Below are 57,671 nucleotides of genomic sequence, written 5' to 3' on the forward strand. Positions count from 1 at the left end.
CGCTGCGACGCGTGATCCTACCGCAGGCCGCCCGAACCGCCGTCGCGCCGCTGTCGAACAGCTTCATCAGCCTGGTCAAGGACACCTCGCTGGCCGCGACCATCCAGGTGCCGGAGCTGTTCCGCCAGACCCAGCTGATCACCGCGCGCACCTACGAGATCTTCACGATGTATCTGGCCGCTGCGGCCATCTACTGGGTCGTTTCCACCGTGCTGGCGGCCGGCCAGCACCGCCTGGAGCGCCGCGCCTCGGAGGGCCGTCGATGAGCGCGATCGACGCCAAGGGCCTGAGGAAGAGCTTTGGCGACACGCCGGTGCTGGCGGGCGTCGACCTGACCGTCTCGCCCGGCGAGGTGGTGGCGATCATCGGCCCCAGCGGGTCGGGCAAGAGCACCTTGCTGCGCTGCCTGGCGGGCTTGGAGCCGCTGAATGGCGGAGACTTGACCATCGCGGGCGTCACCGCCGGCGGCAAGACGCCGCTGGCCAAGACCCTGAACGGCCGGGTCGGCTTCGTCTTCCAGGGCTTCAACCTCTTCCCGCACCGGACGGCGCTGGAGAACGTGATCGAGGGCCCGATCGTCGTTCGCAAGGCCTCGCCGGCCGAAGCGCGCGCCAAGGGCTTGTCTCTGCTGGAGAAGGTGGGCCTTTCGGATCGCGCCAACGCCTACCCGGCCGCCCTGTCGGGCGGTCAGCAGCAGCGCTGCGCCATCGCCCGGGCGCTGGCCATGGATCCCGAGGTCATCCTGTTCGACGAGCCGACCTCGGCCCTCGATCCCGAATTGGTCGGCGAGGTCTTGGCGGTGATCCGGGATCTGGCGGTCGAACGCCGGACCATGGTCATCGTCACCCACCAGATGGATTTCGCGCGAGATGTCGCGGACCGCACGATTTTCATGGACGGCGGCGTGATCGTGGAGCAAGGACCTTCACGCTCGCTTCTCGCCTCGCCGCGCGAGGAGCGGACGCGGCGTTTCCTGGCCAGATCGGGCGTGTTGCGGTAGTTCTTTGGTAGCCATAATTTGGCCCACGGGACGCTTCACGACCTGTGCGTCTACGCCGAGTGTTTCCCATGGCGAGGACAGCGTGAAGCCTTACATCGAACTCAAGGGCGCCTCGGGCGCCGTCTATCGTTACAAGCTCGCCGACAATGGCGACCCGGCGACCACCATCGCCGGCAATTACGTTTATCTGGACTCCAAGGGGACCGTGGTCTTCGCGGGCGAGGCCAACAACCTCATCGACGCCAAGAACCGCTGGTCTGAAGCCTATGCGCGCCACGGCGCGACGTGGCTCTACACGCGCCTCAACGTCTCGGGCGCTTCGCGGGCGGACGAATATTCCGACATCGTGATCGCCCTGCAGCCGGTCATGAACAAGGCCGACTGAGGCTGAAGGCTGCGGCCGGGCGCGGACGCGGCTAAGGTCGTGAACGATGCGCCCGGAGATTCTCTTCCCCCTGTTCACCTCGGTGTCCACGCTCAAGGGCGTGGGCCCCCGCGTCGCGCCGCTGGTCGAGAAGCTGGCCGGGCCGATCGTGCGCGACGTGCTGTTCACCGCCCCCACGGGCCTGATTCGCCGAAGCGTCACGACGGTCGACCAGGCGATCGAGGGCCAGGCGCAGACCTTCGTCGTGACGATCGACGTCCACCAGCCGCCGCATCGCCTGGGGCACCCGTGGAAGATTCGCGCCTGGGACGGGACAGGCTTCCTGACGTTGATCTGGTTCAAGGGTCATGGCCCGCACCTGGAGCGCCAGCACCCCAAGGGCGCGCGGCGGGCGGTCAGCGGCAAGGTCGAGCGCCCGGAAGGCTTCGCCTCCGAGCTCCAGATCGCTCACCCCGACTACATCGTCGCCGAGGAGCGCGCGGGCGACATTCCCGAGGTCGAGACGGTCTATCCGGCCACCGCCGGCCTGCCCTCGCGCACCTTCCGCAAATTCGCCCTGGAGGCGCTGGAGCGCGCCCCCGAGCTGCCGGAGTGGCAGGACGCGGCCTGGCGCGAGCGCGAGCGCCTGCCGGAATGGCGCGAGGCGCTTGCCGCCTTGCATGCCCCGGCCAGCGAAGCCGACCTGTCGCCGTTGGCCCGCCCTCGCAGACGCCTGGCCTATGACGAGCTCCTGGCCCACCAGCTGGCCCTGGCCCAACGCAAGGCCGCGCGGCGGTCATATCCCGGCCCGCTGATTCCCGCGGGACCGCTGTCCGAGGCGGCGGAGAAAGCCCTGCCCTTCAAGTTGACCGGCGCCCAGATTCGAAGCCTGTCCGAAATCCGCGGAGACCTCATCTCAGGCGAACGGATGAGCCGTCTGCTTCAGGGCGACGTCGGCTCGGGCAAGACCGTGGTGGCGATGCTGGCCATGGCCGACGCGGCCGGCGCTGGCCTGCAGTCGGCCCTGATGGCGCCGACCGAGATCCTGGCCCGCCAGCACTTCGAGACCATCGCCGCGCCGCTGGGGACGCTGGGCCTGTCGGTGATCCTGCTGACCGGGCGCGACAAGGGCGCGAGTCGCGCGGCCAAGCTCGCCGGTCTCGCGGACGGGACTCACCACATCGCGGTCGGCACCCACGCCCTCTTCCAAGACGATGTGACCTTCAAGTCCCTGGCCCTGACCATCATCGACGAACAGCACCGCTTCGGCGTCAACGAGCGCCGGCGCCTGCAGGACAAGGGCCCTCCCGACGTCGACTGGGGAGTCCATCTGCTGGCCATGTCGGCCACGCCCATTCCGCGCACCCTGGAGCTGACCGTCTTCGGCGACCTCGACGTCTCTCGCATCGACGAAAAGCCGCCCGGCCGCACGCCCGTCGCCACTCGCGCCGCGCCGACCCCGCGCGTGCCCGAGATCGTCGAGCGCCTGCGCGCGGCGATCGCCGGCGGCGCCCAAGCCTTCTGGATCTGCCCCCTGGTCTCGGAGTCGGACAAGGTCGACCTGCGCGCGGCCGAGGACCGCGCCGCCGACCTCGCCCGGCATCTGCCCGGCGTTGGCCTGGTGCACGGCCAGATGCCGCCGGCCGAGAAGGACGCGGTCATGCAGCGCTTCGTCGACGGCGAGGTCAGCGTGTTGGTCGCCACCACGGTCGTCGAGGTCGGGGTCAACGTGCCCAACGCCAGCATCATGGTCATCGAGCACGCCGACCGCTTCGGCCTGGCCCAGCTGCACCAGCTGCGCGGCCGTATCGGCCGGGGCACGCGCGAGAGTTCCTGCGTGCTGCTCTACGATCCGCCGCTGTCGGACGTGGCCCAGAAGCGGCTCGACATCCTGCGCCGCAGCGATGACGGCTTCGAGATCGCCGAGAAGGATCTGGAGCTGCGCGGCGGCGGTGATCCGCTGGGCCTGAAGCAGAGCGGCTTCCCCGCCTATCGCCTGGCCGATCCCGTCGCGCACCGCGACCTGATCGCCGTGGCCGCCGACGACGCCCGGCTCATCCTGGCGCGCGACCCCGAGCTCACCTCGCCGCGCGGCCAGGCGCTACGGATGCTGCAGGAGCTGTTCGACTGGAAGCCGGCCTCGTCGCTGAACGAAGCGGGCTAACTAGTGCGCCGCCGCGCCCTTGCGGTGATGCCAGAGGTGCATAACGCCGGCCAGGACGCCGCCGATCGCTAGACCCACGACCGCCGAGCCGAGCGCGAAAGCCAGCCAACCCGTCACCGCCCCGACTCCGGGCGCCTGACCGGCCCAGTGCGAGAAGCCCTCGACCCAGCGCGGCACGGGCGTCAGGTGGAAGTGCTCCAGGCCGTGGACGATAATGCCGCCACCGACCCACAGCATGGCCGCCGTGCCGATCACCGTCAGCGCCTCCATGGTCCACGGCATGGCCTTGACCAGACCCCGGCCGAAGCCGCGCAGGCTCTGAACCTTGCCGCGCGACAGGTGCAGGCCGATGTCGTCCATTTTCACGATCAAGGCGACGACGCCGTAGACGCCGATAGTCAGGAGCACGCCGACCAGGGCCAGGGCGCCAGCCTGGATGGCCAGCGGTTTGTCGGAGACGTCGGCCAGCGCGATGGCCATGATCTCCGCCGACAGGATGAAATCGGTGCGGATGGCGCCGGCCACCTTCTGCTTTTCGAGTTCAGGCCCGCTCAGCGCCAGTTCCTCGATCGCCTCGCCCTCATGCTGAGGGGTGAAGGCCTCCAGGATCTTCTCGGTGGCCTCGAACGCGAGATAGGCGCCGCCGCACATCAGGATCGGCGTCACCGCCCACGGCGCGAACGCCGACAGCAGCATGGCGCCGGGGAGCAGGAACAGGAGCTTGTTGCGCAGCGAGCCCAGCGCGATCTTCCAGACGATCGGGAGCTCGCGGTCGGGCGTGAAGCCCATGGCGTAGCCGGGCGTCACGGCGGTGTCGTCGACCACCACGCCCACGGCCTTGGAGCCAGCCTTGCCAGCCGCGCCGGTCACGTCGTCCAGCGAGGCGGCGGCCAGCTTGGTGATACCGGCGACGTCATCGAGCAGCGCGGCGAGACCGGAGGGCATGGGTGATCCTGAACAGCAAAAGGAGAGTCCGTGCCTAAGGCGCGCCGGGCTCGTCGTAAAGACGAGGACCTCTTGCCTGACGCCGGGTCAAGGCTGGAAGCTGGCTCGCCATGGATGTCGCCGCCGCCCTGGACCGCCTCGCCCCACGCCTGTCGCCCGCCGCGACAAGCGCCCGCGACGCCCGCCGACTGTCGGGCGGCGCCAGCCTGGAGACCTGGGCGTTCGACCTGGACGACGGGACGCCGCTGATCCTGCGTCGGCGGCCCGATGGCGCCCTACCCAGAGACACCGCCTTGCCGCTCGCCAGCGAAGCCGCCCTGATCCGCGCCGCCGATGCGACCGGCGCGCCCGCTCCCCGTGTCATTCGCGTTTGCGAACCCAACGATGGCCTCGGCGAGGCCTATGTCATGCGCCGCCTGGAAGGCGAGACCCTGGGTCGCCGCATCGTCCGGGACCAAGCTTTCGCCAACATTCGCCCGGGCCTGGCGCGCCGCTGCGGCGAGGTGCTGGCCCGGATCCACGCCATTCCGACCGAGGGCTTGCCGCCGCTCGCCACCTCCGACGCCCGGGGCGAACTGGCGCGCTACGAAGGACTCTACCGGCAGATGGGCGCCCAGCGACCGATCTTGGAGGCGGCCTTCCGCTGGCTGGAAAGCATCGCCCCGCCGCCGCCCGAACGTCCCGTGCTGGTCCACGGCGACTTCCGCAATGGCAATCTGATGATCCATCCAGATCTGGGCCTGGTCGGCGTTCTGGATTGGGAGCTGGCGCACCTTGGCGACCCCGCCGAGGACCTGGGCTGGATGTGCGTCAATTCCTGGCGCTTCGGCGAATGGCGAAAGCCCGTCGGCGGCTTTGGCGACTATGCCGACCTGCTGACCGGCCACGGCGAGGACATTTCGCTGGAACGCGTGAGGTTCTGGCAGGCGCTGGGCTCCCTGAAATGGGGCGTCATGTGCCTGATGATGTACCAGAGCTTCGCGGCCGGCGCGGATCGGTCGATCGAGCGCGCCATGATCGGCCGGCGGACCAGCGAGACCGAAATAGACCTCGTCGCCCTGATGGAGGCCGCATGATCAGCCATCCGACCGCCGCCGAGCTTTCCGAAGCCATCGCCGCCTTCGACGTCGGGCCCGCCGCGCCGGGCGACGCCCGCCATGTCTTTCTCGCTCGCGTCGCCGACAACGCCCGCGCCACGGTGGCGCGCGAAGCCGAGCACGGGGCGAGATTAGAGGCCGAGGCGACCGAGCGGCTCAAGGCGCTGCTCGGGCGCGACGGCGAGTTCGCCGCGTTGAACGCCGAACTCTGCGAGGCGCTGCGGAACGGCCGCCTAGCGCCCATCGATCCGGAGCTTCTCGCGCACCTGCGCGCCACGGCGATCGGACAGATTACGATCGACCAGCCGACCTACGGCGGCTTGGAGGCGCTATTGGCCTCCGGCTGAGACCGCGACCTTGGCGCGCTCCAGAGCATCCGCTTCGAGGTCGGCGTAGAACAGGTTGAAGGCGTCGACCTTGCGACGGTCGGCCCACGAGCCGTTATCGCGCAGCGAACTCGACTTCGGCTTGCTGGTGCGCAAGATCCCGTTCTCGCAGCGGGCCGAAACCTGGCGCTGCAGGAACGGAGGGCGAGCGCCCCAGTCGAGCCCCGTGGCGTTGGCGGCGCCGAGGTTCAGCCGCGCCGGCGCCCGCTCCAGCGAGGTCCCGCCCAGAAGTGGGTTGAAGCACAGCGGCGCGCGGCCCTCGAGGTTCACCAGCTGGTCGGAGCGATCCCAGATCAAAGAGCGCCCGATCACCTCCTGCACCCGCTGGAAGTCGCCTTCCGGCGCCGAGATCCAGGCGGCGACACATCCCGCCCGCGCCCTGCGATCGCAGGCCGGCAACGGCGCGGTCGGCATATATTCGTCCGCAGGAACGGGTGTCTCGATCAGATAGGCCGCGACGAGCCGGCGCTTCAGCTCGGGTTTGGCGGCGATCTCTTCGCTGAGAAGACGCGCCGCCAGCGAGCCGCCCTGCTCCACGCCAACGACGATGAACGGCCGGTCCGGGCCATAGCGGACGCGATAGGCGCGGAAGGCCTGCAGCACGTCGCCATAGGCGAAGCGCCTCGCCTCGCGGGCGTCGTCTCGCAGGGTCAGGTAGGTGTAGAGACTGGCCTGGCGATAGCGCGGCGCGAAAATGCGGCCCACGCGATCGAACGGTCCGGCATAGTTGGGCAGCACCACCCGTGACAGGAACCGCGCCGCCTTGGGCTGGTCGATGCCGCCGTTCCAATCCCGCCCACCGTCGAAAGTCGTCGGATGGACAAAGAACACGTCGACGGGTCGATCAGCGGGCGGAACGGCTTCTGGGTGGCGCGGCAGCAGGGCCCAGGACTCCCGCTTGCCGTAGTCCGGCGCCGGCGGCGGGTGATAGGTCAGGAACGGGACCTTGGGATCCAGGGCGTTACTGAGGATGTCATAGCGCCAGAAAAAGGCCGCCGACAGGATCAGCGCCAGGAACAGGACGACGCCCGCGAAGATCCAGCGCTTGAAGCCTTTGAGAGCCATGAGCCTCTCGGTACATCAAGCGCCGGACGGAATTAAGCCCCTTCCTGGCCGATGATCGCGACAGAGCAAACATTGCTCGCCGGCGCGCCGCCCAGGTTGTGGGTCATGCCGAAGACGGGATTGGCCAACTGGCGCTCGCCCGCGCGGCCCTGCAGCTGCAGGTACATCTCGTAGAGCATCCGCAGGCCGGAGGCGCCGATCGGGTGGCCGAAGCATTTGAGGCCCCCGTCGATCTGGCACGGCACCCCGCCGTCGGCGTCGTAGAAGCCGTCCAGCACGTCGCGCCAGCCCTGTCCCTCCGGCGAGATGAACAGGTCCTCCATCGTCACCAGCTCGGTGACCGAGAAGCAGTCGTGGACCTCCATCATCGAGATCTGTTCACGCGGGCGCTCGATGCCGGCCTCCTTGTAGGCCTTGCCGGCGGCGATGCGGGCGGTGTGGAAGTGGCTGCCGTCCCAGCCGTTGTACTGGCTTTCGTACCCATTGGAGACCGACAGCTGCAGCGCCTTGACCGTGACAAGGTCGTGCTTGCCGAGCGCGCGAGCGATCTCGGGCGTCGTGACGATCGCGGCCGCGGCGCCGTCCGAGACCCCGCAGCAGTCGAACAGGCCGAGCGGTTCGGCGATCATCGGCGCGTTCAGGGCCTGCTCCTCGGTGATCGGCTTGCGCAGGTGGGCCTTGGGGTTCTTGGCGCCGTTGGCGTGGCTCTTGACCGAGACGTGAGCGATGGCGCGCTTCAGGTCATCCTTGGACACGCCGTGCTTGGCCCGATAGGCGCTGGCCAGTTGCGCGAAGTTGCCCGGGGCCGAGCCGTTCGGCATCACCTGCGGGCTCAGCGTGCCGGGATTGGCGACCGGCAGGCCGCCATAACCGGTGTCCTTCAGCTTCTCGACGCCGACCGCCAGGGCGATGTCTGCCGCGCCGGCCGCCACGGCGTAGACCGCGCCCCGGAAGGCTTCCGAGCCCGAGGCGCAGAAGTTCTCGACCCGCGTCACCGCGATGTTGGGCAGGCGCAGGGCGATCGACAGCGGCGTGCCGCCCTTGCCCGAGCCGATCTCGTCGATGTGGGTCGAAAACCAGGCCGCGTCGAGCTGGGTAGGCTCGATCCCGGCGTCTTGCATGGCTTCCAGATAGGCCTCGACCATCAGGTCGTCAGGGCCGGCGTCCCAGCGCTCGCCGAACTTGCTGCAGCCCATCCCGAGGATGGCGACCTTGTCCCGGATCCCTTGCGGCATCTTCGCCTCCTATTCCGCCGCCTGGGCGGTGCTGTTGGCCACGGCGGCGCGATCCGGCGTCGCCTTCCAGAAATAGCGAACGAAGCCGCGCTTCTCGTCGACCTCCTTGATGCGGAACACCATACGCACCGGCAATCCGGTCTCGACATCGCCCGGCGCGACGTCGGTGATATCCATCATGATCCGCCCGCCGCCCTCGAACACGACCATGCCGTAGTGGTTCGGCGGCGACATGGAAAAGGTCAGGTAATCAGCCGAGTAGCTCAGAATGCTCGCGCGGCGTTCGGCGAACTTGTAGGGCTCCTGAGTGTCGACGGCGGGGTTGTTCGGCGCGACCGAGATGCGGGTGCGCGGAAACTGGACGACGCCGGTCTCGCGACAGCGGCCGCCGACCAGGCCCAGGATCATGTCCTCGTTGCGGTAGAGGGTCGTCAGCGCGGTCTTGTTGTCCTTCTCGGCCCGCATGCCCTTGTCCCATTCGACAAGGCCATTGAAGGTCAGGAATTTCAGGTAGTTGGTCTCTTCTTTTCGATCGGCGAGCGAACCGGTGACGCCCCGCGCGGGGCGACGGCCTTGTCCCGTGGCGCGGAACACCAGGGCTTCCGCGCCCTGTCCGAATTGAGCCACGAGGATCACCTCGTTTTCACGAGCGTTTTCAAGCGCGTGCGCCAACATCATCGGACCGTGCGCGCAGCCCGCCTCGCCCATCACGGCGGCGAGATTGTCACGCACCGCCTCGGCCTTGATCCCCACGGCCTTGGCCACGCTCGCGGCCATGCCAGAAAAGGTAGATGGAAAGCAAAAATGGTCGACTTGATGGGCACTTATGCCAGAAACTTCAAGCGCCTTCATGATCGCCGGAGGGACTAGTTTGACGATACCCTCGTCACGGATCCAGCGCTCCTCCCAATAGTAGTCGAAGCCGCCGTCGTCCCCGCGGAAGTGATCGACGAAGTCGTCGGTGACGCTGCCCCTTCCCAGGAGCTCGGCCGCGCCCGGACCTTCGCTGACCACGAAGGCCGCCGCGCCGTCGCCGAAGTCCAGTTCCTGGGCCGAAGCGGCGCGGGCCCTCCGATGCTCACCCGCGGTGACCAGGGCCGCTTTTGTCCCGCCGCCAGCGACGGCGGACAGGGCTTGGGCCAGGGCGGTCAGGCCGCAGCGCTGCGAGCCGGTGACGTCGGTCGCGGCGATCGATTTCTCGAGCGTCAACGCGGCCGAGACGATCCCGGCGTTCAGCCGATCGGCGAACGGCGCCGTGGTGGAGGCGAAATAGAGGGCGTCGATGTTGGAGCGGTCGTCGTCGGGGCCCAGCGCGTCGCGCGCCGCCTCGACCGCCATGGTCAGGGCGTCCTCGTCCCAATTGGCCATGGACCGTTCGCCCTTGCCCTTGGCCTTGAGGTTCGGCGCGACCCAGGCGTTGGCCTCGGTCACGGCCTTGCGGCTCAGACGAAGACGCGGCGCATAGGCGCCCCAGGCGGCGATGCCGACCATGTTTCGCTCCCTGTTGTTCTTCTGGAGCGAGCCTAGGCCCTGGCGTCGGCGGCGTTCAACCCTGCCGCTTCGTCAAGCGCCCCCCGCCTCCGGTGAGCGCATCCGTTCCATCCTGAAGCCCATGCCGATGACCCGGGCCGGCAAGCGGCGCAGAACCGGAAACCAGCCGAAGGCCTTGAACGCCAGGTTCGGCTTGACGGTTTCGGCGCGTAGAACCCGGCTGATCAGGCGCCTTTGCACGAAGACCTGGAGCGCCTGCGCGAGCTTCACCGCGGGTTCTCGACGCGCCTGAACCGCTTCCACCCGGCGGTCGAGCGCGGTGTCACCCTTGTCGAAGACGTCGTGAAGCAGATTAGCGGCGGCGATGGCGTCTTGAATGGCGAGGTTGATGCCAACGCCCCCGACTGGCGACATGGCGTGGGCTGCGTCGCCGATGCAGAGCAAGCCTGGTCGCCACCACCGCTTCAGGCGATCCACCTTGACCGTCAGCAGATGAACGTCGTCGAAACTCTTCAGTTCGTCGACCCGATCGGCGATCGCGGGCCCCGCGCTGGCGACTTCGCGACGGAAAGCATCGATCCCGGCCGCCTGGATCGCCGCGAAACCGCCCTTCGCCGCGACGTAGCCACACTGGTAGTAGCCCTCGCGCGGGATGCTGATGAACATGCGCCCTTGACTGATCCTGCCGAGCGGCGCGTCCGGGGGATCTTGGGGTTTGCGCGACAGCCGCATCCACAGCACGTCCATCGGCGCGCCGAGGTCCCGGACTTCCAAGCCTGCTTGTTCGCGCACGATCGAGCCGCGCCCATCGGCGGCGATCACCAGCCGCGCACGCACTTCGACAGGCCCATCGGGGGTTTCGGCCAGCACGCCGACGATCCGTCCGTCGGCCGACACGATGTCCGTCGCCCTGGCGTCCATGAGCAGCTTGAAGCCGGCGAAACGGCGAGAGCGCTCGACCAGAAAGCTCAAGAAATCCCACTGCGGCATGAAGGCGATGAATTTAGCGGCGGTGGGCAGATGCCGGAAGTCGGCTAACGGCACGATCGCGCCACCGACCTCCGCGGACAGCGCGCTCACCTCGGTGTGAGGCAGCTTCAGGAAGTCGTCGAGCAGTCCAAGGTCGGCCATCGCCTGCAGCGTTGAAGGATGGACGGTGTCACCTCGGAAATCGCGTAGAAAGTCGCCGTGCTTTTCCACCACCAACACTTCGACGCCCGCGCGCGCCAGAAGATGCCCGACCATGACCCCGGCCGGACCGCCGCCAACGATACAGCACTGGACCCGGATCGGCTCTGGCAAGGCGTCCTCCCGTCAGCGGTAGGGATCGTCGGTGTTCAGGTAGCCCGCCACATAGTCGGCGACGCCGTCCTCCAGCGAGGTCATCGGCGCGTTGTAACCGGCGGCGCGCAGGCGGCTCATGTCGGCCTGGGTGTAGTACTGGTACTTGCCGCGCAGCACCTCGGGCATGTCGATATAGGTGATGTCCGGCTGGCGGCCGACCGCCTCGAACGTCGCCACCGCCAGGTCCCGGAACGACCGGGCCTGGCCCGAGCCCAGGTTGAAGACGCCGTTGACGGCCGGACTCTTGGCCAGCCAGGCCACCACGTCGACCACGTCGCGGACATAGACGAAGTCGCGCAGCTGGCCGCCGTCCTCGTAGTCGGGGTTGTGGGACTTGAAGAGCTTCACCCCCTCGCCCGCCGCGATACGCGGCCAGATCTGGGCCACGACCGACTTCATGCCGCCCTTGTGGTCCTCGTTCGGGCCATAGACGTTGAAGAACTTCAGGCCGACCCACTGGGCGGGGGCGCGGCCACGCGCGGCCTCGCGGGCGGCGTGGATGTCGAACAGGGCCTTGGACCAGCCGTAGGCGTTCAGCGGTCGCAGGGCCTTCAGCGACGCCAGGTCGTCCTTGCCATCGAAGCCCAGGGCGCCGTCGCCATAGGTCGCCGCCGACGAGGCGTAGATCAGGCGCTTTCCGTGCAGGGCGCACCAGTCCCACAGATCGCGCGACAGCACGAAGTTGGACTGCACGATCTTGTCGGCGTCGGTCTCGGTGGTCGAGGACACCGCGCCCATGTGGACGATCAGTTCGACCTCGGCGCCGCGCTTGGCCAGCCAGTCGAACAGCTGCTCGGGGGCGACGAAGTCGGCGATCGGGTGCTTGGCGATATTGCGCCACTTGCCGCTGGCCGCGTCCCGCAGGCGGTCGCAGACCACGACGTCCAGCGCGGGGTCCTCGCAAAGCTTCGCGACGATGTTGGAGCCGATGAAGCCGGCCCCGCCGGTGACGAGAACGATACGCCGGCTCATGGCTTAGGCCGCGCGCTTGGTCAGGGCGTCGTACTCCAGCAGGTTGGCGACCAGCGCCTCGAACTGGCTCATCGGCACCATGTTCGGGCCGTCCGACGGCGCCTTGTCCGGATCGGGGTGGGTTTCCATGAAGACGCAGGCCACGCCCACGGCCACGGCGGCGCGGGCCAGCACCGGCACGAACTCGCGCTGGCCGCCCGAGGAGGTTCCCTGCCCGCCCGGCTGCTGGACGCTGTGGGTGGCGTCGAACACGACGGGGCAGCCGATCTCCTTCATGATCGGCAGCGAGCGCATGTCGCTGACCAGCGTGTTGTAGCCGAACGAGACGCCGCGTTCGCACGCCATGACGTTCGGATTGCCCGCGCCGGTCACCTTGGCGATGACGTTCTTCATGTCCCAGGGGGCCAGGAACTGGCCCTTCTTGATGTTGATCGCCCGGCCCGTCGCGGCGGCGGCCAGCAGGAGGTCGGTCTGCCGGCACAGGAAGGCCGGGATCTGGATCACGTCGACCGCCTCGGCCACGATCGGGCAGTGGCTGGTCTCGTGCACGTCGGTCAGGGTCGGCAGGCCGGTGACCTCGCGGATCTCCTGGAAGATCGGCAGGCTGTCCTTCAGGCCGATGCCGCGCTGCGCGTTGACCGAGGTGCGGTTGGCCTTGTCGTACGAGGTCTTGTAGATCATCCCCACGCTAAGACGTTGCGCCATCTCCTTGAGCGCATGGGCGGTTTCCAGGGCGTGCTGACGGCTCTCCATCTGGCACGGCCCGGCGATGATCGACAGCCGCTCGCCATTGCCGATACGAACGGGCGCGCCGGTCGGAGTCTTGATCTCGACGACGGCGTTGGGGGCGACGGCTTGCGGCTGATCCAAGGCGATACTTCCAACGTATTAGAGGCTTTGGGCGCCCAAGAGGTGGCCCTTAGGGCGGGACGGTGCAAGTGCGGAAAGACTTTGGCGACAGCGAGGCGAGCCCCGGCGCTGTCATCGTGTGGTTCCGCAAGGACCTGCGCATAGCCGACAATCCCGCGCTGCGCCATGCCGCCGACAGCGGCCTGCCCGTGGTTTGCCTCTACATCCTCGATGAAACGCCGGGCGTCCGCCCGATGGGCGCGGCGTCGCTCTGGTGGCTCGACAAGTCGCTCAAGAGCCTGGCGGAAGAGCTTGAGAAGCTTGGCAATAGACTTGTGCTGCGCAAGGGCCTCGCCGCCGACGTGCTGGACGCCCTGATCGCCGAGACCCGCGCGACCCGCGTGCTGTGGAACCGCCTCTACGATAAGGCCAGTATCGATCGCGACGCGGCGATCAAGGCGCGGCTGAAGGAGGCCGGCGTCGATTGCCAGAGTTTCAACGCCGGCCTGTTGAACGAGCCTTGGACGGTGCAGAACGGCTCGGGCCAGCCCTACAAGGTGTTCACGCCCTATTGGCGCGCGGCCCGCCAGCAGCTGGACGACGTCACGGTAGACGCCACGCCCAAGGTCTTGAGATGCCTCGACAAGGCGACCTCCAGCGATCGCCTGCCCCAGTGGAACCTCCATCCAACGAAACCCGACTGGTCGAAGGGCTTCGATGTCTGGACGCCCGGTGAGGCCGGCGCGCGCAAGCGGTTGGACGCCTTTCTCTCCGGCCCCATAGCCGGCTACGCCGAGAAGCGCGACATTCCTTCCGCTCCGGCGACGTCGCGGCTTTCACCTCACCTGCATTTCGGCGAGATCGGCCCGCGTCAGGTCTGGCTGGCCGCGCGCAACGCCGCGGACGCCGGCGACATCCCGACGAGCGAAGCCGACAAGTTCCTGTCGGAGCTGGGCTGGCGCGAGTTCAACCACTCCATCCTGTTCCATTCGCCCGAGCTTCCCGCGCGCAACTTCAAGCCGGAGTTCGACGGCTTCCCCTGGGCCAAGGACCACGCCGCTTTCGAAGCGTGGACCAAGGGCGAAACCGGCTACCCAATCGTCGACGCCGGCATGCGCGAGCTTTGGACCACCGGCTTCATGCACAATCGCGTGCGCATGATCGTCGCCTCGTTCCTGATCAAGCACCTGATGATCGACTGGCGCGAGGGCGAGGCCTGGTTCTGGGACACCCTGGTCGACGCCGATCTCGCCAATAATGTTGGCAATTGGCAGTGGACCGCCGGCAGTGGCGCGGATGCGGCGCCGTATTTCCGGATCTTCAATCCGATCAGCCAGGGCGAGAAGTTTGATCCGCGCGGCGACTATGTTCGGCGCTGGGTTCCGGAACTCAAGACTGTTCCTGACGATGTTATCCACAGGCCATGGGAACGTCCGCTCCATCTGTCTCCGGCGGCGCGGCGTATCTATGCCAAACCGATCGTTGACCACGCCAAGGCGCGCGAGCGCGCCCTGGAGGCCTATCACAGCCTCTAGATGAGCGGGGGCTTTACGAGATGGTGGTTAACGGCGTTAATTAACGCGTCACCGGAAGCGAGGCCCCGCCTTGGAAACTGCGCTCTGGAATGATCCCGACCTGAAGGCCGCTCCGGCCGCCTTCCGTTCCGCCGTCCGCATCGCGGCCGAGAACTGGGAGGCCGGATCGCTGACCTTCGTCCTGCCGACCGGCAAGGTCCTGACCGTCACGGGCCGCAAGGACGGTCCGGCGGCCACGATCCGGATCCGGGACTACAACTTCGTGCGCCGCGCGCTGCTGTCCGGCGACATCGGCTTCGCCGAGGGCTTCATGGCCGGCGAGTGGGATACGCCCGATCTCTCGGCGGTGCTTGAGGCCTTCTCGCTGAACTTCGACCGGCTGGCGGGTCTGGCCTCGGGCAATCCGCTGATGCGGGCGCTGAACGCGATCTATCACCTGTTCAATCGCAACAGCCGCTCCGGCTCGCGGCGGAACATCCACGCTCACTATGACCTGGGCAACGCCTTCTATTCGCGCTGGCTGGACCCGACGATGACCTATTCGTCGGCCCTGTACGAACACCCGGATCAGGCCCTCCCCGACGCCCAGCGCGCCAAGTACGCGGCCTTGGCCAAGACCATTGGCCTGGCGCCTGACAAGCACGTGCTCGAGATCGGCTGCGGCTGGGGCGGTTTCGCCGAGTTCGCCGCCAAGGAGGTCGGGGCCAAGGTCACCGGCATCACCATCTCGCAAGCGCAGTACGATTTCGCCCGCAAGCGGCTGTTTGAGCAGGGACTTTCGGAAAAGGCCGACATCCGCCTGGTCGACTATCGCGACGTCGAGGGCCGCTTCGACGCCGTGGCCTCGATCGAGATGTTCGAGGCCGTGGGCGAGGAATATTGGCCCGCCTATTTCGGCAAGATCCGCGAGGTGCTCGCCCCCGGCGGCCGGGCGGGCCTGCAGATCATCACCATCCGAGACGAGCTGTTCCGCGACTATCGCAGCCGCACCGACTTCATCCAGCGCTACATCTTCCCGGGCGGCATGCTGCCCAGCGAGGCGCGCCTTAAGGAAGAAACCGAGCGCGCGGGTCTGGAATGGAGCGATCTCAAACGCTTCGGCCAGAATTATGCCGACACCCTGGCCGAATGGGGCCGTCAGTTCGAGGCCGCTTGGCACGAGATCCGCAAGGACGGCTTCGACGAGCGCTTCCGTCGCCTGTGGCGGTTCTATCTCAGCTATTGCGAGGCGGGCTTCCGCACCGAACGGACCAACGTCATCCAGCTGGGTCTCAGCCGAACCTAGGCCCATGGCGCTTCGGAGCATCACGGCCTTTTAACGAAAGACACGGCGTTCGGCGCGGACAGGCTTTTCGACGGCGCCCCCCCAAAGCCCGGCGCAGCCGCCTCGCGAATTGCTCACCGCAAACCTCTGGCCTTCAGGAAAACTGGGCTTGCGTCGCGCGGCCCGCGCACGATCTACCATGCCAGCCCGGCCACGCAGGTGAAATCATGACTATCCTCCCCAGCGTTCTCGACGCCATCGGGAACACCCCTCTGATCCGCCTGCGCCGCGCCAGCGAGGCGACGGGCTGCGAGATCCTGGGCAAGGCCGAGTTCATGAATCCCGGCCAGTCGGTCAAGGACCGCGCCGCGCTCGGCATCATCCGCGACGCCGAGGCCAAGGGCCTGCTGAAGCCCGGCGGCCGCATTGTCGAAGGCACCGCCGGCAACACCGGCATCGGCCTAGCCATGGTCGCCTCCGCGCTGGGCTACAAGACCACGATCGTCATTCCACGGACCCAAAGCCAGGAGAAGAAAGACGCCATCCGCCTGCTCGGCGCGGAGCTGGTCGAGGTCGACGCCGTGCCGTATTCGAACCCCGACAACTACGTCCGCTATTCCGGGCGCTTGGCCGAGGAACTCGCCAAGACCGAGCCCAACGGGGTGATCTGGGCCAACCAGTTCGACAACACCGCCAACCGCCAGGCGCACTACCTGACCACGGGCCCGGAAATCTTCACGCAAACAGACGGTAAGGTCGACGGCTTCATCTGCGCCGTCGGCTCGGGCGGCACCCTGGCCGGCGTCGCCGCGGCGCTGCGCGAACGCAAGCCGGACGTGAAGATCGGCCTCGCCGATCCGCACGGCGCGGCCCTCTACAGCTGGTACAAGGATGGCGAGCTGAAGTCCGAGGGCAATTCGATCAGCGAGGGCATCGGCCAGGGCCGCGTGACCGCCAATCTGGAAGGCCTGACGATCGACTACCCGTTCCGCGTTTCGGACGAGGAAATGCTCGAGGTGCTCTACGACCTTGTGATGCACGAGGGTCTGTGCCTGGGCGGCTCGGCCGGGATCAACATCGCCGGGGCGGTCAAACTCGCCAAGGAAATCGGCCCAGGCCACACGATCGTGACGGTGCTGTGCGACCACGGTTCGCGCTACCAGTCCAAGCTCTTCAACCCCGCCTTCCTTAAGGAGAAGGGTCTGCCGACGCCGCCCTGGATGTAGCTTGCGACGAAGCGCTCGCGCGGCGATGTTGCCGGCGTCTAGAAACTGGGGCGAGTCACTCCCCGAAAGGCGCAGACATGAGCACTCCGTCCGATCCGCTGGTCTCCACCGCCTGGCTGGCCGAACACCTCGACGCGCCGGACGTGCGGGTGGTTGACGCCTCGTGGCACATGCCCGCCGCCCAGCGCGAGCCGTACAAGGAGTTCCTGGCGGCCCACATCCCGGGGGCTGTGTTCTTCGACATCGACGACATCGCCGACGAGACCACCGACCTGCCGCACATGATCCCCACGGCGGTGAAGTTCGCCTCGCGGGTCAAGAAGCTTGGCCTGGGCGATGGCTCGCGGATCGTCGTCTACGACAGCATCGGTATCCTGCCGGCCGCCCGCGCCTGGTGGCACTTCCGCGCCATGGGCCATGAGGACGTCGTGGTCCTGGATGGCGGCCTGCCCAAATGGATCGCCGAGGGCCGCCCCATCGAGGACGGCCCCGCGACGCCGCAGGAGCGCCACTTCACACCGCGTTACCAGGCCGACATCTATCGCTCGCTGGAGCAGATGCGCGAGATCGTCGCCAGCGGACGTGAGCAAGTCATCGACGCCCGCCCGGCCGGACGCTTCGAAGCCCGTGATCCCGAGCCGCGCGCCGGCCTGCGCGGCGGCCACATGCCGGGCGCCCGCAACATTCCGCTGGCGGCGATGATCGCGCCGGACGGGACCATGCTGCCGGCCGGCAAGCTGAAGACCGTGTTCGAGGCGGCGGGCGTGGACATCAACAAGCCGATCGTCTCGACCTGCGGCTCGGGCATCACGGCTGCGGTGGTCGCCCTGGCCCTGGCCCGGATGGGTAAGCCGCGTTCGGCGGTCTATGACGGCTCGTGGACGGAATGGGGCGGCCTGGACGACGCCCCCGTCGTTACAGGCCCGGCGGCTTAGACCCGAAAGTAGCGTGATGGACGAAGAAACCCGCCTGATCCGCAACGGCGCCACCAACCACACGCTGGCGAAGACGGTCAATCCGCCGATCCAGCGGGGCTCTACCGTGCTGCTGCCCGATGCGGCCTCGCTGTACGACGACGACCAGCTGACCTATGGGATCACGGGCCTCGCGACACCGCGCGCCCTGCAGCAGGCCCTCGCGGACCTGGAAGGCGCCGAGGACGTCACGCTCTACCCGTCCGGCCTGGCGGCGATCACCGGCGCCTTGCTGGCGGTGCTGAAGGCCGGCGACGAGGTCCTTGTGGTCGACAGCGCCTACAAGCCGACCCGCCGCTTTTGCGACCGGCTGTTGGCCCGTTTCTGCGTCAGCACGACCTATTACGACCCCGCCCTGGACGCCGACGCCCTGATGGCCCTGGCCACGCCGCGCACGCGGCTGATCGTGCTGGAGGCGCCAGGCTCCCTAACCTTCGAGATGCAGGACATCCCCGCCATCGCCAAGGCGGCGAACGCGCGCGGCATCATGACCCTGGTCGACAACACCTGGGCGGCGGGCTTCTATTTCAAGCCGCTGGCGCACGGCGTGACCCTCAGCGTCCAGGCGCTGACCAAGTACGTCGGCGGGCACTCCGACTGCTTCATGGGCTCGGTGGCGACCTCGGACAAGGCGGTCGCCGCGCTGCTGGGCGAGGCGATGTGGGACATCGGCTGGTCGGTGTCGCCCGACGACGCCTACACCATGCTGCGGGGTCTTCGGACGCTGGCCACGCGCCTGCCGCGCCACCAGGAGAACGGCCTGGCCATCGCCCGCTGGATGCAAGCGCGGCCGGAGGTGTCGCGGGTTCTGCACCCCGCCCTGCCCGACGATCCTGGCCACGCGATCTGGAAGCGTGACTTCACCGGCGCTTGTGGCCTGTTCGGCGTGGTGCTGAAGCCGTGCGGCCAGAGCGCGGCCAAGGCCTTCCTCGACAGCCTGAAGTTGTTTGGCCTCGGCTTTTCCTGGGGCGGCTACGAAAGCCTGGCGCTTCACTGCGATCCGCAACTGAAGTTCCGCACGATCCCGGTGAACCTTGAGGGTCCTCTCATGCGTTTCCATGTGGGGCTGGAAAGCATCGAGGACCTCAAGGCTGACCTGGAGATCGGTTTTAGAACGCTGAACGCCTGACGCCCGGCGATCGGGACGATCAAAGCTTGCAATAATCCACGCCTCGCCTGTGATGTCGTCAGCGCCCAATCCGACGCGCACACTGTGGGGTATGGTTCATGGCGCTCTATGTCTTTGCTCTCCTGATTGGCGTGGTGGCGGGCTTGCGGGCGATGACCGCCCCCGCCGCCGTCTCGTGGGCCGCGCGGCTGGGCTGGCTGCCGCTGGCGGGATGGCCGCTGGCCTGGCTGGGCGGACTGATCCCTGTCCTGGTTCTCACCGCGCTCGCGGCGCTTGAGTTGGTCGGAGACCAGCTTCCCCAGACGCCAAGCCGCAAGGTTCCAGTCCAGTTCGGAACCCGCATCGCCACGGGAGCCTTCAGCGGCGCGGCCTTGATGATGCCGAGCGGCCATTGGCTTCGCGGCGCCGTCATCGGCGCGCTCGGCGCGGTGATCGGCACGCTGGGCGGCGCCGAACTCCGGGGACGCCTCGCGGCATGGTTCGGCAACGATCGTCCCGCCGCCTTGATCGAAGACGCCATCGCGATCGGCGGCGCCTTGGCCATCGTGGCGCTGGCCCAATGAGCGCGCCGCGACGCTTCGACGCCATCATCATCGGCGCGGGCCAGGCAGGTCCCTCGCTGGCGGGACGGCTGACGGCCGCCGGCGAGACCGTGGCGATGATCGAACGCAAGGACTTCGGCGGCACCTGCGTGAACACCGGCTGCATGCCCACCAAGACGCTGGTGGCCAGCGCCTACGCGGCTCACCTGGCCCGCCGGGCCGCCGACTACGGCGTCGTGCTGGAGGGCTCCGTCGGCGTCGACATGAAGCGCGTCTGGGCTCGCCAGCAGACCGTCGTGACGAACGCCCGCGGCGGCGTCGAAAGCTGGCTGCGCGGCATGAAGGGCTGCACGGTCATCCAGGGCCACGCGCGCTTCGAGAGCGCGGACACGATCCGGGTCGGCGACGAGGTGCTGACCGCGCCCAAGATTTTCCTGAACGTCGGTGGCCGCGCCAACGTGCCGGACATGCCCGGCGTCAACGATATCCCCTACCTGACCAATGTCGGCATGATGCGGCTGGATACGCTGCCCGAGCACCTGGTCATTGTCGGCGGCAGCTATATCGGGCTGGAATTCGCCCAGATGTTCCGCCGGTTCGGCAGCCAGGTCACGATCGTCGAGATGGGGCCGCGCCTGATCGCTCGCGAGGATCCGGAAATCTCCGACGCGATCCGGGAGATCCTGGAGGCCGAAGGGATCACCGTCCGGCTCAACGCCAAGTGCATCCGCTTCTCGCCCCATGAGGACGGCGCCTGCGTGCACGTGACCTGCGAGGCGGGCGAGCCGCAGGTGACCGGATCGCATGTCCTATTGGCGGTCGGCCGCCGGCCCAACACCGATGATCTCAACCTCGAGGCGGCCGGCGTCGAGACCGACAAGCGCGGCTATGTCGTCGTCGACGATCAGTTGCGGACCAACGTCCCGGGCATCTGGGCGATGGGCGACTGCAACGGCAAGGGCGCCTTCACCCACACGGCCTACAACGACTTCGAGATCGTCGCGGCCAACCTGCTGGACAACGACCCGCGCAAGGTCAGCGACCGGATCTCGTGCTACGGCCTATTCGTCGATCCGCCGCTAGGCCGGGTCGGCATGACGGAGGCCGAGGCGCGCGCCAGCGGCCGTCCGTTGCTCGTCGGAAAACGCCCCATGACCCGCGTCGGCCGCGCGGTCGAGAAGGGCGAGACCGCGGGCTTCATGACAGTGGTGGTCGACGCCGAAACGAAAGAGATCCTGGGCGCGGCGATCCTGGGCCTGAACGGGGACGAGGCGATTCACGGGATGATCGACCTGATGTACGCCAAGGCGCCCTACACCACGATCCAGCGCGCGGTGCACATCCATCCGACCGTCTCGGAGCTGATCCCGACGATGCTGGGCGAGCTGAAGCCCGCTTAGATTTTCAGATTTTGACCTAGGCGCTTTCAGATAAATCTGAACCTGTTGCGGTTGCGATCGGCGCAAGCGGGGCCAGATAGCAGGCTGACGCCGACGGAGGGTCGGCGCCCCTACTCCAAGGGACAGTCTCGCATGCCTAACCTGTTCGATCCGCTGCGCGTCGGCGATCTCAATCTGCCCAACCGCGTCGTCATGGCGCCGCTGACCCGGTTGCGCGCCGGTCCGAGCCAAATCCCCAACGCCCTGATGGCCGAGTACTACGGCCAGCGCGCCTCGGCCGGTCTGTTGATCACGGAAGGCGTGCCGGTCGCGCCGCAAGGCGTCGGCTACGCCGGCGTGCCGGGCGTCTGGTCCAAGGAGCAGACCGAGGGCTGGAAGCAGGTGACCAAGGCCGTGCACGACAAGGGCGGCCGCATCTTCATGCAGATCTGGCACGTCGGCCGGATATCCGATCCCGAACTGCTGAACGGCGAGCTTCCGGTCGCGCCCAGCGCCATCGCCGCCAAGGGCCATGTCAGCCTGCTGCGTCCGCAACGCGACTACCCCACCCCGCGCGCCCTCTCGACCGAGGAAGTCGCCGGCGTGGTCGAGGCCTTCCGCCAAGGGGCGGAGAACGCCCAGGCCGCCGGTTTCGACGGCGTGCAGTTGCACGGCGCCAACGGCTATCTTCTCGACCAATTCCTGCAGGACGGCAGCAACCAGCGCACCGACCAGTACGGCGGCTCGATCGAAAATCGCGCCCGCCTGCTGCTGGAAGCCACCGACGCGGCGATCTCCGTCTGGGGCGCCGATCGCGTCGGCGTCCACCTGGCGCCGCGCGCCGACAGCCATTCGATGGGCGACAGCAACCTCGCCGCCACCTTCGGCCATGTCGCCAAGGCTCTGGGTGAGCGCAAGATCGGCTTCGTCTCGGCGCGTGAGTACGAGGCGGCCGATAGCCTGGGTCCCGACCTGAAGAAGGCCTTCGGCGGCGTCTACATCGCCAACGAGAAGTTCGACCTGGCCAGCGCCAACGCCGCGATCGAGGCCGGCAAGGCCGACGCGATCGCCTTCGGCAAGGCCTACATCGCCAACCCGGACCTGGTGGAGCGCCTGAAGGCGGGCGCGGCGTTGAACACGCCCGACCCGACCACCTTCTACGGCTTCGAAAACGGTCCGCGCGGCTATACGGACTATCCGACGCTGGCCCAGGTCAGCGAGCCGGCCTAAGCCTTTCCAAGCACAAACTCTTGTCATCCCGGAAGCCTCGCAGAGGCTATCCGGGACCCAGGGAGTGAAGGAGCGCCGTGCGCGCCACCCCTGGGTCCCGGCTCTTCGCGCTGCGCGCTGCGGCCGGGATGACAAGGGCTTTGCGGCAGGCCTTAAGCGGCCTTGATTAGCCCCTCCGCCATATACTGAGCGGCCACCGCCTCGGCGACCTTGATGCCGTCAACGGCGGCCGAGAGGATGCCGCCGGCATAGCCCGCGCCTTCACCGGCCGGAAAAAGGCCGGCGGTGTTCAGGCTCTGAAAGTCCTTGCCCCGCGTGATCCGCACGGGCGAGGACGTCCGGGTCTCGACGCCGGTCAGCACCACGTCCGGATGGTCGTAGCCCGGGATTTGGCGACCGAACACTGGCAGCGCCTCGCGCATGGACTCGATGGCGAACGGCGGCAGGCATTTGGCCAGATCGGTCAGGTGAACGCCCGGCTTGTAGGACGGGATCACCTCGCCGAACTCGGTCGAAGGGCGACCGGCCAGGAAGTCGCCGACCAACTGTCCCGGCGCCTGATAGGTCCCGCCGCCCGCCTCGAAGGCCAGGCTCTCCCACTTGCGCTGGAATTCGACCCCGGCCAGCGGGTGGCCCGGATAGTCCTGCTCGGGATTGATGTCGACGACGAAGCCGGAATTGGCGTTCCGCTCGTTGCGGGAATACTGGCTCATGCCGTTGGTGACGACGCGACCGGGCTCGGACGTCGCGGCCACAACCGTGCCGCCCGGACACATGCAGAAGCTGTAGACAGTCCGGCCATTCTTGCAGTGGTGCGACAGGCTATAATCGGCCGCGCCCAGGTCGGGATGGCCGGCGCAGTCGCCAAAGCGCGCCCTGTCCATCCAGGACTGAGGATGCTCGATCCGCACCCCGATCGAGAACGGCTTGGCCTCGATGTGGACGCCTCGATCGTACAGCACCTGGAAGGTGTCGCGCGCGCTGTGGCCCAAGGCCATCACGACATGGCGGGCCGGCAGGTAATCGCCGCCGGCGATATGAAGCCCCTTCAGCTGGCGGGAGCCGTCGGCGCCGACCTCGATGTCGAAGTCCTCGACCTTATGCTGCCAGCGGTACTCGCCGCCCAAGCTCTCGATCAGCGCCCGCATGTTCTCGACCATGTGGACAAGGCGGAAGGTGCCGATGTGCGGATGGGCCTCGGTCAGGATCTCTTCCGGCGCGCCGGCCTTGACGAACTCCTCCAGCACCTTGCGGCCCAGGAAGCGAGGGTCCTTGATCTGGCTGTAGAGTTTGCCGTCCGAAAAGGTCCCCGCCCCGCCTTCGCCGAACTGGACGTTGGACTCCGGATTCAGCTCGCCCCGCCGCCACAGCCCCCAGGTGTCCTTGGTGCGCTCGCGCACCACCTTGCCGCGATCCACGATGATGGGCTTCAGGCCCATCTGCGCCAGGATAAGACCCGCGAACAGACCGCAAGGCCCCGCGCCGATGACCACCGGCCGCGGCCCCTCGAAACCCGCCGGCGCCTTGGCCACGAAGCGATAGTCGGTGTCCGGCGCGACGCGGACCTGATGGTCGCCCTCGAAGCGGCGCAGAACGGACGCCTCGTCGCGCAAAACGACATCGACCGAATAGACCATCAAGATCGCGGACTTGCGGCGCGCGTCATGGGCGCGGCGCGCGACCTCGAAGCTTACCAGGTCATCGGCCTCGATCCCCAGGCGAGCGACGATGGCGGGCGCCATGGCCTCTGGCGGATGGCCGAGCGGCAGCTTCAGTTCCGAAATACGCAGCATGGCGCGGGTCTTAGCCAAAAGTCGGCCGCCGCGCCATCCATGCGGACGTTAAGCCGCGCGGACCAACGCTCCGTCGCGCGGGATAAGACGAGCGCTCTGGCCCTTACGAAGCTCCACGGTCAGGCTGGAGCCGCCCAGCACCACGACGTGACGGCCGTCGACCTTGGCCGTCAGCACCGCCTCGGCCAACTTGCCGCCCGTCCAGTGGACGTCGACCCCAACCGCGCCCCGCGCTCGCAGGCCCTTGATGTGACCCGTGGGCCAGGCCGACGGCAGAGCAGGCAACAGGTAGATCCGGTCGTTGCGGCTCTGCAGGATCATCTCGGTCATGCCCGAGGTCCCGCCGAAATTACCGTCGATCTGGAACGGCGGATGGGCGTCGAACATGTTCGGATAGGTCCGCTCGGGCCCAAGCAGCAGGCGCAGGATCCCGTGGGCGTGATCGCCCTCGCCCAGCCGCGCCCAGAGATTCAGCCGCCAGGCGATCGCCCACCCCGTCGAGAGGTCGCCGCGCGTCACCAGGGTCTGCCTCGCCGCCGCCGCCAGCTTCGGCGTGGTGTCGATCGCGATCTGGTCCGACGGGAACAGGCCGTAGAGGTGCGAAACGTGCCGGTGGTGGATGTCGAGCGCGTCGGCGTCCCAGTCCTCTTGCCACTCCTGCAACTGGCCGTCCTTGCCGATCTTGTAGGGCGCGAGCTTGTCACGCGCCGCCCTAAGTTCGGCGACAAAGGTCTGATCGGCGCCCAGCACCGCCTCGGCCTTCAGGCAGTTGTCGAACAGGTCGCGGATGATCGCCTGGTCCATGGTCGGGCCCGCGACGATCGAGGCGCCGTGGCCGTGGTCGTTCTCGGGCGACAGCGAAGGATTGGTGACCAGCACGCCGAACTTCGGATCGACCACCAGGGTGTCGAGGAAGAACCGCGCCGAGCCCTTCATCAGCGGATAGACCCGCGCCAGATAGGCGCGATCGCGTCCGTAGTCGTAGTGGTCCCACAGGTGCTTGCAGAGCCAGGCGCCGCCGGTGGGCCAAACGCCCCACGGCGCGCCGTCCACCGGGGCGGTCGCCCTCCAAAGGTCGGTGTTGTGGTGCGCCACCCAGCCGCGCGCGCCATACATCGCCTTGGCGGTCCGCGCGCCGGTTTCCGAGAGATCCTTCACCAGCGCGATCAGCGGCTCGACCAGCTCCGGCAGGTTGGCTGGCTCGGCCGGCCAGTAGTTCATCTCGGTGTTGATGTTGATCGTGTACTTGCTGCCCCAGGGCGCGGAGGGCTTGTCGTTCCAGACGCCCTGCAGGTTGGCGGGCTGGCTTCCCGGCCGAGAGCAGGCGATCAGCAAATAGCGGCCATACTGGAAATAGAGCGCCGCCAGCGAGGGATCGTCCGTTGTCGGCGAGGCCTTGATCCGCTCGTCGGTCGGAAGAAGGTCGGCGCGCGTGCGGCCGAAATCGACCTCGACGCGACGAAACAGGGCGCGGTGATCGGCCTGGTGATCGGCTAGGATTTTACCCCACGACTTGCCCGACAGCCGGGCCAGCGTGGCCTTGTTCAGCGCCGTCGGATCGCCGGAAACGTCTTCATGGCGGCGATAGCTGGTCGCCGCGGCGATCAGCAGGATCACCTCGTCGGCGTCGCGGATCGACAAGGTCTCGCCCTGCCCGCTCACGCGCCCGCCCTTGGCGCGGACATCGACGCGGCATTCGAACCGCAGCCTGGCGGGGACGCCTTGCTGGCTGTCGTTGGTCCCGGCCAGCACGAGGCTGAGCCCCTCGACGCTCGCCACCGGCTTCGACTTCAGCGGCGAGGCGAAACTCAGGTCCAGGCCGAGGGCGCCTCGACGGCTGGCCGACAGGCGCACGGTGATCACGCCATCGGGCGCGCTGCCGATGACCTCGCGAACATATTGGACGCCGTCGATCGTGAAACGCGTCATGGCGATCGCGCCATCCAGATCGAGGTCGCGGACATAGTTCGTGGGCTCCGCCAGTCCCGGAAAGTCCAGCTTCAGGTCGCCGATCGTCTGGTACGACATCTGCTGCTTGGGAATGCCGACGAACTTGGCCTCGGCGAGCTTTGACGCCTTGGCGTACTCCCCAGCGTCGATCAACCGGCGGATCTCGGGCAGAGCAGCGCCGGCTTCGGGATTGATCGGCTCATAGGGACCGCCCGCCCAAAGGGTGTCCTCGTTCAGTTGCAGCCGCTCGGCGCCGACGCCGCCAAAGACCATGGCGCCCAGCTTGCCCGAGCCGACGGGCAGCGCCTCGACCCAGGCCTTGGCCGGCTGACGGTACCAGAGCCGGAGCGGCGAACCCGCCGACGTCGCGGCGCGTCCCGAGGTGGCGGCAAGGGCCGGCGCGGCGCCCAGGGCCGCCAGGGTGGACCGACGAGTTAAGGTCATGCCGCGAGCCTCCCAACACGCGAAAAGCCGGACGCGCCCTTTTTAGGATCACGTCCGGCTCTCTTTAGAGGGGCGTGGCGCCCCTTAGTCGATCGCCACGACCACCACCGACTTGGCGGGGATGGCCAGGGTCAGGGTGTCGCCCGCGATCTTGCCGCCCTTGAACGGGACCGGCGCAACGGTCGGCTTGGCCCCGAAGGCGTTCATCGCGTCCATCTTGTCGGCGGTCATGACCTGCCCCGACACCGACTTGGCCTTCAGGCCGCCCAGCGCCACCGACAGCTTCACGCCATCGTCCGGCGACATGTTGGCGACCGCCACATAGGTCTTGCCGTCCTTGCCCTTGGCCGCCGAGGCGTTGAAGGCCGGGATCTTGGAACCCGCGACGTCGATCTCGGGCGCGGTCACGTCCAACGGGATCGCCGTGGAGTCCTGGAACGGCACGTACATCTTGTAGGCGTAGTAGGTCGGCGTCAGGACGATCTTGTCGCCCTGGGTCAGGATCATCGCCTGCAGCACGTTGATGGTCTGGGCGACGTTCGTCATCTTCACCCGGTCGGTATAGCGGTGGAAGATGTTGAAGTTGGCCGCCGCCAGCACGCCGTCGCGCAGGGTGTTCAACTGGTAGAGGTGGCCCGGATTGGTGCCCGGCTCGACGTCGTACCAGGTGCCCCATTCATCGACGTACAGACCGATCCGCTTGCTGGGATCGTTCTTGTCCATGGCGGCGATGTGCTGCTTGAGCAGATCATCCATCCGCAGGGTCTGCGCGAAGGTCTGTCCCCAGGCGGCTTTGTCGAAGCCGGTCGCCGCGCCCTTCTTCGACCACTGGCCGGTCGGGATCGTGTAGTAATGCAGGGAAATGGCGTCCATGAACCGGCCGGCGTTCTTGGTGACCACGTCGGTCCAATTCACGTCGAACGAATTGGCGCCCGAGGCGACGCGCAGGGCCTTGTTGTCATCGTTCTTGTGAAAGAACGCCGAGAAGCGACGATACTCGTTGGCGTAGTACTCGGCGGTCATCTCGCCGCCGCAGCCCCAGCTTTCGTTGCCGATGCCGACGAAGGGCAGGTTGAACGGCTTGTCGCGCCCATTCGCGCGGCGCTCCTGAGCCAAGGTGTCGTCACCCGGCGAGATCATGTACTCGATCCACTCGCGCATCTCCGTGGGGTCGGACGAGCCCATGTTGATCGAGACATAGGGATCGGCGCCGACCTGCTCGGCGAAGTCCATGAATTCGTGGGTGCCGAAGGCGTTGGTCTCGGGCGAGCCGCCCCACCAGTTGTTCTTGCGCGAGGGGCGCTTGTCGCGCGGGCCGATGCCGTCGCGCCAGCGATACTCGTCGGCGAAGCAGCCGCCGGGCCAGCGGATGACCGGGACCTTGATGTCCTTCAGCGCGGTGACCACGTCGGTGCGGATGCCGCGCACGTTGGGGATCTTGGAATCGGGCCCCACCCAGACGCCGTCATAGATGCCCGCGCCCAAATGCTCCGAGAATTGACCGTAGATGTAGCGGGAGATCGGCGCCCCCGGCTTGTCGGCCTTGAGCGTGGCCGTTGCTGAAATCTCGCCAGCCTGGGCGTTCGCCGCCATCACCAGCAGCGCGGCCGCCGCGCCTAGAACCGTCTTGGCCATCGCCATGTACTTCCCTCTCCGTTACGCGCGGATGCTTCCGGGCTCCGCCTTGTTCTGACCGCGTGCATAGCAGCGGTTATTTTGTCGTACAATAAGGTTCCGAACGGGGACGCCTTCCGGACATAAAAGAACCGCCGGCCCTTGGAAGAGCCGGCGGCGAACGCGGTTAGTGGTTATCCCTGGGCAGGCCCTTGGTCTGGGCGATGCGCTGGTATTTGACGGCGGGTTCGAGGACGGCGCCGGTTTCGAGCTGTCCGACGACGGCGCGCTGGATCTCCTGCCAGGGGGTCTGGCTTTCGGGGATCGGGAAGCCGCCGGCGGCCTCGAGGGCCTTGCGCCGCTCGACGATCTCGCTGGGCGAGACCAGGACATCGACCCGCGACTTGCGCAGGTCAAAGCGGACCTTGTCGCCGGTCTTGAGCAAGGCAAGACCCCCGCCCACGGCCGCCTCGGGCGAGGCGTTGAGGATCGAGGGCGAGCCCGACGTGCCCGACTGGCGGCCATCGCCGATGCAGGGCAGCTGATGGACGCCTTGCTTGATCAGGTAATTGGGGGCGCGCATGTTCACCACCTCGGCCGCGCCGGGATAGCCCACCGGGCCCGCGCCGCGCATGAACAGGATCGAGTTGGCGGTGATGCCCACCGACGGATCGTCGATCCGGTGGTGATAGTCCTCGGGACCATCGAACACGACCGCCACGCCCTCGAAGGCGTCCGGATCGTCGGGGTTGGACAGATAGCGCTCGCGGAACTCCTGGCTGATCACGCTGGTCTTCATGATCGCCGAGTTGAACAGATTGCCGCGCATGACCACGAAGCCCGCCCGCTCGACCAGCGGCCGCGAGAACGGCCGGATGACGTCCTCGTCCTCGATCTGGACGCCGCGATACTGCTCGCCGATGGTCTGGCCCGAGACGCATTTGACGTCCTCGTGGATCAGGCCCTGCTCGATCAGCTGGCCGAAGACAGCGGGCACGCCGCCGGCCCGGTAATAGTCCTCGCCCAGATATTCCCCAGCCGGCTGCAGGTTCACCAGCAGCGGCACTTCCTCGCCCTTCTCCTGCCAGTCGTCGATCGACAGCTCGACGCCCACGTGGCGGGCCAGGGCGTTCAGGTGGATCGGGGCGTTGGTCGAGCCGCCGATGGCCGAGTTGACGACGATGGCGTTCAGGAACGCCTCGCGGGTCAGCACGTCCGAGGGCTTGAGGTCCTCGTTGACCATCTCCACGATCCGCAGACCCGTGCGATAGGCGTTCTCTTGCCGATCCCTATAGGGGGCGGGGATCGCCGCCGAGCCGGGCAGCGACATGCCCAGCGCCTCGGTCAGCGAGTTCATGGTCGTGGCCGTGCCCATGGTGTTGCAGTAGCCGGTCGAGGGCGCGGAGCTGGCCACCAGCTTGATGAAGCCGGCGTTGTCGATCTCGCCGGCAGCCAGCAGTTCGCGGGCCTTCCAGACGATGGTGCCCGAGCCCGTGCGCTGGCCCTTGTGCCAACCGTTCAGCATCGGACCGACCGACAGCGCGATGGCCGGGATGTTCACCGTCGCCGCCGCCATCAGGCAGGCCGGCGTCGTCTTATCGCAGCCGATCGTCAGCACCACCCCGTCCAGCGGATAGCCGTAGAGCAGCTCGACGAGGCCCAGGTACGACAGGTTCCGGTCCAGACCCGCCGTCGGCCGCTTGCCCGTCTCTTGGATCGGATGGACCGGGAACTCCAGTACGATGCCGCCCGCCGAGCGAATCCCCTCGCGCACCCGCTCGGCCAAAACGAGGTGGTGGCGGTTGCACGGCGACAGGTCCGACCCCGTCTGGGCGATCCCGATGATCGGACGACCCGACTGCAGCTCCTCCAGCGTCAGACCAAAGTTCAGATAGCGCTCCAGATAAAGCGCCGTCATGTCGATATTGTCCGGATTATCAAACCACGCGCGCGAACGAAGCTTGGGGGAGACGGGGTCGGCGCTCATGACAATCCTTGACGACGTTATGCGCCCACAAGCCCAACGCCAAAAGCGCGCCAGGACCGAGGCGGATTTGTATTATAATATATGTCTGACTATCCTCGCTTCCCTGGGGCGTCAATGATCACGAGCGGTGTTCGGCCGGACGGCGTCAGCGATAATGGGTCTAGCCGGGCCGTGGACCTCGGCCCCATTGCGACCGCTCCCAAGTCCTGTCACCAAGGCGCGCCGAGAGTCCCGCGCGCCTCGACGAAACGAGGTTTGACACCCGCGCCAGCGACGGTATTTGTCAGACTATTATAAGCTAGGAGCGTTTCGCCATGGTGTTCAGGTTCGTGCAGTTGAAGACCGGCGACGGCCAAAGACGGCTAGCGGCGGTGGACGACTCGGGCCGTGCTCGGCGGGTGACGGCGGCCGACACGCTCTACGATCTGGCCCAAGCCGCGATCGGCGCCAACGCGACCCTGGCCGAGACCGCTCAAGCGCATGAACTGGGCGAGGATATCGACATCTTGGCCGCCCTGGCCGAAGGCCGGGTCCTGGCGCCGATCGACCATCCCGACACCGCCCACCTGCTGCTGACCGGCACGGGCCTGACCCACCTCGGCTCGGCCGAGGGCCGCGACAAGATGCACAAGGCCGCCCAGGCGGGCGAGCAGCTCACCGACTCGATGCGGATGTTCCTGATGGGCGTCGAGGGCGGCAAGCCCGCGTCGGGCCAGGAAGGCGTGCAGCCGGAATGGTTCTACAAGGGCGATGGTCAGCAGCTGGTCGCCCCCGGCCAGCCCCTGACCTCCCCCGCCTTCGCCAAGGATGGCGGCGAGGAGCCCGAGATCGCCGGCGTCTATCTGATCGGCCCCGATGGCGCGCCCCACCGCCTGGGCTTCTGCCTGGCCAACGAGTTCTCCGACCATGTGATCGAGCGCGGCAACTATCTGTGGCTGGCTCACTCGAAGCTGCGCCAGGCGGCGCTGGGTCCGGAGCTGCTGACCGGCCCCCTGCCCGAGGACGTGCGCGGCGCCAGCCGCATCCTGCGCGACGGCGCGGTGGCCTGGGAGAAGCCCTTCCTGTCGGGCGAGGCGAACATGTCCCACACGATCGCCAATCTCGAGCATCACCACTTCAAGTACGACCTGTTCCGGCGCCCCGGCGACGTGCACGTCCACTTCTTCGGCACCGCGACTCTGTCGTTCTCCGAGGGCTTCCAGACAAAGGTCGGCGACGTGTTCGAGATCGAGGCCGCGCCCTTCCTCTATCCGGTGCGCAACTCGCTGGGACAGGCGGCGGAACGCCCCGTCACGGTGCGGGCGCTGTGACGCCGATCCGCCTGGCGCTCGTGGGCCTGGGCAAGATCGCCCGGGACCAACACCTGCCCGCCATCGCCGCCGATCCGCGCTTTGAGTTGGTCGCCATCGTCAGCCGCAACGCCGAGCTGGATGGCGTCGCCCACTTCACCAACCTGGCCGCCCTACTAGCCAGCGACGTGGCGATCGACGCCGTGGCGCTGTGCACGCCGCCGCAGCCCCGTCACGCCCTGGCCCATTTGGCGCTGGCGGCGGGCAAGCATGTGATGCTGGAAAAGCCGCCGGGCGCGACGCTGAGCGAGGTCGAGGACCTGCGCCAGGCCGCCGCCGCCCGGAGTCTGACGCTTCAGACCACCTGGCATTCGCGCTACGCCGCCGGGGTCGAGCCCGCGCGGGCGTGGCTGGCGGAGCGCGCGATCAAGGCCGTGCGGATCAACTGGAAGGAAGACGTACGCGTCTGGCATCCCGGCCAGGAATGGATCTGGGAAGCCGGAGGCCTGGGCGTGTTCGACCCGGCGATCAACGCCCTGTCGATCGTCACCCGCATCCTGCCCCTGCCCTTCTTCCTGTCGCGCGGCGTGCTGCATGTGCCCGAGAACCGACAATCACCGATCCAGGCCGAGCTCGACTTCCGCGACGCCAACGGCGCGCCGATCCGGGCCGAGTTGGACTTCTTGCAGACGGGTCCGCAAAGCTGGGACATCGAGGTCGACACCGAGGACGGGGCGCTGAAGCTGACCAACGGCGGCGCCAAGCTTTGGATCGACGACCAGTTGATGCACGAGGGGCCGGATCGCGAGTATCCCGGCCTCTACGATGAGTTCGCCCAGCTGATCGCCGACGGCGCCAGCGACGTGGACGTCAGTCCGCTACGCCACGTGGCCGACGCCTTTCTGCTCAGCGAGCGGGTCGTGGCGCCGCCATTCGTCGAATAGACGCCGGCGCGAATAGAGAAAAAAGACGGAGAGGAAACATGAAGTTCAAGACCATCGCCCTGTGCGGCGCCCTCGCCCTGGCCGCGACATCGACGGCGACGGCCGCCGAACTGTCCCGCCGTCCCTTCGGCCAAACGCCGTCGGGCGAGGCGGTCGAGGCCTTTACCCTGACCAACGCCAAGGGTGTCAGCGCCACGGTGATCACCTATGGCGCCACCCTGCAGTCCCTGGTCGCGCCCGACAAGGCCGGCAAGAAGGCGGACATCGTGCTCGGATTCAGCGACGCGGCCGCCTATGTGAAGAACGCCAGCTACTTCGGCGCGACCGTGGGCCGCTTCGCCAACCGGATCGGCAAGGGCCGCTTCGAGTTGGACGGCAAGGCCTATCAGCTGGCGCTGAACAACAACGGCGTCGCGGCCCTGCATGGCGGCGTGAAGGGCTTCGACAAGGTCGTCTGGAAGGTGCTGGAGACGAAGTCCGGTCCGACGGCTTCGGTGACGCTAGGCTATGTCAGCCCAGACGGTGACCAGGGCTATCCCGGGACCGTGAACGCCACGGCGACCTACGCGCTCGACGAACAGAACCAGCTGACGATCACCTACGGCGCGACGACCGACAAGCCGACGATCGTCAACATGACCAACCACGCCCTGTTCAACGTCGCCGGCGAAGGCGCTTCGGAAGGCGCGATGGGCAACGTGCTGACCCTACCCGCCGATGGCTACACGCCCGTCGACAATGAGCTGATCCCGACCGGCGCGATCACGCCGGTCGCGGGCACGGCCTTCGACTTCCGCAAGCCCACGGCCGTCGGCGAGCGCATCCGCGACGCCAGCGATGCGCAGCTCGTCATCGGCAAGGGCTACGACCACAACTACGTGCTGAACGGAAAGTCGGGCGGGGCTCCGCGGCTGGCGGCGCGCCTAGCCGACCCCAAGAGCGGCCGGGTGTTGGAAATCCTGTCCGACCAGCCGGGCATCCAGTTCTATTCCGGCAACTTCCTGGACGGTTCGTGGATCGGCAAGACCGGCAAGCTCTACCGCCAGGGCGACGGCATCGCGCTGGAGCCGCAGCACTTCCCCGACGCGCCGAACAAGCGCCAGTTCGCGCCGGTGCGCCTGGATCCCGGCCAGACCTACCGCAACGTGATGGTCTTCAAGGTCGACGTCGCCAAGTAGATCGTGATCGGGCTGGCTCACAAGCGGCCAGCCCGTTTCCCAACAACAGTCGCCCTTAGCGGCTCCAGGCTTCGGCGATCCGAGCCGTGTCCGTCAGGATCGCGCTGTTTAGCGCCATGATCTTCAGCGACGCCACATGAAGCTCCGCGTCGTAAGCGGCGCACGCGTCAGCCGCGACGAAGACGTGGTAGTCTAGGTCGAAAGCGTCGCGCACGGTGCTGTCCACGCAGCACTCGGTCGTCAGACCGGCGATAACCAGGGTGTCGACGCCCAGCGCCCTTAGCCGGACATCGAGGTCGCCGCCGAGGAAGGCGCTGTAGCGGGTCTTCTTGACCACGAGCTCGCCCGGCGCGGGCTGGGGCCCGTAAAAGTCAGACCCGGACTCTCCAGAACGGCAGATCGCCGCCTCGCTACCCGGGTCGCCGCCCCGCCGGCGGATCCGCTCGAGCCAGGCTGGAGAGTCGGTCTCCGGCGTCGTGAACAGACCCGCGAAGACGACGGGGACGCCCCTCGCCCGGGCGATGTCCGCCAACCGTTCGGCCGCCGCCACGGCGGGTTGGACGACAGTCATGTCGAAATAGGCCGCGAGCGCGCCCTCGGGCGAGGCGAAGTCGACCTGCATGTCCACGATCAGCACCGCCGTGCGCGAGGGCGTGATCCAGGCCTTCAAATCATCGATCACGAGAACACCGCCCGCAGGCCCGGAAGGATCTCGGAGCCGAACATCGTCAACCCTTCCACATAGTCGGGGAAGATCATCATCAGGCCGTCCAGCTCGCAGTAGCGCAGGAACTCTTCGATCTGGGCGCCGCAGGTCTTGGGCGAGCCGACCACGGTGTGGGTCATGAACGCGCCTTGGGCGGCCGCCACGCTCGACAGCTTCTCGGCCGGCACGCCCCAGCTCTCCAGCATGGCCAGGATCGCGCCCATGTCGGCGCCGCTCTTGTAGTGCTCGACCTTGGCCTCGGCGTCGGCGTCCGTGTCGCCATGAACGACGGTGCACATGGCGAAGGTCTTGATGCTCTTGCCCATCGCCTCGGCGGTCTTCTTGGCCCGCAGCGAGGCGTCGCGGCGCTCGTCCGGCGTGCGGCCGCCGATGAAGCAGACGTCGGCCTCGCGCACCGAGAACTGGAAGCCGCGATCGCTCATGCCGGCGCAGACCAGGTCCGGGCGCGGCTTGGACAATGGCTTGGGCTTGGACTGGCAATCCTTCATCGTGAAATACTTGCCGGCGAAGTCGACGCTGTCCTCGGACCACAGCCGCTTGACGATCGTCGTCCATTCCTCGGTCAGGGCGTAGCGGTCGTCGTGGGTCAGGGAGTCATCCCACGCGCCCATCTGGTCGAACTCGCCCTTGTAGGCCCCGGCCACGATGTTGAGGCCCGCGCGGCCACCGCTGATGTGATCCAGCGTGGCGATCATCTTGGCCGCCACGGCCGGGTTCTGCAGCAGCGGATGGATGGTCGCCCAGATCTTCACGGTCTTGGTGGCCTCGGCGAGGCCGGCCATCATGGTGACCGACTCCAGAGCCGTGCCCCAATGGTCGGTCTCGCCGCCGAAGCCGCGGAACTTGCCCATCGACATCACGAAGTCCATGCCGACCTCGTCGGCCTTCACCGCGGCGGCGCGGTTCTGAGCGTAAAGGCCGTCCAGCGTTGGCGTGGTCTTGGAGATGATCCAACCGCCGTTGGCCACCGGAAGAAAGACCCCGAACTGCTTACGCGGAGAAGGATGGTGGAACATGGCGCGCGTCTTCGGGTCCTAGGCTTCAGGCAGCTTCGCCAAGAGAGCGATACACCACGCCGGGCCGACTGGTCATCCATGGGCCATCCACGGCGCGCCCTCCAACCGCCGGAAGCCGTTGGGCGATCGCCGCCGCCATCATGCCTTTGACCTTAGGCTGGCGGCCAGCGAGCTCAACGCGCCCCGGTCAAGACGCCAAGGCGCGAACGCAAACAAGGCCCGGCCCTTGTGGGACCGAGCCTTGCGTCGCGCGCGCTTCGCCGGGCTAGCCGGCGGCGGTTCCTAGAACTTGCGGCTGAAGCCGACCGACGAAACCAGCGGATCCAGGTCCACCTTGGCCTTCAGGGCGCCGCCGTTGATCTTGGCGTCGGTGCTGAAATAGACCTTCTTGATGTCGGCGTTCAGCAGCCAGTTGTTCTTCAGCTTGACGTTGACGCCGGCTTGCAGGGCGTAGCCGAAGCCGTCGTCGACCTTCACAGTGAAGCCGTTCTTGTCCTTGCTGCTGTAGAACAGCATGTAGTTGATGCCGGCGCCGACATACGGGCTCACGCGGGCCGCGGGCAGCGGGTGGTATTGCAGGGTCACGACCGGCGGCAGCACCCAGGTCTTGTGGACCAGGACGTCCGTCGCGCCGCCTTGAGCGCGGATGTCGTGCTCGGTGGTGCCCAGGATGGCTTCGACGGCGACCTTGTCGGTCAGGAAGTAGGTGAAGCCCAGGGTCGGCTTGATGTCGTCCTTCACGTGGGCCTTCAGGCCGGTGGCCGCGCCCGCCGCGGTCAGGATGGCCGCATCCTTGTCCGGCGCGACTTGCGTGATGCGCGCGTGGACGATGAAATCGCCCTTCGCGTTGGGCGAGAAGTCCTCGGCGTGCGCCACGCCGCCAACCAGAGCCGTCGCCGCGATGGCCGAAAGAATAAGCGTCTTCATCATCTATCCCCAGAAGTGGCGACTCTCTAATTTCTGTCGCGATGTTTGTTTGGAGGATTACGAAGCATTCGACCTTGACCTCGATCAGTTTCTGAAAACTAGATCGCGCGGGAGAAGCCTTCGCGGGTGTCCGAGCGATGATCGAAGGCCTGGGCGGCCAGGCGAACGAACGGGCGGCCCGCTTCGGTCACACGGACAACGTCCCCACAAACGTCCACGAGGCCGTCGCCGTGAAGGTCCGCGAGCTTGGCGATGTCCGCGCCGAACACCCTTGGCGACACGCCATGGCGCGCGGCCACGGCCGCAAGATCGACCTGGAAATCGCACATCAACCGCTCGATCACGTCGGCGCGCAGGCGGTCGTCATCGGTCAACTTCACGCCTCGGGCCACCGGCAGCCGGCCCTGAACGATGGCGTCGCGCCAGGCGACCTCGGCGGTCAGGTTCTGGACATAGCCGCCGGGCATGCGACCGATCGACGACGCGCCAAGACCGATCAAGGTCGGATGCTGGTCGGTGGTGTAGCCCTGGAAGTTTCGGCGCAGCGTGCCGGTGGCGACACCGAGGGCTAGGTCGTCGTTCGGCAGGGCGAAGTGATCAAGGCCGATCGCGACATAGCCGGCCTTCACGAGACGCTCGGCGGCGGCCTGGCTCTGCTCGAAGCGGCCGTTGGCGTCCGCGAGGTCCTCTTCCCGGATCAGCTTCTGGTGAGACCGCGCCCACGGCACGTGAGCGTAGCCGAACAGAGCGATCCGTTCGGGCCGCAGCGTCAGGACCTTGTCCAGGGTCGCGACGACGTCGGCGGTCGTCTGCTTGGGCAGGCCGTACATCAGGTCGAGATTGATCGAGGCGACGCCCGCCTGGCGCAGCCAATGCGTGGCGCGGGCGACGAACTCGAACGGCTCGACTCGGTTGACCGCCTCCTGGACGTGCGGCGCCAGATCCTGGACGCCGAGGCTTGCGCGGGTCAGGCCATGGAAGGCCGCGGCCTTGACCCAGCTCTCGGTGAGGACGGCCGGATCGAGCTCGGCCGAGATCTCGACGCCCGGCGCGAACGGGAAAACGTGGCGCAGCGCGCCGAACAGCCGCACCAGATCGTCGCGCGACAGCATGTTGGGCGTCCCGCCGCCCAGATGCACCGCGCCGGCCTTGATCCGACCCGGCAGGCGGGCCTCGACCAACGCCAGTTCGTCGACAAGGCGCTCGACATATTCGCTGATCAGGGCCTGCTTCTTCACCACCCGGGTGTTGCAGCCGCAGTACCAGCACAGGCGATCGCAGAACGGGATGTGGGCGTAAAGGGAGACCGGCTCACGCGGATCCAGGCCCGCCAGCCAATCGCCATAGACCTCCGCGTCGACCTCTTTCGAGAACTGCAGCGCTGTCGGGTAGCTGGTGTAGCGGGGCGCCCGACTGTCGTAGCGCGTCAGAAGCGCGCGTTGGTCATGGGCGGGAATCGTGGCGGCGGCGGCGGTCATGCGTCTCTCCTGACGCGGCCAACCTGCTCCGCCCCACGGGCCGCCGCCGTGATTTGGATCAATCCTCGGGCGGCTTCTCATCGAGATGATCGTAGAGGATCCGAGCGGCGTCGCCCTTGGGGTCCTCGTATTGGCCCGAGCGCATGGTCCAGAAGAACGCGAACAGACCCATGGCGCCGAGACCGATCGAGAACGGGGCCAGGAACAGGACGATGTTCATCGACGCCTCCAGGTGATGCGAGGCCGCGCGGCGTTCAGCAGCACGACCATCGACGAGCCCGACATCGCCAGGGCGGCGATGAAGGGATTGATCAGGCCGAACATGGCCGCCGGCGTGGCCACGACATTGTAGAGGGCCGAGAAGCCAAAGTTCTCAAGCGCGCGACGGCGCGCCTCGCGGGCCGTGTCGATCGCCTCGACGACCGCGCCGAGCCCTTCGCCGGTGAAGACCAGGTCGGCCGCGTTCTGGGCCGCGTCCACGGCCGCGCCCGGCGCCATCGAGGCGTGGGCCTTGGACAGAGCCGCGGCGTCGTTGAGGCCGTCCCCAACCATCAGGACCTTGCGACCTTCGGTCTTGAACTGGTCCACGATCGCGGCCTTGTCGAACGGCGTCAGGCCCGCGCGCCATTCGGCGACCCCGACCTCGCGAGCGATGTCGCCCACCGGACCGGCAAGATCGCCGGACAGGATCTCGACCGACAGCCCCATCCGGCGCAGGCGCGCGATGGTGTCGGCCGCGTCGGCGCGCGGTTGATCCTCGAACACGAAACGGATCTTGATGTCGTTCTCGAAGCCGAACCACAGCTCGGTCTCGCGCGCGTCGCCCCCGGTCACGCCGACGAAGCCAGCCCGGCCCAAGCGCGCGCGGCGGCCGTCGATCAGGCCCTCGACGCCTTGGCCGGCGGTTTCGACGCAGTCGCTGGCCACGGGGCCGACGCCCGCTTCGGCGGCCATGGCCTTGGCCAGCGGGTGACGCGAGGCGCGGGCCAGCGGCGCGGCCATGGCGACGAGATGCGCCGGCGCGTCGATCAGGCGCGGGCGGCCTTCGGTCAGCACCCCCGTCTTGTCGAAAACGACGTGGTCGACCTCGGCCAGGCGCTCGAGCGCGGCGCCGGACTTGACCAGCACGCCCTTGCGGAAAAGCCGGCTGCTGGCGGCGATCTGAACGGCCGGCACGGCCAGGCCCAGGGCGCACGGGCAAGTGACGATCAGCACGGCGGCGGCGCGCAGCAGCGCCTCGCGCGGACCAAGGCCCAGCGCCCAGCCGCCGACGAAGGTCAGGGCCGCGGCGGTGTGCACGACCGGCACGTAGAGGGCGGCGGCCTTGTCGGCCAGCCGGACATAGGCCGAGCGGGTCTGGGCGCCGGCCTCCATCAGGCGGGCGATGGCGGCGACCGTGGAGTCCTCGCTCCGCGCCGTGGCGGTCATTACCAACCGGCCCGACAGGTTCAGGGCGCCAGCGTGCAAACGCGCGCCCGCGCCGACGGGAGCCAGGGCGGTCTCGCCGGTGATCAGGGCGTTGTCGAGTTCGGACTGGCCGCTCTCGACCAGGCCGTCGACGGGCACGCGATCGCCGGGCGCGACGACGAGGCGATCACCGATCTTGACGTCGGCGACGGGGATCCCCTGCTCGACCCCGTCGATGAGGCGCATGGCCACGGGCGTCTGCAGGGCCAGCAGGTCACGCGCGGCCGAGCGGGCGTTGGCGCGCAGGCGGTGATCCAGGTAGCGGCCGATCAGCAGCAGGAACAGCAGCGTAACCGCCGCGTCGAAATAGGCGTGCTGGCCGCGCAGGATCGTCTCGGAAAAGCTGACGATCAAGGTCAGGATGACGCCGATCGAGATCGGCACGTCCATATTGGCCTTGCCCCGCTTCAGCGAAGCCCAGGCCGAGCGGAAGAACGGACGACCGGCGAACAGCGCGCATGGAGTCGCGACGATCGCGGCCATCCAGTACATCAGCGTCAGGGTTGAGCTGTTCAGCTCCTGCCCGAACAGACCGGCCCAAGCGGGCACGGTGAACATCATGACATTGCCGGCCCCGAAGCCGGCGACGCCCAGGGCGACCGCCAGTTCGCGCCCTTCCTTGTCCTGAGCCACGGCGGCCTCGCCGGGATCGAACAGACAGGCGCGATAGCCCAGCGCCTCGACGGTCTCGACCACACGCTCGGGATCGGCTTCCTTGCCTTCCAGTTGGACGGCCAGCTTGCCGGTCGTCAGGTTCAGCCGGGCGGCGTCCACGCCGGGCAACTCGCGGACAGCCTTCTCGATCTTGTTGATGCAGCCGGCGCAGCGGGCGCCGCTGACGAGAAGCTCCAGGCGACCTCGACCCTCCTCGTCCCGCCGAACGAACGCTTCGAGGTCACGATGCAGGGTCAGGCTCTGGCTCATCGGGCGGGCTCCACCAGGCGGGTCTCGACCTCGAACACGTCCTTGGCGTTGCGGGCCGTGGCTCGCAGGTCCCAGGCGCCGTCCAGTCGCGCGGCCGCTTGGTAGCGACCGCCGCCCAGAGAACGGAAGTTCAGGGTCTGACGTCCGGTTTCGGTCGCGGGACGCTCCAGGACGCCAGTCAAGGACAGGCCGTCCAGGGGCTTGGCGTCACGGTCGAGGACCTTGACCACCACGGCCTTGCCCTCGGGCGTCTCGACGCTGGCGGACCAGCCCAGGGCCGCCTCCTTCTGGCGCTGTGCCAGGGTGCGGTTGAACGCCAGCCCCGTCTCGTAAGGGTTCGAGGCCACCTCGCCGGAGAAGGTCCTGTAGGCCTGCACCATGAAGACAATGTCGACCGCGATGACGGTGCTGAAGAACAGCACCACGCCGATCAGCACGTGCCAGCCAGTGATACGGCCCTTTTCGGTCGGGACCTTGGCGATCGAAGGCGTTGCGCTGGTCATTGCGGGTTCGCGGCTCCAGAGAGGAAGACGGTCTTGGCCTCGGCCTGGACGTCATTCGAGCGGATGACGAAACGGGCCGGGACGCTGGCGTCCAGTTCGACGTTCGGCGGCGCGGTGACGAAGACGCGCAGTGGCACGACCTGGTCGGCGGGAACGACGATGCTGACGCGCTCCCCCTCTCCGCCCGGGTGGCTGAGCCGCGCGCCGGGCACCCCTTCGAACGAGACGTCGAAACGTTGCTCGACGAAGGTGCGGTTGCCGATCTTCAGCGTATAGCCGTCGCGCACGGCGCCATCGTGCATCCGCACGAAGACGGGGTTGCGATCACGGATCACGTGGAGATCCGCATCGGGCCTGGCGATCAACGACCACAAGGTCAGTCCGCCGACGATCGTCATCGCCAGGGCATAGTAGATGGTGCGGCTACGGACCGGCTTGTACTGGGGCTTGCAACCCGAGCCGCGATGCGAGACGGCGGCTTCGGAGTCGTAGGCGATCAGGCCGGTCGGGCGGCCCATCTTGATCATGATGTCGTCGCAGGCGTCGACGCAGAGACCGCAGTTGATGCACTCCAGCTGAGCGCCATCGCGGATGTCGATACCCATCGGGCAGACCACCACGCACTGGCGGCAGTCGACGCAGTCGCCCCGCCCTTCCCAGCTCTGGCCCTTCTTGTGCGGACCGCGCGGCTCGCCGCGATAGCCCAGATAGGTCACCTGCAGCGAGTGGTGGTCCAGCATCGCGCCCTGGATACGGGGCCAGGGGCACATGTAGGTGCAAACCTGCTCGCGCATCCAACCGGCGAAGATGTAGGTCGTGCAGGTCAGCAGGAAGCAGGAAACGTAGGCCGTGATCGGCGCGTCGCCGGTCCAGAAGGTGCGGAGCAGCGTCGGCGCGTCGTGGAAGTAGAAGATCCACGCGCCGCCGGTGCCGAACGCGATGGCCAGCCAGGTCAGATGCTTACCGGTCTTGCGCCAGATCTTGTTGAAGGACAGGGGCGCGGCGTCGAGGCGCATGCGCGCGTTGCGGTCGCCTTCGAACAGACGCTCGACAACGATATAGAGGTCTGTCCAGACCGTCTGAGGGCAAGCGTAGCCGCACCACAGGCGGCCAAAGAGCGCCGTCACGAGGAACAGCGCCAAGGCTGACATCACCAGCAGGCCCGTGAAGATGTAGACTTCCTGGGGCCACAGCTGGATATCGAAGAAGTAGAAGCGCCGGCCGGTGAAATCCACCAGCGCCGCCTGCTGCGGGAACCCATCCGGCCTATGCCAGCGGATCCAGGGCGTGATGTAGTAGATCCCGAGCGTGATGATGAGCAGCGCCCACTTCACGTTCCGCCACTTGCCGTGGACCAGCTTGGGATAGATCGGCTCGCGAGGCTTGTAGAGCCCGCCGTTGGCGTCGCCCTTCCCCTTGGCCCGGACGGCGGCCGAGACCGCCGTCCGGTTTTCAGGTTCGGGAGGCCTGTTATCTATAAGCGTGGGCATAGCCCTTACTGACCACCCGCGTTGGAGTGAATGTAGACCGTGAGCGCCTTGATCGTCTCGGGGCTCAAGCGACCGCCCCAGGTGGGCATGACGCCACCGTTGCCGGCGTAGATTTGGCCGCGGATCGAGCCGCGATCCGAACCGTACAGCCAGTCGGCGTCGGTCAGGTTCGGCGCGCCGAGCTCCTGGTTCCCCTTGCCGTCCAGGCCGTGGCAGGCCGAGCACTGGGTTTCGAAGATCGGAGCCGCGCGCGCCACGGCGCCGGCGTCGGCCGGACGGTTCGACAGCTTGACCACGTACTCGGTCAGGTCGTCGATCTGCTCGGGCTTGAGCAGTTCGTCGCGGCCATAGGCGGGCATCTGCGACATGCGAGCGTTCTCGGCGCCGGTGCGGATACCGTGGGTAATGGTGTACTGGATGTCTTCCAGCTTGCCGCCCCACAGCCACACGTCATCGCGCAGGTTGGCGTAGCCCTTGGACCCCGTGCCGCCGATACCATGGCAGGTGGCGCAGTTGTCGCCGAAGACCGACTGGCCGACCTGCTGGGCGTAGGCCTGCAGCTTCGGGTCCTTTTCGATCTGCTCCAGGCTGGCGGTGCGGAGCATGGCCGCGCCTTGGCCGCGCTGCAGCTCGAGCGCGGTGAGATCCTTGCTCACGTCCGCCCGGTCGGACTGACCCAGCATGCCCTTGGTGTAGCTGTGCAGCCCCGGCCAAGCCGGCATCGCCACCCAGTAAGCGATCGAGAAGGCGATCGTCGCGTACCAGATCCACAGCCACCAGCGGGGCAGCGGGTTGTCCAGTTCCTTGATGCCGTCCCACTCGTGCCCGGTCGTCTCGACGCCGGTGGCGTGGTCGGTCTCGCGTTCGTGAGCCATCAGGAGAGCTCCTCGTCATCCAGCGGCATATGCGCGGCGTGTTGGAATTCGGCCTTCTTGGAAGGCCACAGGGCGTAGGCGACGCCGGCGAGGAAGATCAGGCCGAAGTAGATCAGCCCACCCTGCTGCGCGAAGCGCGCGACGGCTTCGTAGGTCAGATCGCTCATCTTTGGTTCTCCGGCGCCTGGGCCTTGTAGGACTTGAAGTCCACCAGGGTGCCCAGCATCTGCAGGTAGGCGACCAGCGCATCCATTTCGGAGATCTTGTTGGGATCGCCGTCGAAGTCGCGGTTGACCACCTTGGCGTCGTAGCGGCCACGAAGAGCCACGGCGTCGGTCGAGAACGGATCGGCCTGGGCCTCGAGATCCTTCTTGGCGTTGGCGATCTGATCCGGCGTGTAGGGGACGCCGACCGTGCGTTGGGTCTTCAGGCGATCGACGATGTCGCTGTAGTCCAGGTCCTTTTCGGCCAGGAACTTGTAGGGCGGCATCACCGACTCCGGCACGACCGAACGCGGATCGATCAGGTGGTCACGGTGCCAGGTGTCCGAGTACTTGCCGCCCACGCGCGCCAGGTCGGGACCGGTCCGCTTGGACCCCCACTGGAACGGGTGGTCGTACATGCTCTCGGCCGCCAGGCTGTAGTGACCGTAGCGCTCGACCTCGTCACGCAGCGGGCGAACCATCTGCGAGTGACAGAGGTAGCAGCCCTCGCGGACGTAGATGTCGCGGCCGGCCAACTCGAGCGGGGTGTAGGGACGCATGCCCTGCACCTTCTCGATCGTGCTCTGCAGCCAGAACAGCGGGGCGATCTCGACCAGGCCGCCGATGGAGACGACCAGGAGGATGCCGACGACGAGCAGCAGCGAATGCCGCTCAAGCTTGGAGTGTTGCTTCCAGAGAGACATCGGAACCTCAGGCGATCGCGGTGGCGGGGGCGGCCGGAGCGTCGGCCAGCTCGGCGGAGGGCGTGCTGATCGTCTTCCAGAGGTTGACGATCATGATCAGCGCGCCAGCCAGGTACATCAGGCCGCCCACGGTGCGGATGATGTTCTCGATATGCTTGGCCGAGACGGTCTCGATGAAGCTGTAGGCCAGGAAGCCTTGCGGGGTGTATTCCCGCCACATCAGGCCTTCCATGATGCCCGACACCCACATCGCGGCGATGTAGAGCAGGATCCCGGTGGTCGCGATCCAGAAGTGCCACTCGACCATCTTGTTCGAGTACAGGCCCGGCTTCTTCCACAGCCACGGCACCAGGCAGTAGACCGCGCCGAAGCTGATGAAGCCGACCCAGCCCAGAGCGCCGGAGTGCACGTGGCCGATGGTCCAGTCGGTGTAGTGGGAGAGCGCGTTGACGGCGCGGATCGACATCACCGGACCCTCGAAGGTCGACATGCCGTAGAAGGCGATCGAGACGACCATCATGCGGACGACAGGGTCCGTACGCAGCTTGTCCCAGGCGCCCGACAGGGTCATCAGGCCGTTGATCATGCCGCCCCAGGAGGGCATCCACAGCATGATCGAGAAGGTCATGCCCAGCGTCTGCGCCCACTGCGGCAGGGCCGTGTAGTGCAGGTGGTGCGGGCCGGCCCAGATGTAGATGAAGATCAGGGCCCAGAAGTGCACGATCGACAGACGATAGCTGTAGACCGGGCGCTCAACGCGCTTGGGCACGAAGTAGTACATCATGGCCAGGAAGCCGGCGGTCAGGAAGAAGCCGACCGCGTTGTGGCCGTACCACCACTGGGTCAGGGCGTCCTGGACGCCGGCCATCACGCCGTAGGACTTGTGGTTCAGCAGGCCGACCGGAACGGAGGCGTTGTTGACCAGGTGCAGCAGGGCGATGGTGACGATGAAGGCCAGGTAGAACCAGTTGGCCACATAGATATGCGGCTCCTTGCGCTTCCAGATCGTGCCCAGGAAGACCAGCAGATAGGCCACCCAGACGATCGTCAGCCAAAGGTCGGTGTACCATTCGGGCTCGGCGTACTCCTTGCCCTGGGTCGCGCCCATCAGGTAGCCGGTCGCGGCCATCACGATGAACAGCTGGTAGCCCCAGAAGACGAACCACGGGGTGATCCCGCCGGCCAGCCGCGCCTTGCAGGTGCGCTGGACGACCCAGAAGGACGTCGCGATCAGGGCGTTGCCGCCGAACGCGAAGATCACCGCGGAGGTGTGCAGAGGCCGCAGCCGCCCGAAGTTCAGGAAACCGAGCTCGGGGAAATAGAAGATCCTCGGCCACGTCAGCTGGGCGGCGATGATCACCCCCACCAGCAGACCCGCCGCCGCCCAGAACATGGTGGCGATGACGCCAGCCTTGATGACGTTGTCGGAATATTGGTCGGGATGGTCGCGCAGCGTCCCGCCGGCAAGGCCGCCGTTCAGGACAAAGGCGGCGATCACGCCAGCCAGCGCCAAGGTTCCGGCCTGAAGGCGGAAAATGGGGTCATGGGTTAGACCCGCCCCCAAAATCGCCAAAAAGGCGCCGATAACCGAGATGATTAGAAGGATGCTGGAGCCCGCGGGCGGACCAGCACTGGTGTTTGAAGGGGCGGACATGCGGACTCCATGAGTCGAACCTGGAACCCAGGGGTGTCACACCGGTCGACTCCGTGCTTTGATCTGTCTCAAAGCCAAGTCAGCGAACCTGTTGGACCCTGTGGGCCTATTCGGAGTCCGTCATGCTCAAAGAGCTTTCTCGTCATCTCCCTTCGGCCACCGGCCTGGCGGCCCTGGTCGCGTGGGCGATCGCCTTGCAGCAGTCGCTTCCGCGTATGCTGGCGGGCCCCATATGCAGCGCGCGCGGAGATGCCTTCGTGTTCGCGGGCCATTGCCCAGCCTGCTACGTGGCGGCCGCGCTCTCGATCGCGTTCCTGGCGTCGCTGCTCTTCGCCGGCCGACAAGCTCGGCGCGAGGCGCGCGCGATTCTCCTCGTCGACGCCGCGCTTTAGACCAGACCGCGACATTCCGCCGCGCCGCTCGGGCGCGGCGCGTGTTCAGCGACTCATGGCCGCCGCTTCTTCCAGGCTGTCGCCGATCAGCGCCAGGTTCTGGATCGCCGCCAAGCTCCACTGGGCGGCGGCGTTGGTCGAGACGACCGAATCCTCGTCGATGGGCCGTAGCACCGCCGCGCCCGCGATCCGACGGGTTTGACTGACCATGAGATCGCCCCCTTCCCGTCCCGCCTTGCCAAAGAACTCCGACCAGGCGCGCAGCGCCAAGGCATGATCGTTCTCCTGCTTGGCGGCGTAGGCCGTCAGGCGCGAATGGGCGTCGCCAAGATTATGCCCCCCCGGCGCCCGGCCCAGCAGAGCCTTCAGCTCGCTGGGCGGCGCATTGTAGTAGCGGCAGTATTCCAGCCAGGCCTGGCGATAGGCGGGAACGTCGAGCAGATCGAGCAGCTCGGAGGTCATCTCGACCACGCCGAACACGGCGTTTAGGTGCGAGACGCTGACATAGTCGCCCTCGCCCAGGAACTTGCCGGTCTTCAGGTCATAGGGCGCCTCGCCCGCGAACCAGCGCTTTTTCATTCCGGCGATGCTGTTCATGCCGTTGAGGATCCGGTCGCGCCAACGCGGATCGCGCGTGCGCTCCCACTCCGTGAGCCAGGCGCCGAGGAACGCCCCCCAGGACGTGCCGAAGCCGGACGCGACGACACCCTTGGGCCGCTCGCGGCCCGGCGACGGCGGCAGCTTGCGCGAGATGTCGACGACCTCGAGCGCCGAGTCGGAGGTTACCAGCGCTCGCATGAGGTCGCCGACCCGCTCGTCGGCGGTCAGGTAATAGTAGATGCGGCGATAGGCGACGTTCGAGACGCGCGGCTGCTTGGACGAGTCGGACCAGTGCTGCACGCCGTGCCGCGTGCCAAAGCCCTTGAAGCGGCCCAGGTGATAGACGTCCACCTCGCCGGTGTGACGCGTCATCGCCTCGGCGAACTTGAAAACGTCCGCCCGACCGGTGCGCAGGTAGGTGTACCAGAGCCATAGGTCGGTCGAGAGTTCGGAGTTATCCCAGGCGTAGCCACCGACGTCGTAGCGCCACATGTGGCGGTCCGGGTCGTAGGTGTGCATCACGTCGCCATAGGACCAGAAGCCGTACCAGCGCCGCTGATCGACCTCCTTCATGTAGTAGTCGATCAGGTAGGTCAGGCGGTCTTCGATCCGCTTCCGGGTCGGCGTCGAACCATCGACCACATCCCAGTCACCGAACACGCCAGCCGCCTTGAGGCGCTGGGGCGAGACCGTCAGCCTCGGCGGGTCGGCGACACGGCTGGCCATGGCCGAGAAGGCGTCATGCGACGGCGTGGCGCCGAACATCCACAGGGTGAGTTCAGACGTCCGGGCGATGCCGCGCGCATCGTCCCAGCCCGCCTCGTAGTCCTCATAGGTGATGTCCAGCCCCTCGAGCTCCTCGGCATGGGAGTCCATGCCGTTGGCGCTTCGATAGGGCCGCACGTCCATGGCCGGCGCCTCGGGCGACCACATCCAGGCGGTCAGTTCGGCCAGGTCGGTGTGGGCGTTACGGATGTCGAGGCCGGTCGGCGCGCGCTGCCAGAAGTCCTTGAGGCCCAACGCGACACCGCCGGAGGCGCCGCCGACATAGGCGAGACCCCGCGTGCGTTGTCCGGCGTTGGAGTCGATCCAGGCATGGCCCATGCTAGTCCGCTTGCGCAGGGTGAAACCGTCGGGCGTCAGCTGCGAGAGCGAGAAGTCGCCCCACTCCGGGATCCATTTCAGGCCAGCCCGCAACTTGGGCGGCAGGGTCTCCGTGGCCACCGCGCGCCCGGCGATCTGGGCCTCGCGGGCCGCCGCGCCCGGATCGCCCCGCGAGCGAAGGCCCGTGAGGGTTCGCACGGCCTCGCCAAATACCCCGACCTCCTCGCCCGAAAGCCGGACGTGGCGGTTGTGGGTCTCGTCGGTCATCGGGACGCGGGCGGTGACGCCCAGGCCGCGGATGAAGTCCTTGGCCGGATCGCCGTCGTGGATGAAGCTGTGGACGATCCGCACCGCGTCCGAGCCGGCGTGGAAATAGAGGCGAACCGTGACCGGCAGCCAGTCGCGCCCGCCGCCCCGGTGCACGCCATCGAACCGCACCACGGCCCGAACGGGCCCCGCCTGTTCGACGGTCACCGTCGAAAACCAAGACTCGTAACGCGAGGAACGGACCACGCCGTCCGGCTCCAGGGTCGGTTGATCCTGGGCGATGGCGACCAGCCGCAAGCCTCGCAGCGTCACCCGCCCGCCGCGCGAGGCCTCGGACACCAGATCGGCCCCCGACTTGGGAAGACGCCAGATCAGATCGCCAGAGGTCACGGTGATCAAATCGGCGGTCTGGGTCACCGTCACGGGCGCGGCGGGGACCTTGGCCTTGCCAGGAACGATCGACAGGCCGTCGCGCCCCTCGCCACCCCCGACCGCGTGAGCGGACCATTTCAACGAACCGTCGGGCCAGTAGGCGATCGGCCAGGATTGGGTGGGGATCTCCTCCCCCGCCTTGCCAACGATCTTGAGAGCTTGCGTCGGCTTGAGCGCGCCGCGGGGCCAGGGAACGCCGAACGTCGCGCCATCCTGGAAGGCCGGAGGCTCGCCGTCCAGCCAGCGGAGATCCGTTGTTGGCGCCAACGTCGCCGCCGCGGCGGCCGAGCCAGCGCCGAGGCCCAGAGCGGCTGCGGCCGCCGAGAGGACGAGAAGTTCGCGGCGCGACAGAGCCGTGGCGGGGGCGTGCTTCAAGGTGTCCTCCCAGACCTTTTCGCCGCGCCCATGCCGATCGCACAAGCCGGCCAGTCCTAGAGGATAAGGGTTATTGTTTCACATTGTGGATCGTCAAGCCACATTTTGAGAGTTCGCCACCACCCTCACGACGACGCTCCTGGCCTAAAGGCCTTTGAGCGCCAAGTTCAGCGCTTCGGCGCTCACCTGCCTCAGGACACTATTTGGATTCTCGAACACCGCCGCGTTGGCGCCGTGTTCTCGACACTCGACCGAGGCCACCCAACACCGCCCTTTCGTCGCCGCGTCGACCAGCGTCTGAGCATGCTCGAACACGTGAGCGGCCAGGGCCTCGGCGCTGACTCCCGGCACGATCCTTACCTGCGCTAAACCCAGGCGCTGGAGCCGTTCGAACTCCACCCGCGATGGGTCATCGGCCGCCACCAGCAAGGTGTGGTCGAACATGTGGTGCAGCCATTCGCGGATCGCGCCGAAGCCCGCCTTGCCGAAATCCACGACCCAGCCCCGCGCATCCAGCTGTTCAGCCGCGAAGTCGAAGACGAAGCCCAGCGAATAGCCGTGCAGAAGCTGGCAATGGCTGTCGGCGGCCCACTGGCGATAGGCGCACGACAGGCCGCGCTCCGCGCCATAGGTCTTCACCGACCTGTAGGCCATCAGGCATGCCCCTCGACATGGGCGGCGCGCTCGCGTCCGGCTTGTCCCATCAAGGCGCCGGCGACGGGCAGAGGGTTGTCGATCAGCGGGTCCGGCTTGGCCAGGCGAGCCAGAAGAGCGGGACGAGCGATCGTGACCAGCGGCCCATCGACCCTGACGCCGTGTTCCGACAAGGCGGCGAATGACCGGGAGAGGTTCTCCGGCGTCATGCCCAGAAGCGACGCCAACATTCGTTTCTGCAGCGGCAGACGCAGCACGGCGCCGCCCCCCTGGCGACGCTGCTGAACGAGCAGGTAGTTGGCCAGTCGGACAAGCGGCGCGCGCAGCTTGTGGCTCTTGATGGTGCGGACCAGCCCGCTGTAGCAGCCCGACAGCTCCTCGATGACGGCCATCGATACGCCCTGGTCCTGACGGATCACGCGCCGAAAGAGCTCGCCCGGGATCATCAGCAGTTGGCTACGGGCGAGCGTGCGCGCCGTCATCAGAGCCGGCGCCTCGAGGACGACCGAGGCCAGAACGAAACTGGAAAGCGGTCGTAGCACCGCGAGGGTCGAGTCGCGGTCGCCCCAGGTACCCTCCAACTCCACCGCCCCGTCGAGCAGGATGTAGAGGAAATCGTTGACCTCGCCCTCGGCGACCAGTTCGGCGCCCTTGGGGGTCCATTGCAGGAATCCGCCCTGCCCGATCAGGGAAAGGGACTCTTCGTTGGCGGAGGCCAGCAGCGGCAGGTCACGCACACGGCTTAGGTCAATGGGCTTGATCGACATGAACCATCTCGAACGTCGGAGTGGAACACCGGCTTTAAGGCTGGCGAACGCGTCCGGCGTTGCGGTTAGTCAATCTTGGCCATGATTTAGGTCGCCTAATTCGCTAGCGCCTGGCCAGGATGACCGCGCCCATCAGGCCGCGCGATCTTCCGCCAGCGTTCGTGGATGAAGACGGCGCCGCGAAACCCTACCGGGCGAAAGGCCAGAAGAACGCGATCAGCGCTGGAGCCGCCGCCAGGATCAAAATGGTCAGGGGCGCGCCCAACCTGGCGTAGTCGCCAAACCTATAACCGCCGGGCGCCAGGACCAGCGTGTTGCACTGGTGCCCAATCGGCGTGAGGAAGTCGCACCCCGCGCCGACCGCGACCGCCATCAGGAAGGGATCGGGACTCAGACCCAGCCGTTGGGCCAAGCCCATGCCGATCGGGGCCACGATCAGCACTGTCGCGGCGTTGTTCAGGAAGGGCGTGGCGGCCATCGCCACCGCCATCATAGCGGTCAGGGAGACCAGCGGCGGAAGGCCATGGAACGCGCCGGACAGCCACCCGGCGATCAGGTCGGCGCCACCGCTGGACTGCACCGTGTCGCTGACCGGGATCATCGCCGCGATGAGAACCAGCACCGGCCCCTCCAGCGCGGCGTAAGCCTCCCGCATGCGCAACGCGCCCGTCGCGACCACGAGAACCGCCGCGCCGAAGAACCCGACCGCCGCCGGCAATACGCCGAACGCGACCAGCAGCATCGCGCCAACCAGGATCGCGGTCGGCAGCAACGCGTGTCGCGCCCCGCCCAGCCTCACCTCGCGCTCGGCGAGCGGCAGGCAGCCCAGGGCCGACAGGGCCAGCGGCAGTCGCTGTTCGGCGCCTTGCAGTACGATGATATCGCCAGCGCGCAGCCGCACCGTCGCCAGGCGACCGGCCATGCGATAGCCGCTGCGGCTGACGCCCAGCAAATTCACGCCATGGGCCTCGTTCAGCTTCAAGCCGCGAGCCGTTTGGCCGATCAGATCGGACTCGGCGCCGATCACCGCCTCGACCACCCTGACCTCTTCGGTTGGTTCGTTCATGACAACCGGCCGATCGGCGTCGGTTAGCTTGAGGCCCGTCTTGACGATCAGTTCGTTGAGCGCCTGCTGCTCGCCCTCGAGCAAGAGTTGGTCGCCGGGCAGAATGCGGCGGTTGGCATGGGGAGACGCCATTCGCTTACGGCCGCGCAGGATCGCCACGACACTCACGCCCCCTTCGGCGGCGGCGCGAAGATCGGCGACGCGCCCCTGGCCAAAGCGCCAGTCCTCGGGCGCCTCGACCTCGGTGACATAGGCGTTGGCCGCCAAGGCGGCGTCCACGTCGATCGCGGCCGTCCTGTGCTTCGGCAGCAACCGATAGGCCAAGGCGAGATAGATGATCGTCAACACAGCCAGGCTTCCGCCGACCGGCATGAAGTCGAACATCCGGAACGGCTCGCCCAGCGCCTTGCCGCGCACCTCCGAGACGATGATGTTCGGCGACGTGCCCACCAGCACCGCCAGACCGCCGGCCAGCGAACCGAACGACATCGGCATCAGAAGGCGTCCTGGCGAGACCCCCGTCCGCTTGGCGATCTGCAGCGCCGACGGCATCATCAGCGCCAGCGCGCCGACGTTCTTGGTCATCATCGAAAGCAGGGTGGTCACCGTCACCAGAACAGGAACCTGGCTGCGCTCGCTTCCAAGACGGGGCAGCAGAGGCGCCATCAAGCGGTCGACCAATCCCGACCGAGATACGGCCGCGCTCAGCACCAGCGCGCTGGCGATGATCACCACGATGTCGTTCGAAAAACCGTCGAACGCCGACTTCGCCGGGATCAGGCCGGTGATGACCCCGACCGCCAGGGCGCCCAGGGCGATCAGGTCGTAGCGCCAACGTCCCCAGAGAAAGCAGAGCACCGTCGCCCCGATCAACCCGAATGAAAGCCCTTGCTGCAGCGTCACGCAACCGCCCCCTTGCCGGCCGAACCGCTCGACCGGCTCTAACAACGAAGCGGAGCCGTGAACGGTTCACCGGGCTTGGACCCGGCCGCCGTTTCGGGTGTGTCAGGTTGACCGCAGAGCCCCCATCATCGTGGGCAAGACCGGCCGCGCCCGTGGACGGGCCAACCGTCGACGCTCGCCGCCAATCAAACTCGCGGGGCAAAGGGAGCATCTAGACCAAAGAAAACGCCCGGATCTTGCCGAGACAAGACCCGGGCGGCGCCGCCCAGGGGGGAGGTAAAACGACGGCTGCGAAAGGCCTAGAAGCTGTAGCGCAGACCCACGTGGTAGAAGCGGCCCAGCAGGTCATAGAGCGCCGGGTTCGCGTCGAGACCGGTGTTGGTCTGGGGCGACGGAGTCGGATCGCGGTTCAGCAGGTTGTCGACCTTGCCATAGAGCTGCAGGCCGTTACCGAACTTGTACGAGGCGCTGACGTCGACATAGGTCGCGCCGCTCATGTGGTTGTAGTCGATGGTCGGCCGGCTGCCGGTGGAGACCGGGCACGCGCCGGGCTTGCACTCGACGTACTCGGTGGTAGTGCCGCCGAACCGGCCATCGCTGAACCAGCGCTCTTGAACACTGATGGCGAGGCGGTCGTTTTCCCAGGACTGGACGGCCAGGACCTTCCAGTCTGGCGTCGCGCCCGAGTTCTGGCCGGCCGAGTCGACGGCGACCGCGCCGGGGATGCCCGGATTGGTCACGAACTTGTGGACGTTGGTGGCCAGTCCGCGGACCGTGAAGCGGCCCGGAACGCTGGGCAGCTCGAAGCGATAGCTGCTCTCGATATCAAAACCGCTGGTCTTGATCGAAGCCAGGTTGAACGTCTGCGAATTGACGAAGGCCGACGGCGGATTGAGGTTGAAGGCGCCGCAGAACTGGGTCAGGCCCGCATAGCAGAAGTTGACGATCTGCTGAGCGCCCAGGCTGGAGATGCCGCCGTTGAGGACGATGTTGTACCAGTCGACCGAAACGCTGAAGCCCGGCAACCATTGCGGGTTCGAGAGCACCGCGCCGATGGTGACGTTCTTGGCGATTTCCGGCTTCAGGTCCGGGTTGCCCACGACATTCTGCAGTACCGTCAGCGAGCCGCTGGACGGCTGACCGGCCGGAGGCTTGCCGTTCGAGGGAATGGTGAAGTTCGGCAGCGTGGTGGTCACCGGCGCGGCGAACAGCTCCGACAGGTTCGGCGCGCGGACGTCGCGCGACGTGACGGCCCGCAGGCGGACGCCGTCGACCGGCGTATCCCAGGTGACGCCGACCTTCCAGGTGTAGACGGTGCCGGAGGTGCTGTAGTCGGTCCAGCGGCCGGCCATGTTGAGGTTGGCCTTGCCCGCCGCGTCGGAGTTGACCAACGGCATGTTCACTTCGGCATAGGCTTCCTTCACCGAATACTTGCCGGCGCCGGAGTGGTAGTTGCCAGCGAACCAGTTGGCGCCCGCCGCGTTCAGCACCGGATCGGCGGGGTAGTCGGCCGTGTTCGGAGAATCCGTATTGCCATCGCCGTAGGGGTCGCCTTTGACGTGGTATTGCTCCTTGCGCCACTCGCCGCCGACGGCCAGCGAGATCGGCCCAGCCCAGCCGTTGATCGGCTCGCCGCTGAAGTTGATGCTGGCGACATCCTGCTTCTGCACCGAGTGCTGGTACGGGCCGTTCTTGGGCGTGATGTAGGCCAGAGCCGCGTCGCTCGGACGCTGCCCGCCGAAGATGTTGATCGGCACGCAGCCGTTGGCGCGGGCGATGGGATCGGCGCAGACGATCTGACCATTGACGAGCGTGGCCTGGACCGCCGCCCGATAGCGCGGCGTCAGCAGGATGTCGCGAACGTGGATGTTCGTCGTGTTCTCGCCGTGGGTGTAGTAGGCGTCGTAGCGCCATTCCGTGCCTAGGGCGTTGAACTTACCGTCGGCGCCGATGACGCCGCGATACTGGGTGCGCGTCGGGTGGACCGAGATGTTCCGCGGCAGCAGCGCGTTGCTGGTGCCGAAGGTGAAGGTCGTGATGCCGTTCGCGGCGCAGGCCGCGACCACCGAGGCCGGCAGATACGGGTTCGAGCACGACATCGTCAGGCCGGTCGTGGCAGCGCCTGGGTTGGGCTGGTTGCTGCTCTCCACGCGGGCGGCGTTGAAGGTGGCGTAGATCTCGTTGTTGGCGTCGAGATCGAAACCCACGCGGGTGTAGGCGTTCATCCGCTTGAGCCGCGACTGCAGCGAGGTGCCGACGCCGACGTTGCCCGACAGGTCGCCGCCCACGCAGAACCCGCCGTTCGTGTAGCAGCCGCTGACCGCGCCGTTGGCCGCCTTGGACGGCACGCCACCACCGCCGTACTGGAACTGGAACGGATTGCCGGCGGCGTCGAACGCCGTGCCTTGCAGCGGGCCCGCGCTGATCAGGCCGTACTTGGTGTACTGATAGGCCTGGGCATGCTCGCGATAGAGATACTGCGGCGAGCCGTCGTTGGTGATCCCGCGATTGACCAGGGTGGCGGTCGTGTACCAGTCACGGCTGCCCGGCGCGTCCTCGCCGAAGCCGCCCGCCGGAACGCCTTCTTCCCAGTCGTATTCGCCGCTGACCTGCACGTGCAGACGGTCATCCATGAAGTTCTTGCCGGCCGCGACCTGGGCCAACCACTGGTGGTTGTCGCCATAGGTCGTGACGCCCGTCATGACGTTGGCCTTCAGGCCCACGAACTTCTTGTTGGTGATGAAGTTCACCACCCCGCCGACGGCGTCCGAGCCGTACGAGGCCGAGGCGCCGCCTGTGACGACGTCCACGCGTTCGACGAGCAGTTGGGGGAACAGGCTGATGTCGGGAACGCCGGTGACGTTGGCCGGCACGACCCGCTGGCCGTCCAGCAGCGTCAGGGTGCGAATGGTGCCTAGACCCCGCAGCGAGAACGACGAGAGGCCCTGCTGACCGCTCGAGGTGCTGAACGTGCCGGTGGTCGCGCCGCTCGAGCCCTGCAGCGAGGGCAGCTGGGTGATGGCGGTGAAGATGTTCGGCTGGGCGGCGCGCTCCAGGTCCGCCGTACCCAGCACCTGGGTCGGGGTCGGCGCGGTGAAGCCAGTGGAGCGGATGCGCGACCCGGTGACCACGATTTCGGTGACGACGGAGTCATCCGAGCCAGCGGCGGGCGGCGTCTGCGCCGCCTGGGCATGGGCCGCCCCGCCCACCAGGACCGTTGCGAACGCGCTCGTCGCGAGCAAGGCCCTCAGAAAAGAAGATCCCCCTCGCGTGCTACCGACAGCACTCATCCTACATCCCTCCCGATTTTCTTATGGCCATCGTCGACGGCCTGGGAGGACTGTGTCAGAGCCGCCGGAAGCGAACTATTAGACCATGGTCGTAGGCGGCCAACGGACGCCCGCGACAAAGGGCTCTACCGCGCTCGCACGGCGTAAAGGCCATGGTGCGTCAGAGCGAAAAGCGTCCGCTTGTCCGGACCGCCCAAGACCAGTTGCAGGGGCCGCTCGGGCAAGTCGATCCGGCCCAGCTCGCGACCGTCCGGCGCATAGACGAACACTTGGCCGTTAGCGACGTAGACGCGGCCCTCCGCGTCCGTCGCCACGCTCTCGCCACCGCGACTAGCGAAAACCTTGAGGTCGGTGATCGCGCCCCGCGCATCGACCAGACCGCTGTAGGTCTTGTTCTCCGAGCTGTTGGCGATGAACACCCTCTGACCTGGCTTGGCTTTGGTGAAGCCGTAGGTGTCCAGCGTATGCGAGAAGCGCAGTCCGCGATGATCGGGCGGCCCTTGCTGGAAGACACGATAGGCCGGCAGCGCCAGGCTTCCGTCCGGCGAGACATATTCCTTGGCCGGCGGAGCGGCGGTTTCCCGGGCGAACAACTCGGCCAGGGTGGCGAACTCGTGGGTTTCAGGATCGATCTGATCCTTGAACTCTCCATTGACCCACCAATTGACGGGCAAGACCTTGGCCGCGTCGGAACGGCCGCTGACCGGCGTCGCCGGAATGACGGTCACCTCGGTGTCGGGGCTGCCCGGCTTGAAGCTGTAGACCGAGCCGTTGCGGCCGTCGGACGACAGCACCATCAGGTTTCCCGAACCATCGACCGCGAGATTGATCGGATCGAGGGTGTTGTCGCGGACGATCGACAGCTTGCGCTCGGGCGACCAACTGTAGATGCGCTGGTTGCGGCGATCGGTGAAATAGAGAACGCCCGCCGCGTCGACAGCGCCGCCGCTCGCCGAGAAGAACCCATCGGCCAGCTTCTCGACGCGGGCGCCGGCGGGAAACACCGACGGCGCCGGCGCGGTCACGTCCTTGCCGATATCCAGCACCACGAACTGACGCTCGCGCACTTGCAGACCACTGGTGACGTCCTCGATGGCGTTCTCGTACGGATACTTGGTCAGGCGCAGGAAGGTCGCGCAGCCGCCCTCGTCGCACGTCGAGAAGCCGCTCTCGCCGTTCACCGCAACGTTGCGGAAGCGGATGTCGTGCGAGTTGTAGATCTTCACCGCCGCCGAAACGGGTCGCCGTGTCCGCGTGACGCGATAGCCATGATAGTTGGCCAGCAGGATATTGCGGGAGTCGCGGATCTCGAGCGAAACCGTGTCCTCGCCCTCGCCCGCTTCCTCCTCGGTCTGCGGCGCCAGGAACTCCCAGTTGGCGACGCGGTTCAGGCTGATCTCGGAGCGAAGATGGTGCTCGACCGAGGCCTGATAGACGTAGCCAGGCGTCGTGGTGTCCGAAACATAGATCCCGGAATAGGCGTAGGTATTCGGGCTCCAGACATTGGCGAAGGTCCCGCCGCCGCCATTGGTCACCCACAGGCTCGGATACTGTCCGCCCCACCGCTTGGCGGTGTCTGGGTCAGCCGAGGCGTTGGCGTTGTAGGGGTTGAAGCGCGAGCCATCATAAAGGTTCGTGCCGTGGCCGCCCTGGAACTTGACGTCGTTGACCATCGAGCGCTCGCCCGCCGTCCACAGCAGCGCCGTGGCGCGCGGGTTCTGGCCGTCGGTATAGAGACCAAGACCGAAGACGATGTTCTCCCCGCCTTTGCCGGACTCGACCAACGCCTTGGGCGCGCCGACGCCTTGGAAGGCCGGCGTGCCGTGAGGCAGGACGATCTGGGTCAGGCTGGGATGTAGGCCGATCAGAACGGAATCGGGCCGCAGCTTCAGGGTGTCGGTGACGCGATAGAAGCCGGTCGGGAAGTAGATCACCCGGTGACTGTCGATCGCCTTCTGGATCGCGGCGGTGTCGTCGGTCGCGTTGTCGCCCTTGGCGCCAAGGTCGCGGACGCTGGTCCACTCCGCCATCTGGGGCAAGGCGCGTATGGCGGGTGAGATCGGCGCGGGATAGGCTTTCAACGCCTCCGCTTCGAAGGTCGTCCGATACTCACCCAGACGGCCCAGCCCCGGCACGGTCAGGCCGTAGTTAAACGCCGAGACGCGATAGGCGCTCCCCTTCCCCGGCACGGTCTTGCCGCTGTCGCGGAAGTGAGCGAACACAGGCGTATTCTTGGCGGCCGCGTTCTCGAAGCCGACCTGGGTGTAGACGTTGCCTTCGTTGGAAATGACCACGCCGGCCTTCGAGACGTTCTCGAAGCGGACGTTCTTGCCCCACAGCCACTCGCCATAGCCGCGATCGATCTCGATCCCGACCGGCGTGTCGCGCATCGTCACATTGACCAGGGTCAGGCCCGCCTCGTGCTCGCGGATCGCCGCGTCGCGCTGGCCTTCGAAGGTGGAG

Annotated in this window: 47 protein-coding genes (2 of these 47 only partly in view); 18 read left to right on the plus strand and 29 right to left on the minus strand. The window is 67.2% G+C overall.

The window, feature by feature from the left end; genetic code table 11:
- The 4 genes from tcyL to recG all read left to right on the plus strand — a co-directional run.
- A protein-coding gene (tcyL, locus tag J2728_RS10345; protein ID WP_309998841.1) for a cystine ABC transporter permease crosses the window boundary here: on the plus strand, nt 1–266 show its 3' portion. The gene continues 394 nt to the left of window position 1, outside the view; only the last 266 of its 660 coding nucleotides appear in the window; the start codon falls outside the window, past its left edge; its stop codon occupies nt 264–266.
- A complete protein-coding gene (locus J2728_RS10350) occupies nt 263–1,000 on the plus strand; it encodes an amino acid ABC transporter ATP-binding protein (protein ID WP_309998843.1) in 738 nt (245 codons plus the stop codon). The genes tcyL and J2728_RS10350 overlap by 4 nt, the downstream gene beginning before the upstream one ends.
- A gap of 82 nt (nt 1,001–1,082) precedes the next feature.
- Nucleotides 1,083–1,385: a hypothetical protein gene (locus J2728_RS10355; protein ID WP_309998845.1), complete on the plus strand. Its 303-nt coding sequence runs from the start codon at nt 1,083–1,085 to the stop codon at nt 1,383–1,385.
- A gap of 46 nt (nt 1,386–1,431) precedes the next feature.
- Nucleotides 1,432–3,528, plus strand: a complete 2,097-nt coding sequence (gene recG / locus J2728_RS10360; protein WP_309998846.1) for an ATP-dependent DNA helicase RecG — start codon at nt 1,432–1,434, stop codon at nt 3,526–3,528.
- Here the strand turns inward: recG and J2728_RS10365 are convergent, their stop codons facing one another.
- A complete protein-coding gene (locus J2728_RS10365) occupies nt 3,529–4,473 on the minus strand; it encodes a DUF808 domain-containing protein (protein WP_309998848.1) in 945 nt (314 codons plus the stop codon).
- 110 nt (nt 4,474–4,583) lie between these two features.
- Between J2728_RS10365 and J2728_RS10370 the strand changes: the two genes are divergently transcribed.
- Both J2728_RS10370 and J2728_RS10375 read left to right on the plus strand, forming a co-directional pair.
- Entirely contained in the window at nt 4,584–5,549 is a 966-nt protein-coding gene (locus J2728_RS10370) for a phosphotransferase family protein (RefSeq protein WP_404979734.1), read from the plus strand.
- Entirely contained in the window at nt 5,546–5,917 is a 372-nt protein-coding gene (locus tag J2728_RS10375) for a DUF6285 domain-containing protein (RefSeq protein WP_309998850.1), read from the plus strand. The genes J2728_RS10370 and J2728_RS10375 overlap by 4 nt, the downstream gene beginning before the upstream one ends.
- On the opposite strand, the gene J2728_RS10380 is transcribed toward J2728_RS10375, so the two are convergent.
- The 6 genes from J2728_RS10380 to kdsA form a co-directional block, all read right to left on the minus strand.
- Nucleotides 5,900–7,021 (minus strand): DUF3089 domain-containing protein, encoded by a 1,122-nt coding sequence (locus J2728_RS10380; protein WP_309998851.1) that lies wholly within the window; start codon nt 7,019–7,021, stop codon nt 5,900–5,902. The two genes, J2728_RS10375 and J2728_RS10380, sit on opposite strands and share 18 nt — an antisense overlap.
- A gap of 32 nt (nt 7,022–7,053) precedes the next feature.
- The gene (locus tag J2728_RS10385) at nt 7,054–8,256 is read right to left on the minus strand and encodes an acetyl-CoA acetyltransferase (protein ID WP_309998852.1); all 1,203 of its coding nucleotides are present in this window, start codon (nt 8,254–8,256) and stop codon (nt 7,054–7,056) included.
- A 9-nt stretch (nt 8,257–8,265) separates the two neighbouring features.
- Nucleotides 8,266–9,747 (minus strand): hydroxymethylglutaryl-CoA synthase family protein, encoded by a 1,482-nt coding sequence (locus J2728_RS10390; RefSeq protein ID WP_309998853.1) that lies wholly within the window; start codon nt 9,745–9,747, stop codon nt 8,266–8,268.
- A 72-nt stretch (nt 9,748–9,819) separates the two neighbouring features.
- Nucleotides 9,820–11,049, minus strand: a complete 1,230-nt coding sequence (locus J2728_RS10395) for an FAD-dependent oxidoreductase (RefSeq protein WP_309998854.1) — start codon at nt 11,047–11,049, stop codon at nt 9,820–9,822.
- A gap of 12 nt (nt 11,050–11,061) precedes the next feature.
- The gene (gene rfaD, locus J2728_RS10400) at nt 11,062–12,063 is read right to left on the minus strand and encodes an ADP-glyceromanno-heptose 6-epimerase (RefSeq protein WP_309998857.1); all 1,002 of its coding nucleotides are present in this window, start codon (nt 12,061–12,063) and stop codon (nt 11,062–11,064) included.
- 3 nt (nt 12,064–12,066) lie between these two features.
- A complete protein-coding gene (gene kdsA / locus J2728_RS10405) occupies nt 12,067–12,933 on the minus strand; it encodes a 3-deoxy-8-phosphooctulonate synthase (RefSeq protein ID WP_309998858.1) in 867 nt (288 codons plus the stop codon).
- A 62-nt stretch (nt 12,934–12,995) separates the two neighbouring features.
- Here kdsA and J2728_RS10410 point away from each other — a divergent pair, with 62 nt between their 5' ends.
- The 8 genes from J2728_RS10410 to J2728_RS10445 all read left to right on the plus strand — a co-directional run bounded on the left by J2728_RS10410 (nt 12,996) and on the right by J2728_RS10445 (nt 22,191).
- Nucleotides 12,996–14,447, plus strand: coding sequence for a cryptochrome/photolyase family protein (locus J2728_RS10410; RefSeq protein ID WP_309998860.1), 1,452 nt, complete (start codon nt 12,996–12,998; stop codon nt 14,445–14,447).
- A gap of 70 nt (nt 14,448–14,517) precedes the next feature.
- The gene (locus J2728_RS10415; protein ID WP_309998862.1) at nt 14,518–15,732 is read left to right on the plus strand and encodes a cyclopropane-fatty-acyl-phospholipid synthase family protein; all 1,215 of its coding nucleotides are present in this window, start codon (nt 14,518–14,520) and stop codon (nt 15,730–15,732) included.
- 206 nt (nt 15,733–15,938) lie between these two features.
- Entirely contained in the window at nt 15,939–16,937 is a 999-nt protein-coding gene (locus tag J2728_RS10420) for a cysteine synthase A (protein WP_309998863.1), read from the plus strand.
- 77 nt (nt 16,938–17,014) lie between these two features.
- Nucleotides 17,015–17,872 (plus strand): 3-mercaptopyruvate sulfurtransferase, encoded by an 858-nt coding sequence (gene sseA, locus J2728_RS10425; RefSeq protein WP_309998865.1) that lies wholly within the window; start codon nt 17,015–17,017, stop codon nt 17,870–17,872.
- A gap of 16 nt (nt 17,873–17,888) precedes the next feature.
- On the plus strand, nt 17,889–19,040 hold the full coding sequence (gene metC / locus J2728_RS10430) for a cystathionine beta-lyase (protein WP_309998866.1): 1,152 nt from the start codon (nt 17,889–17,891) through the stop codon (nt 19,038–19,040).
- 98 nt (nt 19,041–19,138) lie between these two features.
- Nucleotides 19,139–19,603, plus strand: a complete 465-nt coding sequence (locus J2728_RS10435; protein WP_309998868.1) for a DUF4126 family protein — start codon at nt 19,139–19,141, stop codon at nt 19,601–19,603.
- A complete protein-coding gene (locus J2728_RS10440) occupies nt 19,600–20,982 on the plus strand; it encodes an FAD-containing oxidoreductase (protein ID WP_309998870.1) in 1,383 nt (460 codons plus the stop codon). The genes J2728_RS10435 and J2728_RS10440 overlap by 4 nt, the downstream gene beginning before the upstream one ends.
- A 132-nt stretch (nt 20,983–21,114) precedes the next feature.
- Nucleotides 21,115–22,191 (plus strand): alkene reductase, encoded by a 1,077-nt coding sequence (locus J2728_RS10445; RefSeq protein ID WP_309998871.1) that lies wholly within the window; start codon nt 21,115–21,117, stop codon nt 22,189–22,191.
- Between the two features lie 152 nt (nt 22,192–22,343).
- Here J2728_RS10445 and J2728_RS10450 read toward each other — a convergent pair whose 3' ends face one another.
- The 4 genes from J2728_RS10450 to J2728_RS10465 form a co-directional block, all read right to left on the minus strand.
- Nucleotides 22,344–23,984, minus strand: a complete 1,641-nt coding sequence (locus J2728_RS10450; protein WP_309998873.1) for an NAD(P)/FAD-dependent oxidoreductase — start codon at nt 23,982–23,984, stop codon at nt 22,344–22,346.
- Nucleotides 23,985–24,032: 48 nt separating this feature from the next.
- A complete protein-coding gene (locus J2728_RS10455) occupies nt 24,033–26,378 on the minus strand; it encodes a glycoside hydrolase family 95 protein (protein ID WP_309998875.1) in 2,346 nt (781 codons plus the stop codon).
- Between the two features lie 84 nt (nt 26,379–26,462).
- Nucleotides 26,463–28,013 carry an alpha-N-arabinofuranosidase gene (locus J2728_RS10460; RefSeq protein ID WP_309999456.1) on the minus strand — a complete coding sequence of 517 codons (1,551 nt, stop codon included), beginning with the start codon at nt 28,011–28,013 and terminating at the stop codon, nt 26,463–26,465.
- Between the two features lie 166 nt (nt 28,014–28,179).
- Nucleotides 28,180–29,979 carry an IlvD/Edd family dehydratase gene (locus J2728_RS10465; protein ID WP_309998877.1) on the minus strand — a complete coding sequence of 600 codons (1,800 nt, stop codon included), beginning with the start codon at nt 29,977–29,979 and terminating at the stop codon, nt 28,180–28,182.
- 314 nt (nt 29,980–30,293) lie between these two features.
- Between J2728_RS10465 and araD1 the strand changes: the two genes are divergently transcribed.
- Genes araD1 through J2728_RS10480 form a run of 3 tightly spaced genes read left to right on the plus strand, consistent with a single transcriptional unit; the run spans nt 30,294 to nt 33,390 of the window.
- The gene (araD1, locus tag J2728_RS10470) at nt 30,294–31,289 is read left to right on the plus strand and encodes an AraD1 family protein (RefSeq protein WP_309998879.1); all 996 of its coding nucleotides are present in this window, start codon (nt 30,294–30,296) and stop codon (nt 31,287–31,289) included.
- The gene (locus J2728_RS10475; RefSeq protein WP_309998880.1) at nt 31,286–32,212 is read left to right on the plus strand and encodes a Gfo/Idh/MocA family protein; all 927 of its coding nucleotides are present in this window, start codon (nt 31,286–31,288) and stop codon (nt 32,210–32,212) included. Before araD1 ends, J2728_RS10475 begins: the two co-directional genes overlap by 4 nt.
- A 38-nt stretch (nt 32,213–32,250) precedes the next feature.
- Nucleotides 32,251–33,390 carry an aldose epimerase family protein gene (locus J2728_RS10480; RefSeq protein WP_309998881.1) on the plus strand — a complete coding sequence of 380 codons (1,140 nt, stop codon included), beginning with the start codon at nt 32,251–32,253 and terminating at the stop codon, nt 33,388–33,390.
- 55 nt (nt 33,391–33,445) lie between these two features.
- On the opposite strand, the gene J2728_RS10485 is transcribed toward J2728_RS10480, so the two are convergent.
- The 12 genes from J2728_RS10485 to ccoN all read right to left on the minus strand — a co-directional run bounded on the left by J2728_RS10485 (nt 33,446) and on the right by ccoN (nt 45,358).
- On the minus strand, nt 33,446–34,072 hold the full coding sequence (locus J2728_RS10485; RefSeq protein WP_309998882.1) for a cysteine hydrolase family protein: 627 nt from the start codon (nt 34,070–34,072) through the stop codon (nt 33,446–33,448).
- Nucleotides 34,069–35,133: an LLM class flavin-dependent oxidoreductase gene (locus J2728_RS10490; protein ID WP_309998883.1), complete on the minus strand. Its 1,065-nt coding sequence runs from the start codon at nt 35,131–35,133 to the stop codon at nt 34,069–34,071. Before J2728_RS10490 ends, J2728_RS10485 begins: the two co-directional genes overlap by 4 nt.
- 282 nt (nt 35,134–35,415) lie before the next feature.
- Nucleotides 35,416–36,060 (minus strand): OmpW family outer membrane protein, encoded by a 645-nt coding sequence (locus J2728_RS10495; RefSeq protein WP_309999459.1) that lies wholly within the window; start codon nt 36,058–36,060, stop codon nt 35,416–35,418.
- Between the two features lie 98 nt (nt 36,061–36,158).
- Entirely contained in the window at nt 36,159–37,538 is a 1,380-nt protein-coding gene (hemN, locus tag J2728_RS10500) for an oxygen-independent coproporphyrinogen III oxidase (protein WP_309998885.1), read from the minus strand.
- 58 nt (nt 37,539–37,596) lie between these two features.
- Nucleotides 37,597–37,758, minus strand: coding sequence for a cbb3-type cytochrome oxidase assembly protein CcoS (gene ccoS / locus J2728_RS10505; RefSeq protein WP_309998887.1), 162 nt, complete (start codon nt 37,756–37,758; stop codon nt 37,597–37,599).
- Entirely contained in the window at nt 37,755–39,929 is a 2,175-nt protein-coding gene (locus tag J2728_RS10510) for a heavy metal translocating P-type ATPase (RefSeq protein WP_309998888.1), read from the minus strand. Before J2728_RS10510 ends, ccoS begins: the two co-directional genes overlap by 4 nt.
- Nucleotides 39,926–40,432, minus strand: a complete 507-nt coding sequence (locus tag J2728_RS10515; RefSeq protein ID WP_309998889.1) for a FixH family protein — start codon at nt 40,430–40,432, stop codon at nt 39,926–39,928. The genes J2728_RS10510 and J2728_RS10515 overlap by 4 nt, the downstream gene beginning before the upstream one ends.
- Nucleotides 40,429–41,922 carry a cytochrome c oxidase accessory protein CcoG gene (gene ccoG, locus J2728_RS10520; RefSeq protein WP_309998890.1) on the minus strand — a complete coding sequence of 498 codons (1,494 nt, stop codon included), beginning with the start codon at nt 41,920–41,922 and terminating at the stop codon, nt 40,429–40,431. Before ccoG ends, J2728_RS10515 begins: the two co-directional genes overlap by 4 nt.
- 5 nt (nt 41,923–41,927) lie before the next feature.
- The gene (gene ccoP, locus J2728_RS10525; protein ID WP_309998891.1) at nt 41,928–42,797 is read right to left on the minus strand and encodes a cytochrome-c oxidase, cbb3-type subunit III; all 870 of its coding nucleotides are present in this window, start codon (nt 42,795–42,797) and stop codon (nt 41,928–41,930) included.
- Nucleotides 42,797–42,964 carry a cbb3-type cytochrome c oxidase subunit 3 gene (locus J2728_RS10530; RefSeq protein WP_309998893.1) on the minus strand — a complete coding sequence of 56 codons (168 nt, stop codon included), beginning with the start codon at nt 42,962–42,964 and terminating at the stop codon, nt 42,797–42,799. Before J2728_RS10530 ends, ccoP begins: the two co-directional genes overlap by 1 nt.
- Nucleotides 42,961–43,704, minus strand: a complete 744-nt coding sequence (gene ccoO / locus J2728_RS10535) for a cytochrome-c oxidase, cbb3-type subunit II (protein ID WP_309998895.1) — start codon at nt 43,702–43,704, stop codon at nt 42,961–42,963. Before ccoO ends, J2728_RS10530 begins: the two co-directional genes overlap by 4 nt.
- A gap of 7 nt (nt 43,705–43,711) precedes the next feature.
- Nucleotides 43,712–45,358 carry a cytochrome-c oxidase, cbb3-type subunit I gene (ccoN, locus tag J2728_RS10540; RefSeq protein ID WP_309998897.1) on the minus strand — a complete coding sequence of 549 codons (1,647 nt, stop codon included), beginning with the start codon at nt 45,356–45,358 and terminating at the stop codon, nt 43,712–43,714.
- 122 nt (nt 45,359–45,480) lie between these two features.
- On the opposite strand from ccoN, the gene J2728_RS10545 reads away from it, so the two are divergent.
- The gene (locus J2728_RS10545) at nt 45,481–45,750 is read left to right on the plus strand and encodes a hypothetical protein (protein WP_309998900.1); all 270 of its coding nucleotides are present in this window, start codon (nt 45,481–45,483) and stop codon (nt 45,748–45,750) included.
- A gap of 45 nt (nt 45,751–45,795) precedes the next feature.
- On the opposite strand, the gene J2728_RS10550 is transcribed toward J2728_RS10545, so the two are convergent.
- The 6 genes from J2728_RS10550 to J2728_RS10575 form a co-directional block, all read right to left on the minus strand.
- Entirely contained in the window at nt 45,796–48,528 is a 2,733-nt protein-coding gene (locus tag J2728_RS10550) for an exo-rhamnogalacturonan lyase family protein (protein WP_309998901.1), read from the minus strand.
- Between the two features lie 144 nt (nt 48,529–48,672).
- Nucleotides 48,673–49,182 carry a 6-pyruvoyl trahydropterin synthase family protein gene (locus J2728_RS10555; protein ID WP_309998902.1) on the minus strand — a complete coding sequence of 170 codons (510 nt, stop codon included), beginning with the start codon at nt 49,180–49,182 and terminating at the stop codon, nt 48,673–48,675.
- Nucleotides 49,182–49,949 (minus strand): transcriptional activator FtrB, encoded by a 768-nt coding sequence (ftrB, locus tag J2728_RS10560; RefSeq protein WP_309998904.1) that lies wholly within the window; start codon nt 49,947–49,949, stop codon nt 49,182–49,184. Before ftrB ends, J2728_RS10555 begins: the two co-directional genes overlap by 1 nt.
- Before the next feature lie 187 nt (nt 49,950–50,136).
- On the minus strand, nt 50,137–51,918 hold the full coding sequence (locus J2728_RS10565; RefSeq protein ID WP_309998906.1) for an SLC13 family permease: 1,782 nt from the start codon (nt 51,916–51,918) through the stop codon (nt 50,137–50,139).
- Between the two features lie 299 nt (nt 51,919–52,217).
- A complete protein-coding gene (locus tag J2728_RS10570; RefSeq protein ID WP_309998908.1) occupies nt 52,218–55,208 on the minus strand; it encodes a TonB-dependent receptor plug domain-containing protein in 2,991 nt (996 codons plus the stop codon).
- Nucleotides 55,209–55,333: 125 nt separating this feature from the next.
- On the minus strand, nt 55,334–57,671 hold the 3' portion of the coding sequence (locus J2728_RS10575; RefSeq protein ID WP_309998910.1) for a glycosyl hydrolase family 28-related protein. It continues 698 nt past the right edge of the window; only the last 2,338 of its 3,036 coding nucleotides appear in the window; its start codon lies off the right edge, out of view; the stop codon is at nt 55,334–55,336.

The organism is Caulobacter segnis (assembly GCF_031454995.1).
Lineage (GTDB): Bacteria > Pseudomonadota > Alphaproteobacteria > Caulobacterales > Caulobacteraceae > Caulobacter > Caulobacter segnis_E.

Bases quoted from the DNA above. Each gene is read 5' to 3' on its own strand.
- J2728_RS10495 (WP_309999459.1), bottom strand. From the start codon at position 36,060: ATGAAGACGCTTATTCTTTCGGCCATCGCGGCGACGGCTCTGGTTGGC.
- J2728_RS10365 (WP_309998848.1), bottom strand. From the start codon at position 4,473: ATGCCCTCCGGTCTCGCCGCGCTGCTCGATGACGTCGCCGGTATCACC.
- metC (WP_309998866.1), top strand. From the start codon at position 17,889: ATGGACGAAGAAACCCGCCTGATCCGCAACGGCGCCACCAACCACACG.
- J2728_RS10465 (WP_309998877.1), bottom strand. From the start codon at position 29,979: ATGAGCGCCGACCCCGTCTCCCCCAAGCTTCGTTCGCGCGCGTGGTTT.
- J2728_RS10440 (WP_309998870.1), top strand. From the start codon at position 19,600: ATGAGCGCGCCGCGACGCTTCGACGCCATCATCATCGGCGCGGGCCAG.
- recG (WP_309998846.1), top strand. From the start codon at position 1,432: ATGCGCCCGGAGATTCTCTTCCCCCTGTTCACCTCGGTGTCCACGCTC.
- J2728_RS10490 (WP_309998883.1), bottom strand. From the start codon at position 35,133: ATGTTCCACCATCCTTCTCCGCGTAAGCAGTTCGGGGTCTTTCTTCCG.
- J2728_RS10375 (WP_309998850.1), top strand. From the start codon at position 5,546: ATGATCAGCCATCCGACCGCCGCCGAGCTTTCCGAAGCCATCGCCGCC.
- hemN (WP_309998885.1), bottom strand. From the start codon at position 37,538: ATGACCGCCGCCGCCGCCACGATTCCCGCCCATGACCAACGCGCGCTT.
- J2728_RS10350 (WP_309998843.1), top strand. From the start codon at position 263: ATGAGCGCGATCGACGCCAAGGGCCTGAGGAAGAGCTTTGGCGACACG.
- ccoP (WP_309998891.1), bottom strand. From the start codon at position 42,797: ATGGCTCACGAACGCGAGACCGACCACGCCACCGGCGTCGAGACGACC.
- J2728_RS10445 (WP_309998871.1), top strand. From the start codon at position 21,115: ATGCCTAACCTGTTCGATCCGCTGCGCGTCGGCGATCTCAATCTGCCC.
- J2728_RS10460 (WP_309999456.1), bottom strand. From the start codon at position 28,013: ATGGCCAAGACGGTTCTAGGCGCGGCGGCCGCGCTGCTGGTGATGGCG.
- ccoO (WP_309998895.1), bottom strand. From the start codon at position 43,704: ATGTCTCTCTGGAAGCAACACTCCAAGCTTGAGCGGCATTCGCTGCTG.
- ftrB (WP_309998904.1), bottom strand. From the start codon at position 49,949: ATGTCGATCAAGCCCATTGACCTAAGCCGTGTGCGTGACCTGCCGCTG.
- J2728_RS10450 (WP_309998873.1), bottom strand. From the start codon at position 23,984: ATGCTGCGTATTTCGGAACTGAAGCTGCCGCTCGGCCATCCGCCAGAG.
- J2728_RS10510 (WP_309998888.1), bottom strand. From the start codon at position 39,929: ATGAGCCAGAGCCTGACCCTGCATCGTGACCTCGAAGCGTTCGTTCGG.
- J2728_RS10390 (WP_309998853.1), bottom strand. From the start codon at position 9,747: ATGGTCGGCATCGCCGCCTGGGGCGCCTATGCGCCGCGTCTTCGTCTG.
- J2728_RS10455 (WP_309998875.1), bottom strand. From the start codon at position 26,378: ATGACCTTAACTCGTCGGTCCACCCTGGCGGCCCTGGGCGCCGCGCCG.
- sseA (WP_309998865.1), top strand. From the start codon at position 17,015: ATGAGCACTCCGTCCGATCCGCTGGTCTCCACCGCCTGGCTGGCCGAA.
- J2728_RS10570 (WP_309998908.1), bottom strand. From the start codon at position 55,208: ATGAGTGCTGTCGGTAGCACGCGAGGGGGATCTTCTTTTCTGAGGGCC.
- J2728_RS10385 (WP_309998852.1), bottom strand. From the start codon at position 8,256: ATGCCGCAAGGGATCCGGGACAAGGTCGCCATCCTCGGGATGGGCTGC.
- ccoS (WP_309998887.1), bottom strand. From the start codon at position 37,758: ATGAACATCGTCCTGTTCCTGGCCCCGTTCTCGATCGGTCTCGGCGCC.
- J2728_RS10370 (WP_404979734.1), top strand. From the start codon at position 4,584: ATGGATGTCGCCGCCGCCCTGGACCGCCTCGCCCCACGCCTGTCGCCC.
- J2728_RS10420 (WP_309998863.1), top strand. From the start codon at position 15,939: ATGACTATCCTCCCCAGCGTTCTCGACGCCATCGGGAACACCCCTCTG.
- J2728_RS10555 (WP_309998902.1), bottom strand. From the start codon at position 49,182: ATGGCCTACAGGTCGGTGAAGACCTATGGCGCGGAGCGCGGCCTGTCG.
- araD1 (WP_309998879.1), top strand. From the start codon at position 30,294: ATGGTGTTCAGGTTCGTGCAGTTGAAGACCGGCGACGGCCAAAGACGG.
- J2728_RS10380 (WP_309998851.1), bottom strand. From the start codon at position 7,021: ATGGCTCTCAAAGGCTTCAAGCGCTGGATCTTCGCGGGCGTCGTCCTG.
- J2728_RS10480 (WP_309998881.1), top strand. From the start codon at position 32,251: ATGAAGTTCAAGACCATCGCCCTGTGCGGCGCCCTCGCCCTGGCCGCG.
- J2728_RS10435 (WP_309998868.1), top strand. From the start codon at position 19,139: ATGGCGCTCTATGTCTTTGCTCTCCTGATTGGCGTGGTGGCGGGCTTG.
- ccoG (WP_309998890.1), bottom strand. From the start codon at position 41,922: ATGCCCACGCTTATAGATAACAGGCCTCCCGAACCTGAAAACCGGACG.
- J2728_RS10530 (WP_309998893.1), bottom strand. From the start codon at position 42,964: ATGAGCGATCTGACCTACGAAGCCGTCGCGCGCTTCGCGCAGCAGGGT.
- J2728_RS10545 (WP_309998900.1), top strand. From the start codon at position 45,481: ATGCTCAAAGAGCTTTCTCGTCATCTCCCTTCGGCCACCGGCCTGGCG.
- ccoN (WP_309998897.1), bottom strand. From the start codon at position 45,358: ATGTCCGCCCCTTCAAACACCAGTGCTGGTCCGCCCGCGGGCTCCAGC.
- J2728_RS10515 (WP_309998889.1), bottom strand. From the start codon at position 40,432: ATGACCAGCGCAACGCCTTCGATCGCCAAGGTCCCGACCGAAAAGGGC.
- rfaD (WP_309998857.1), bottom strand. From the start codon at position 12,063: ATGAGCCGGCGTATCGTTCTCGTCACCGGCGGGGCCGGCTTCATCGGC.